44 protein-coding genes (1 of these 44 running past the window's edge) are annotated in these 57671 nt (G+C 43.0%); 33 read left to right on the plus strand and 11 right to left on the minus strand.

What is annotated here, in order from left to right:
* Nucleotides 1–367 precede the first annotated feature (367 nt).
* From NVS78_RS12570 to NVS78_RS12615, 10 genes are all read left to right on the plus strand, one after another.
* Entirely contained in the window at nucleotides 368–754 is a 387-nt protein-coding gene (locus NVS78_RS12570) for a fibronectin type III domain-containing protein (RefSeq protein WP_286359490.1), read from the plus strand.
* 62 nt (nucleotides 755–816) lie between these two features.
* Nucleotides 817–2001, plus strand: coding sequence for a TolB-like 6-bladed beta-propeller domain-containing protein (locus tag NVS78_RS12575; RefSeq protein WP_286359491.1), 1185 nt, complete (start codon nucleotides 817–819; stop codon nucleotides 1999–2001).
* Between the two features lie 27 nt (nucleotides 2002–2028).
* Nucleotides 2029–5235, plus strand: coding sequence for a golvesin C-terminal-like domain-containing protein (locus tag NVS78_RS12580; protein WP_286359492.1), 3207 nt, complete (start codon nucleotides 2029–2031; stop codon nucleotides 5233–5235).
* A gap of 34 nt (nucleotides 5236–5269) precedes the next feature.
* Complete coding sequence (locus NVS78_RS12585; RefSeq protein ID WP_286359493.1) at nucleotides 5270–5650, plus strand: hypothetical protein; 381 nt, start codon at nucleotides 5270–5272, stop codon at nucleotides 5648–5650.
* 44 nt (nucleotides 5651–5694) lie between these two features.
* On the plus strand, nucleotides 5695–6861 hold the full coding sequence (locus NVS78_RS12590) for a hypothetical protein (protein WP_286359494.1): 1167 nt from the start codon (nucleotides 5695–5697) through the stop codon (nucleotides 6859–6861).
* A gap of 402 nt (nucleotides 6862–7263) precedes the next feature.
* A complete protein-coding gene (locus NVS78_RS12595) occupies nucleotides 7264–8796 on the plus strand; it encodes a histidine kinase (protein WP_286359495.1) in 1533 nt (510 codons plus the stop codon).
* A 154-nt stretch (nucleotides 8797–8950) separates the two neighbouring features.
* Nucleotides 8951–11521 carry a zinc-dependent metalloprotease gene (locus NVS78_RS12600; RefSeq protein WP_286359496.1) on the plus strand — a complete coding sequence of 857 codons (2571 nt, stop codon included), beginning with the start codon at nucleotides 8951–8953 and terminating at the stop codon, nucleotides 11519–11521.
* Nucleotides 11522–11583: 62 nt separating this feature from the next.
* Nucleotides 11584–14910, plus strand: coding sequence for a SusC/RagA family TonB-linked outer membrane protein (locus tag NVS78_RS12605; RefSeq protein ID WP_286359497.1), 3327 nt, complete (start codon nucleotides 11584–11586; stop codon nucleotides 14908–14910).
* A 13-nt stretch (nucleotides 14911–14923) separates the two neighbouring features.
* Entirely contained in the window at nucleotides 14924–16282 is a 1359-nt protein-coding gene (locus NVS78_RS12610; protein WP_286359498.1) for a RagB/SusD family nutrient uptake outer membrane protein, read from the plus strand.
* A gap of 136 nt (nucleotides 16283–16418) precedes the next feature.
* Nucleotides 16419–17153: a LytR/AlgR family response regulator transcription factor gene (locus NVS78_RS12615; protein WP_286359499.1), complete on the plus strand. Its 735-nt coding sequence runs from the start codon at nucleotides 16419–16421 to the stop codon at nucleotides 17151–17153.
* A gap of 63 nt (nucleotides 17154–17216) precedes the next feature.
* On the opposite strand, the gene NVS78_RS12620 is transcribed toward NVS78_RS12615, so the two are convergent.
* Complete coding sequence (locus NVS78_RS12620) at nucleotides 17217–18254, minus strand: YeiH family protein (RefSeq protein WP_491896685.1); 1038 nt, start codon at nucleotides 18252–18254, stop codon at nucleotides 17217–17219.
* A gap of 512 nt (nucleotides 18255–18766) precedes the next feature.
* Between NVS78_RS12620 and NVS78_RS12625 the strand changes: the two genes are divergently transcribed.
* The 4 genes from NVS78_RS12625 to NVS78_RS12640 are packed head-to-tail and all read left to right on the plus strand — an operon-like array spanning nucleotide 18767 to nucleotide 26269.
* On the plus strand, nucleotides 18767–22165 hold the full coding sequence (locus NVS78_RS12625) for a SusC/RagA family TonB-linked outer membrane protein (protein WP_286359500.1): 3399 nt from the start codon (nucleotides 18767–18769) through the stop codon (nucleotides 22163–22165).
* 18 nt (nucleotides 22166–22183) lie between these two features.
* A complete protein-coding gene (locus NVS78_RS12630) occupies nucleotides 22184–23803 on the plus strand; it encodes a RagB/SusD family nutrient uptake outer membrane protein (RefSeq protein ID WP_286359501.1) in 1620 nt (539 codons plus the stop codon).
* An 18-nt stretch (nucleotides 23804–23821) separates the two neighbouring features.
* Complete coding sequence (locus tag NVS78_RS12635) at nucleotides 23822–24574, plus strand: DUF4843 domain-containing protein (protein WP_286359502.1); 753 nt, start codon at nucleotides 23822–23824, stop codon at nucleotides 24572–24574.
* 18 nt (nucleotides 24575–24592) lie between these two features.
* Nucleotides 24593–26269 (plus strand): PKD-like family lipoprotein, encoded by a 1677-nt coding sequence (locus tag NVS78_RS12640; protein ID WP_286359503.1) that lies wholly within the window; start codon nucleotides 24593–24595, stop codon nucleotides 26267–26269.
* Between the two features lie 97 nt (nucleotides 26270–26366).
* Here NVS78_RS12640 and NVS78_RS12645 read toward each other — a convergent pair whose 3' ends face one another.
* From NVS78_RS12645 to NVS78_RS12670, 6 genes are all read right to left on the minus strand, one after another.
* On the minus strand, nucleotides 26367–26984 hold the full coding sequence (locus NVS78_RS12645; RefSeq protein WP_059025310.1) for an outer membrane beta-barrel protein: 618 nt from the start codon (nucleotides 26982–26984) through the stop codon (nucleotides 26367–26369).
* Nucleotides 26985–27022: 38 nt separating this feature from the next.
* Nucleotides 27023–27685: a DUF4136 domain-containing protein gene (locus tag NVS78_RS12650; protein WP_041501899.1), complete on the minus strand. Its 663-nt coding sequence runs from the start codon at nucleotides 27683–27685 to the stop codon at nucleotides 27023–27025.
* Between the two features lie 158 nt (nucleotides 27686–27843).
* Nucleotides 27844–28236, minus strand: coding sequence for an ExbD/TolR family protein (locus NVS78_RS12655; protein ID WP_070807428.1), 393 nt, complete (start codon nucleotides 28234–28236; stop codon nucleotides 27844–27846).
* 87 nt (nucleotides 28237–28323) lie between these two features.
* Nucleotides 28324–29016 carry a MotA/TolQ/ExbB proton channel family protein gene (locus NVS78_RS12660; protein WP_059025311.1) on the minus strand — a complete coding sequence of 231 codons (693 nt, stop codon included), beginning with the start codon at nucleotides 29014–29016 and terminating at the stop codon, nucleotides 28324–28326.
* A 115-nt stretch (nucleotides 29017–29131) separates the two neighbouring features.
* Nucleotides 29132–30025 carry a LysR substrate-binding domain-containing protein gene (locus tag NVS78_RS12665; protein ID WP_286359504.1) on the minus strand — a complete coding sequence of 298 codons (894 nt, stop codon included), beginning with the start codon at nucleotides 30023–30025 and terminating at the stop codon, nucleotides 29132–29134.
* A 73-nt stretch (nucleotides 30026–30098) separates the two neighbouring features.
* The gene (locus NVS78_RS12670; RefSeq protein WP_286359505.1) at nucleotides 30099–30308 is read right to left on the minus strand and encodes a hypothetical protein; all 210 of its coding nucleotides are present in this window, start codon (nucleotides 30306–30308) and stop codon (nucleotides 30099–30101) included.
* A gap of 219 nt (nucleotides 30309–30527) precedes the next feature.
* On the opposite strand from NVS78_RS12670, the gene NVS78_RS12675 reads away from it, so the two are divergent.
* From NVS78_RS12675 to NVS78_RS12750, 16 genes are all read left to right on the plus strand, one after another.
* Nucleotides 30528–31136 carry an ATP synthase subunit E gene (locus NVS78_RS12675; RefSeq protein ID WP_041501903.1) on the plus strand — a complete coding sequence of 203 codons (609 nt, stop codon included), beginning with the start codon at nucleotides 30528–30530 and terminating at the stop codon, nucleotides 31134–31136.
* Nucleotides 31137–31246: 110 nt separating this feature from the next.
* Entirely contained in the window at nucleotides 31247–32074 is an 828-nt protein-coding gene (locus NVS78_RS12680) for a DUF2764 family protein (RefSeq protein WP_041501904.1), read from the plus strand.
* Between the two features lie 69 nt (nucleotides 32075–32143).
* On the plus strand, nucleotides 32144–33907 hold the full coding sequence (locus NVS78_RS12685) for a V-type ATP synthase subunit A (RefSeq protein WP_041501905.1): 1764 nt from the start codon (nucleotides 32144–32146) through the stop codon (nucleotides 33905–33907).
* A gap of 75 nt (nucleotides 33908–33982) precedes the next feature.
* Nucleotides 33983–35308: a V-type ATP synthase subunit B gene (locus NVS78_RS12690; protein WP_059025353.1), complete on the plus strand. Its 1326-nt coding sequence runs from the start codon at nucleotides 33983–33985 to the stop codon at nucleotides 35306–35308.
* 42 nt (nucleotides 35309–35350) lie between these two features.
* The gene (locus NVS78_RS12695; protein ID WP_286359506.1) at nucleotides 35351–35716 is read left to right on the plus strand and encodes a four helix bundle protein; all 366 of its coding nucleotides are present in this window, start codon (nucleotides 35351–35353) and stop codon (nucleotides 35714–35716) included.
* Between the two features lie 40 nt (nucleotides 35717–35756).
* A complete protein-coding gene (locus tag NVS78_RS12700; RefSeq protein ID WP_041501907.1) occupies nucleotides 35757–36356 on the plus strand; it encodes a V-type ATP synthase subunit D in 600 nt (199 codons plus the stop codon).
* A gap of 8 nt (nucleotides 36357–36364) precedes the next feature.
* The gene (locus NVS78_RS12705; RefSeq protein WP_286359507.1) at nucleotides 36365–38197 is read left to right on the plus strand and encodes a V-type ATP synthase subunit I; all 1833 of its coding nucleotides are present in this window, start codon (nucleotides 36365–36367) and stop codon (nucleotides 38195–38197) included.
* A gap of 47 nt (nucleotides 38198–38244) precedes the next feature.
* Complete coding sequence (locus NVS78_RS12710) at nucleotides 38245–38697, plus strand: ATPase (RefSeq protein ID WP_041501909.1); 453 nt, start codon at nucleotides 38245–38247, stop codon at nucleotides 38695–38697.
* A 160-nt stretch (nucleotides 38698–38857) separates the two neighbouring features.
* Complete coding sequence (locus tag NVS78_RS12715; RefSeq protein ID WP_286359508.1) at nucleotides 38858–39385, plus strand: RNA polymerase sigma factor; 528 nt, start codon at nucleotides 38858–38860, stop codon at nucleotides 39383–39385.
* Nucleotides 39386–39679: 294 nt separating this feature from the next.
* Nucleotides 39680–40831, plus strand: coding sequence for a FecR family protein (locus NVS78_RS12720; RefSeq protein WP_286359509.1), 1152 nt, complete (start codon nucleotides 39680–39682; stop codon nucleotides 40829–40831).
* Between the two features lie 81 nt (nucleotides 40832–40912).
* Nucleotides 40913–44323 (plus strand): SusC/RagA family TonB-linked outer membrane protein, encoded by a 3411-nt coding sequence (locus NVS78_RS12725; RefSeq protein WP_286359510.1) that lies wholly within the window; start codon nucleotides 40913–40915, stop codon nucleotides 44321–44323.
* A 3-nt stretch (nucleotides 44324–44326) separates the two neighbouring features.
* A complete protein-coding gene (locus NVS78_RS12730; RefSeq protein WP_286359511.1) occupies nucleotides 44327–45781 on the plus strand; it encodes a RagB/SusD family nutrient uptake outer membrane protein in 1455 nt (484 codons plus the stop codon).
* Nucleotides 45782–45792: 11 nt separating this feature from the next.
* Entirely contained in the window at nucleotides 45793–46479 is a 687-nt protein-coding gene (locus NVS78_RS12735) for a DUF4843 domain-containing protein (RefSeq protein WP_286359512.1), read from the plus strand.
* A 20-nt stretch (nucleotides 46480–46499) separates the two neighbouring features.
* A complete protein-coding gene (locus NVS78_RS12740; RefSeq protein WP_286359513.1) occupies nucleotides 46500–48104 on the plus strand; it encodes a PKD-like family lipoprotein in 1605 nt (534 codons plus the stop codon).
* Between the two features lies 1 nt (nucleotide 48105).
* A complete protein-coding gene (locus NVS78_RS12745) occupies nucleotides 48106–50415 on the plus strand; it encodes a S9 family peptidase (RefSeq protein ID WP_286359514.1) in 2310 nt (769 codons plus the stop codon).
* Nucleotides 50416–50557: 142 nt separating this feature from the next.
* Entirely contained in the window at nucleotides 50558–51160 is a 603-nt protein-coding gene (locus tag NVS78_RS12750; RefSeq protein ID WP_286359515.1) for a rhomboid family intramembrane serine protease, read from the plus strand.
* A gap of 3 nt (nucleotides 51161–51163) precedes the next feature.
* Here NVS78_RS12750 and NVS78_RS12755 read toward each other — a convergent pair whose 3' ends face one another.
* The 3 genes from NVS78_RS12755 to NVS78_RS12765 all read right to left on the minus strand — a co-directional run bounded on the left by NVS78_RS12755 (nucleotide 51164) and on the right by NVS78_RS12765 (nucleotide 54163).
* A complete protein-coding gene (locus NVS78_RS12755) occupies nucleotides 51164–52651 on the minus strand; it encodes a lipopolysaccharide biosynthesis protein (protein WP_286359516.1) in 1488 nt (495 codons plus the stop codon).
* A 614-nt stretch (nucleotides 52652–53265) separates the two neighbouring features.
* Nucleotides 53266–53613: a hypothetical protein gene (locus NVS78_RS12760; protein WP_286359517.1), complete on the minus strand. Its 348-nt coding sequence runs from the start codon at nucleotides 53611–53613 to the stop codon at nucleotides 53266–53268.
* A 10-nt stretch (nucleotides 53614–53623) separates the two neighbouring features.
* Complete coding sequence (locus NVS78_RS12765; RefSeq protein ID WP_286359518.1) at nucleotides 53624–54163, minus strand: RNA polymerase sigma factor; 540 nt, start codon at nucleotides 54161–54163, stop codon at nucleotides 53624–53626.
* Between the two features lie 155 nt (nucleotides 54164–54318).
* On the opposite strand from NVS78_RS12765, the gene NVS78_RS12770 reads away from it, so the two are divergent.
* The 3 genes from NVS78_RS12770 to NVS78_RS12780 all read left to right on the plus strand — a co-directional run bounded on the left by NVS78_RS12770 (nucleotide 54319) and on the right by NVS78_RS12780 (nucleotide 57489).
* Entirely contained in the window at nucleotides 54319–54753 is a 435-nt protein-coding gene (locus tag NVS78_RS12770; protein WP_286359519.1) for a DUF6249 domain-containing protein, read from the plus strand.
* 212 nt (nucleotides 54754–54965) lie between these two features.
* Nucleotides 54966–55331: a BlaI/MecI/CopY family transcriptional regulator gene (locus NVS78_RS12775; RefSeq protein WP_286359520.1), complete on the plus strand. Its 366-nt coding sequence runs from the start codon at nucleotides 54966–54968 to the stop codon at nucleotides 55329–55331.
* 19 nt (nucleotides 55332–55350) lie between these two features.
* Nucleotides 55351–57489 (plus strand): M56 family metallopeptidase, encoded by a 2139-nt coding sequence (locus NVS78_RS12780; RefSeq protein ID WP_286359521.1) that lies wholly within the window; start codon nucleotides 55351–55353, stop codon nucleotides 57487–57489.
* Between the two features lie 70 nt (nucleotides 57490–57559).
* On the opposite strand, the gene NVS78_RS12785 is transcribed toward NVS78_RS12780, so the two are convergent.
* Nucleotides 57560–57671 carry the 3' portion of a GGGtGRT protein gene (locus tag NVS78_RS12785; protein ID WP_286359522.1) on the minus strand. Its footprint extends 884 nt past the window's final position, so the window shows 112 of its 996 coding nt (coding positions 885–996); its start codon lies off the right edge, out of view — the gene reads right to left on this strand; its stop codon occupies nucleotides 57560–57562.

Consider the following 57671-nt stretch of genomic DNA (forward strand, 5'->3'; position numbering starts at 1 on the left):
TTAGCGCCGATGGTACTGCCGCGAGGTGGGAGAGTAGGTCGATGCCGAATTTAGGGAGAAGCCACGAGAGATCGTGGCTTTTTTTTATTGTAGATTGTAGATTTTAAATTGTAGATTTTAAATTGAAAACGGAATTCAATCTACAATCTACAATTTAAAATTGTCAATCATTTAATCTCCTAATCCATTTAATCTCTCAATCTCTTATCATGTAGTCTACTATCATCAATATTTCTAATATCAGATTTCTTCAATCTATAATTGTTATTATTTGGAATAAAATTCGATGAAATTTATTTGCAAATAACATATTTTTTTTAACTTTACAAGTGATATGTTTATTATGAACCTATATAATTTCACGATTATGAAATCAAAAAAGTTAAAATTAATCTTGACTGTATGTATCGGTCTAACCCTTACGACCGTTGCTACTGCCGCGGTGTATGTACTTTCTCCTCCTTCGCCTCCTCGAGCGCTTCGGATTGATGATATAACGCCAACCAGCTGTAAACTAAGTTTTTCACCTCCTGCAGATGATGGCGGATTACCTGTATCACTTTATCTTATTGAAGTTAAGGATGCTCGTTTGGATTTATCCTGGAGGCCTTATGCTTCAGTTAAAACGACTAAATCTGCAATTAAGTGTGAAGAGTCGGGATCTCTTATGAAAATTCGAGTTCGAGCTGAAAACGCAGCTGGAGTGAGCCCTCCATCAGATAAAATAGTGATACGATTTCCAAAAGTAAACTAAATTTTTTTTATTTATATCTCGGATAATTCCATTCAAGATTATCCGAAATTAAATTTATAATCATGAAGAAGATGTATAGATTTTTATGGCTTTTGCTGGGCATTTTTATTCTTGATAGTCACCTCGCCGTTTGTTCTTCCCCCCCTACGCGTTTGGATATGAACACGGATTTCACGGTGGTTGAAAAAGTGGAACTGAAGCCTTTCAAAACGTACGACGGTTTAAAAGCGTGGCATACCTGGATCATCGACGGCTCCCTGCTGTATGTCATCGACCATGATCCCAGGTATGATTTGGGAACTTGTTATGATTTCAACACGGGCAAGAAGTTATCCGTGCTTGCAAAACACGGGAAAGCTCCATACGAATTATCCGATTATATACACTACAATACAATTCACGTGACAAAAGATTTTATCGTGTTTGTGCCTGCTGAAACAATGTTAAAGACGGTTTCTCGCAAAGCCGTTTATACTCGAGAAAACGCGATAAAGGTTTTTGCCAAAAAAGATGTGATCAACAATGTCCCCGTGAAAGACAGGAAAGTGATCATTCCCGCGTTTCCGGACAGCGTTTGGGTAGAGCAGGCGACGATTCTCCCGAACGGGGCTATCGTGGCGATAATGCCTTCCCCTATCTTTGACAAGCAAAAACTGGAAAAAGATGCCCGTACGGGTATGGAGAAGAAAACCCTGATGGTTCTCGGTCAGAAGGGGGTAACCTATCACGAAACACTCCCGGGTGACGGTTTCCCGGAATACGAGATGTATTCGAAGCCGAATCCGTACATCTCGATGAAACAGGCTAACGCGAGAGGTCTTTTTAGAACGAGAGGCAACGATATGGCTGTTTTCGCCGTGAATGGTCAATTCATGTTGTACACGTTCGATTTCAACAGCGGGAAGGTCGAAAACGTGAAAAGGTACACGGATATTTTACCTTTGAATGCTGGAGATGAAGTATGTAACGACATGGAATTGCGTGTCGTGTGCCTGGAAGTGACCGGTAACCATATTTTCTGCCTGGTGAGCGGTTATTTTAGCGAGGCGGATAAGCAATCGAAGACAGACAGAAGTGCCATCTTCGTGTTTGACTGGAATTTGAAACCGATCAAGAAGTTTGAATTGCCAAAGCTAACCAAGGGGTACTACACGATTCCCATGGATGGAAGCGCGGTTTACTTCAAACAAGTCGATAAGGAAAACCGCCAAAACACGCTGTTGTATAAGGCCGATTTGAAAATATAACGACATATAGTCAAAAATCATAAACTTTTGAAAACCGCGTTAAAAACAATTGTCACTCACGAGAGCAAACTGGTGAGAAGAAACTGGTTGTTCTACCTGTTCATGCTCGGGGTGTTAGGATTCATGGTCGGGTTCTTGATCCCCTGGAATGCCCGAAGCCTCCAGTGGTGGCAGGTGGTCCTCGCCTCGTCCCTCTCCGCGTACGGGTTTTATTTCTTAAATCTCTTTCAATCCATCGTGATCACTTTTCTTGTTTGTGACATCCAGCGCAAGCGGAAAAAAGCCGAAACACGAGAGGTCCTTTTCACCAGACCCGTTGATAACGAGGAAGTATTCCTCGGGGAGGTATTAGGTATACTGATCCCGTTTCTCGCGGTCGATGTTATCTTCATGATTTTCTGCGGGGTTATCCATGTCATCGTTCCCGATTCACCCGTGAATCCCGGGGTGTACCTGTTTTACCTGCTGGTGCGCGTGATACCCACGCTCGTTTTTATCACCGGGTTAGCGTCGCTCGTGAACCGCTTGACCAAACACCCCCTTGTCAGCTGGATGATCCTGGTTGGGGCGTTCTACTTCTCGTGCGCTTACCTGACAAAACCCCTGCACGGGATGCTGGATTTCCGGGGAAGTTCGCTCACGGACTCTTTTTCCACCCTCGTGGGGTTCATAGACCTCGACGAGACGCTGCTACACCGGGGAGCCTTCTTGCTACTGGGGATTTGTTTACTATGCTTTGCCGCCCCTCTTGCTAAAAGATTACCCGGGAAACCCGGGCGAAAAATTTATTTCGCCGCGGCCGCGGCCCTCTTTCTCGTGCTTTCCGTGGGACTGGGGAGCATCTACTTGAACAAGTTCCAAAACCGAAAGGAGAACAGGAATGCGTACCGAGAAACTTTCACCGGGTATAACAAGTACCCCACCGCCCGCGTACTCACCCATGACATCACGTATCAACCCGGGGGAGACCGCCTCTCGGCAACAAGCCGGATGGAGATACAAAATCAACGGAAAGTGAAAATGGAGCGATTTTTACTCTTCCTGAACCCGGGTCTTCGGATCAACAAGGTGGAATCCAACGGGCAGAACATCCCCTGGCACCGGGAACATCAAGTCGTGGTCATCGAACGCCCCCTGGAGCCCGGCGAGCGTGTCGAGGTGACGATGGAATACGCGGGAGGCATCGACGAGGAGGTTTACCAGGTGAATCTCTCCGACGAGGAGTTCTTCTCTCCCATTAGTTACACCATGCACATCGAGAATTTGGGGAACCGGTTGGCTTTTGTGTCGGGAGATTTCACGCTGCTGGTACCGGAAGTGATGTGGTACCCCATGGCCGTGCCCCCCGTGGGGTTGATGGCCTCCAGGGAGATGAATTTCACGCGCTATACGCTACGGGTGAAGGAACCGGGAGAGAAGGTCGTTTTATCCCAGGGAAAAACCTCCAGGGAGGGGGAGTACGTCACGTTCGAGAACCTGCAAAACCTGACCGGGATAAGCTTGTGCATCGGTAAATTCGAGAAAAGAGCGGTCACCGTGGATTCCCTGACGGTGGAGCTTTACACCTACCCGGGAAACGACTTCTACATGAAAACCGTTGACGCGTATAAACCCCTGCGAAAAGGGGCGCCGGGACGAGAGCAAACGATAGAGAGCATATTCCGTTCCTGTAAAGATATCATCGAAAAAGGCCAGGATTACCCCTATCCCTACAAGTATTTGAAATTAATCGAGGCACCGGCCTCTTTCCTGCATTACAACGGGCATTCTCTGTATCGTGATAACGCCCAGCCGGAGATCGTTTTCTTTAATGAGCGATGGCCTCAAGAGGTAGAAAAACCCGGGAGCGGTTGGGAAGAGTTGCTGTCAGACAAGTTGCCCTACGCCTTGAAACACACGGGTATCGACAAGGTTTTCTCGGGACACACCCGTAGCGTGACATCCGACAAGTTCCGGGGGATGGATCTCCTGTACCGGCAAATGATGAACCCGCTATCGCAGAGGCTTACTGTAAAACCATACATGTTCGAGCGGATCGAGAAAAACGGCCTGGAAGGATGTATCACGGGAGAGTACAGTCTGGAACAAGAGGTCGCTATTTCTTTAAAGGTTTCCCACTTGTTGAGTTACTTGACGACGATAACCTCTTGGGACTCCTTGAGTCGGTTCATGGAAGAGTTTAATACGCGTACCTGCTTCCAGGAAGTGAATTTCGATTCGTTTATCGACGAGTTCGAACAACGTTTCGGGAAAAATATCCGGAATTACCTGGACAAGTGGTACATGAGCCGTGAAATACCCCGGTTGCACGTCAAGGATCAATACAATAAAGTCACGGATCGATTAAAAATTATGGATTTCAAGGTGGGTAATATCAGCGAGACGGGTGGTATCGTTTCCGTCATCTCGTACGCGACTGATGACCTCGGAAGAAACCGGGTATATCGTTGGCGGAGTTACCCGGTCAACCCCGGGGAATACAAGCGAATCGTCGTTCATGAAGATCGAAGGTATGGATTAATGCTCACGACAAATTTCTCGGGGAACCTGCCGGGAACTTTTTCATTTCAAAACGAGCAAACGATTAAATCCGGCACGATACCCGAAGAGGGGGTTACCCCGCTGAAGCGGGACGAATTCTATCCCCCGGGAGAGATTATCGTGGATAATGAAGATGAAAATTTCCATTTGATCGACTCCCCGGAGAGGCGGACGCAATTGGCGGATCTTATGAACCCAAAGAGAGGCGAGGGAGAATATAATTTGAGAGTGTCTTGGAATACTAAAATAAACACGTGGGGTTCTCCTATTATTCCCATGTTGGTAAATAATTGTTACGGGAAATGTACACGTAGTCTCTATACCAAAAAAGCGGGTACCGGGAAGTTCAAGGCCGAATGGGTAGCTAACCTCCCGGAAGCGGGCAGGTACGAGATCTTTATTCATAGACCTCATCTGCTAAGCTATGTCGACGAGAATGGTAAATTTCTTGCCGATTACCCGGGGATGAGAAATTACTACACGGTGCATACTCCCGAGGGAGAAAAGGAGGTTGTCCTGGAGGTTGAAAAGGGTGATCCCGCCTGGGTATCGCTCGGTGTATTCAGCTTGCCGGCCGGGGGCTCCCGCGTGGTATTGGATGACCGGGGAGCTCCTCCCATCACGGACAAGTACGGAGGAACTTATGTTCAGCTGGTGGTGGCTGATGCTGTCAAATGGGTGATGAAAGAGTGATTATAAAGAAAATGAATATATAAAAAATAACGTTATGAAGAAAAACAACATGAAATCATGGTTACTTACTTGCTTAGGTGCGGTTTTCACGACTATGACAATAGCCGGGGTAAGTGGAGTGCTTAAAGCACCCCGGGGATCCGGCGTACCGATATATGAACGGACAGAAACGAGTATTAAAATTACGTTCAAACCTCTCGAGGGAGACGGGGAGGAACCCGTCTCCCATCGGTACGTCGAATCCCGGGGCCCTTGGGATCTGGCGTGGAAGTTCCGGGGGATGACTTCGACGTCCGAATACGAGGTGACGGCGATAAGGAAAGGAGCTTTGGCTGAATATCGCGGAACCGCTTCCAATGCGGCCGGTATGAGCAAAAGGTCAACCGTGAGTACCAGTTTCATAAAAATCCAGTAGATTCATCAAGATTCAAGGTTCATTGAATTTAATATCAAGTAATCATGAGAAAAAAAAACATACAATCGTTTTTAGTTCCTCTAATCGGCCTCTTCATGTTCAGTTGCGACAACGCTGAAAAGTTTCCGCTATCGAGCATAGACACGGATTTTGTCGTTGTCGGGAAGCTGGATTTTCAACGCTATAAAAATTTGACAGTCAAGCACGACAACTTCATGGATGACGTGATAACTTCAAGTAGTATTAACGTGATAGAAGAGTCGGTGCTGTGGTTCGTTGAGCCCCTTGAAGATGATGATTACGATGCTTGCATTTGTTATAACCTGAACACGGGGGAATCGTTGGCTTCGAGTGCGTCACCGGGGAGAGCGCCCTACCAGATGGAAGGATTAACGGGGTTCAAGATCGTAGGGGATTCCGTCTACTTTTATGAAGGCCGGAACACGATCAAGACCTTTAACAAGCAAGAGATTATTCGGGATGTTCCCATGGAGGAGAGGAAGTTCAGCGTAACGACTTTCCCGGATTCGGTTTGGGTATCCCGAATGACGAAATTGCCGAACGGCACGGTGATAGCTACCATTCGCCCGCCTTTTGAATTTGAAAAGAACAACGTGAACGAGATCAATAAAAACTCGGTGGTGGTTTGGGACCATCAAGCAATGAAGGGGTACCAGACGATCGACTACGCCAGTTTCGATGTCAAGAAAAGGAAGCGCACCGAGATCCCGGCGAACGACCTTATCAAGTGGACTTACGCGCAAGGCTTTATCGAGACACGAGGTAACGACTTGGCCGTGATCGCCTCGAGCGACCAGTTCATCTTATACACGTTCGACGTGACCACGGGTAAGGTGGTGAACGAGAAGAGATACACGCCGGTTCAATACTCTAATGAAGAGTTCTGTTTCTTATCAACCAACGACATGCGGCAGCGTATTTTAGCCATGGAGGCGAACGACTCGTACATCGTATGTAAGGTGGGGGGGTATTTTAATGCAGAAGATAAAGAGTATGAAGTGTATAAAGAGGCCATTTTCGTGTTCGACTGGAACCTGAATCCGATCAAGCGTTTCGATTTGCCCGATTTAGGTCCTAAGGGGTACTTTTCGATATCGAATGATGCCCGCTCGGTGTATTTCAATGATTATGCGGCCGAAGAGGATGAGTTCTTCAAACTCACGCTGCATAAAGCGGATTTAGCGTTATGATTTAAATCGACATGTCGTTCCTTAAAATTGAATCTTATATTTATTTGATTGTTAATGATACATCGGGACATTGGAGTTTGAATATAGGAACAAAAAAGTATTGCCTGTCAAGTAGGGTTCAGTAGGACTATTCCTGAATGCCAAGAGTATATCTTTACTGTAACGGTCATAAAAATTTACTATTTCATAAACATAGCATTATGGCTATGATCAGTCGGGCGGCCAGACAATGGCCGCCCGAATTTTGAAAAACATCGTCTGTGCAATAAAGCGTCGCGGCATGATTTGTCCATCTTTTTAATCCCCCGATCATTATATCCCTCGATCCCAGAATCCCTTAATCTTTTAATCATTAATCAACATTTGCCATTTGTCGTTTTTTTCTTTTATCTTTGATTTCAAATGAAGTTTAGGACCAACAATATTATTTTGATGGGCTTTGTTTTATTAGCCCTTTTCCTTGTGGCCATTTATTTGATCGGAGACAAGATAGGTTCCGTGTGGAATCGGTTGAATAATGATTTTGTTATGGATCAATGTCGTTATCGTTCGCAAACGATCGCTTATGAATTTAAGAAGACGGAGCAATTGCAACGGGTAGTCCGGGAATTTTTTACTTCCAAAAAGTGGCAGGAGGAGGAGGAGTTGTTTTCTTCTTTGATGATTATACCTCAATTGGACACGAAACTGAGCCGGATATGGTATTTTGTGGATGGAGAGAATATATTGAATGTATTGGATAAAGATACGACCTCTTTTTATAAATATAAATTGTCGGAAAGGAAGCAGTCGGAGTTTAGAGAGATGATAGATACGCTCCAGAATGATCGTTATAGCGGGACCTATAATGATGCCGGGAAAATTTATTGGACCACGGTAGATGTTATTAGGAATAAAAAATGGGGAGATGTGCTTTTAGGTTTTGATATCTCTTTACCGGATTTGCATACCTATTTTTCGGAGATAACGGCTATATTCCGGAGTTATGTTTTTATCGTCAATGAAAAGGGTACTATTCTCTCTCATCCGGATGAGCGTTTATTGGGGCAAAAGCTGATGGAGAAAGAAGAGTTGGATTCGATAAAGCAGGTATTGAAAGAAAAGAAGGAGCTGCGTATTTTGGCGAACTCTGCTTATTTGAAGGTTCCTGTGGTAAGGGTCTATTTTCCGTTGGAAGTAGGAAATGAACGCTGGATCATAGGAGTGAATGTTCCTCAATTTGTTTATAGCGAACAAACCGAAGAATTCCATCGTTATGCTATTATTATCGCGTTGATTACTATTTTGATATTTACGGTGTTACTCTTCCTCGCGCAACATAAATGGCGAAAGGAGTATCGGTTGAGGCGTAAGGTGGAGCGGGAGTCTGTCGAGTTGAACTTGCAACAGTTGAAAAATCAGATCAATCCTCATTTTCTTTTTAATTCTTTAAATTCGTTGAGTGCTTTGATTGGAACCGATACGGTATTGGCCAAAGAATTTGTTTTGAAGTTATCAAAAGTATACCGTTATCTTTTGGAAAAAAGAAATGTCAGTTTGGCCACCGTCAGAGACGAATTGGAATTTACCCGTCAATACTACTTTTTACAGAAAATACGGTTTGGCGAGTCTTTGGAGTTGATATTCGATGTCGATTCCGATGTATTCGACCTGAAGATCCCGACCATGAGTCTGCAAACGTTGGTCGAGAATGCGATAAAGCATAACCAGGTAACCGTACAAAAGCCTCTCTGGATAAAAATATACGTGTTCGACGATTGTGTCGTCGTTGAAAATAATTACCAGCCTCGTACCGAATCTACGGTTGAATCGATAGGTGTAGGCTTGGAACGTATTCGAAAAATGTATGAATTTTACGGGCGTTCCGGCTTTGAATTCAGTAGTACAGGTGCTTATTTTATATGCAAATTGCCGTTGTTAAGCGTTGATTCATAAGGAGAAACAATGAATTTTCGTTTCGTGGTATTTTTTCTGTTATTCACTCCTTCATTTTAGGCATTCACTCCTTTTTTATTTCGTTTTTTTCAATAATAGGGTATTATTGTAAAAGATGAATAGGCTCATGATAACTATTATAAAGACAAAAACTATGATTACAACGAAAACCTTTATTGTATGTATGACGGTATTGACGTCGTTTTTCTTTCTTCCTGCCGAAGGAGCGGTTAGAAACAGGCATAAGAAAAAGGAAGTTAAAACGGATACTGCGGTTACCAAAAACAAATACGATGAATTATTGAATAAAGCCAAGACGGCGGAAGGTATGATAAAAATTCATACAGTCGGTAATGACTATTATTTTGAGATAGCCGATTCTTTATTGGGACGGGATATTCTGATTGTAAACAAAGTATCCGGAGTTCCTGGAGCTTTGAATGACGCCGGATTGAACAAGGGAATGGAGTACGATGACAAGATTGTTCGTTTTTATAAGGACGAGGCTTTAAATAAGGTTTGGGTAACGACCTACGACCCGAGGGTAAGCGTTCCGGAGGGGGATGCAATCAGTCAGTCGGTCAAAGATAATTACCGGGAGTCTGTGATCGAATATTTTCCGATCGAAGCTTATGGAAAAGATTCGACGACGGTCGTATTTAAAGTGAACAAGATTTTTGACGGTAGCGAGAAAAGTATAAATGATTTGTATCATAGTATCTCTTTGGGAACGTCTGTAAAAAGAGATCTATCGAAGATATTGAGCGTGAAAGTTTTTCCGAAAAATGTGGTGGTAAAGGCGTTAATGACGACGCAGGTGACAGATGGGGCCGTTTCGGTCCCATTAACCGTTGAAACGACAACAAATCTTGTGCTTTTGGATAAAGAGCCGATGAAGCCCCGTTTTGCGGATCCGAGAGTAGGTTTTTTCAGTACGGAACGTATTTATTTTAATGACAAACAGCAAGCGGTGGAACGACGGGAGCTTGTACATCGTTGGAGATTGGAACCGAAACCGGAAGACGTGGAAAAATACAAACGGGGAGAGTTGGTTGAGCCGGTGAAACAAATTGTATTTTACATCGATCCGGCCACGCCGAAGCAATGGCGTGAGGAGATAATAGCCGGTGTTTATGACTGGCAGGCGGCTTTTGAAGCGGCCGGATTTAAAAACGCCGTTGTTGCCAAAGAAGTGCCTGCCGATGCGACGGATTTTGATATCGAGGATGTACGTTATTCTGTAATCACTTATGCCGCTTCGGAACAGGCAAACGCGATGGGACCTTCGGTTGTCGATCCTCGTTCCGGAGAGATTATTGAAGCGGATGTGGTATGGTGGCATAATGTAATGAGTCTGTTACATACCTGGATGAGAGTTCAGACGGCAGCAATCGATCCGAGCGTCCGCGGAAATAAATTGAGCGATGAACACATGGCAAGCGCTATTCGCTTTGTTTCTTCCCATGAGGTAGGACATACCTTCGGATTGAAACATAATATGGGAGCCTCCTCTTCTTTCCCGGTAGATTCGTTAAGATCGCCCGAATTTACGTCTAAAATGGGAGGGACGGCAAGTTCCATTATGGATTACGCTCGTTTTAATTACGTGGCGCAACCGGAGGATGGCGTAACGGAGATTACCCCGAAGATCGGTATGTACGATAAGTTTGCCATTCGCTGGGCTTATCGTTGGTTGGATGTTGCGACTCCTCAAGAGGAATTACCTGTTTTGAACGATTGGATACGGGAGCATGAGGGCGACCCGATGTATTGGTACGGAGAACAACAGGATCCCCGGGATCCGATCGATCCCCGTTCTCAGGATGAAGATTTGGGCGACGATATCGTGAAAGCCAACCGTTACGGAATAAAGAATCTGAAACGGATCGTTCCCCATATTCAGGAGTGGACGGAGGAAGAGGGACAAGGTTATTTCGAGGCGGGTAAATTGTTGATGGCCGTGATTAACCAGTGGAAAATGTACGGGGATCATGTAACGGCAAACGTAGGGGGGATTTACATTAACAATCCCGTAAAAGGAAGTTCGGAAGACCGTTATATTCCCGTGCCCAAAGGCATCCAGAAAGAGAGCGTAAAATATCTTATCGAAGAGGTCTTTACGGTTCCCGAATGGTTGTTCGGAGCGGAAGTATGGAAAAAAAGCTACCCGATACAATCGGGAGTCGAATACTCTCCGTACACGGTTGTCAGGGAGTTGCAGTACGCTACTTTTTATAATTTGTTGAAAGACGATCGTTTGATGAGAATGTATGATGCGGAAGCGACTTTAGGTAGAGAGAAATGTTATACGCCGGAAGAGTTGTTTGCCGATTTGCACAAAGCTGTTTTCAAAGGAACTTTAGCCGGACGTAGTTTGTCTGTTTATGAACGTATGGCTCAAAAAAATTATATCGATGCTATTATCGTGAGTTCCAACAAAGCAGTAGAGAAAACTACGAAAAAGGCTCTTCGCGGGGATGAAACAGGGTGCTGTTTCGCATCCCGGAGGCCCGCTTTCACGTTAGATCTGCAGGAAGATGTACAGATTCGGATGTTGCACTTCTATTCCATGGGAAGAGTTTCCGAGGCCGTATCTGTGAAACGGGGAGAGTTGCTGAAGGTATTGAAGTTGGCGGAGAACCGTCGTGCTACGGGTGATGTGGCGACACGACACCATTATGAGGACTTGATTATACGCGTAAAAGAGGCGTTGAATATGCGATAATTGAAAAGAATAACCAAGATGTGTACTTGCGTTCAGAAAACTACAATTTAAAACAAACGAAAATGAGAAAAATTTTATTGTTAATTGCTCTGTTCTGTCCGCTTATGATATTTGCCCAAAAGGACAAGGATATCAGAATAATTAAAGGCGAGGTGTTGGATTCGATTACCAAAGAACCTTTGATTGGAGCGACAGTATTTATTGACCCTGAAGCGGTCGAGGCGAAAAATTTCACCCCGCAGGGGACGGCTACGGATTTGGAAGGTCGTTTTGAGATGAAGTTACCGAAAGCGGTGAAATACGTGATGGTTAGTTATATAGGATACCTTACCCAAAAGGTGGATGTCAGCAAAGGAGAGGATTTTAAGATCCTTCTGAAGTTGGATCAGAAGCAATTGGATGAAGTGGTCGTTTATTCGACCGGTTATCAACAGTTGGATAAGAGAAAGGTTACTTCTTCGATGGTAAAAGTGGATATGGCCGATATCAAGAGAGTCGGGGTTGCCAGTGTCGACCAGCTGTTGGAGGGACAAGTTGCCGGAATGACTTCTATTCCTACGAATGGTGCTCCAGGTGCTCCTAATAAAATGCGTATCCGCAGTACGGTTTCCTTGACCGGAAGTACCGATCCATTATGGGTGATGGACGGAATGATTCTGGAGGGGAACGATATTCCGGCCAATTTTAGCGATAAAGATAATATTGATGAACTGTATAATACTTCCATCGCGGGAGTGAACCCGGCTGATATCCAGGATATCACGGTATTGAAAGATGCCGCGGCTACGGCTATTTATGGTGCTCGTGCCGCTAATGGAGTGATCGTTATTACCACTAAAAAAGGTGCTAAAGGTAAACCGAGGGTAAACTTTTCAGGAGGTGTTTTTTATACCTTGAAACCGGATTTGGATAAGTTGAGGTTGATGAATGCTTCCGAGAAAGTGGATTTTGAACTGGATATCGCTTCCCGGAGTGATTTGGATTATAGGAGCGAATACGGGGAAGTTTCCCGTATCTTGTCCCGATACGGTCAATTGGATGCTCTTCGTCAGAATGGTTTCAACGGTATATCCTCTGATGCTCAATCGGAAATAAACGCGTTACGTAATATCAATACGGACTGGGGAGATGTGATATACCGGAATGCCGTGAACCAACAATACAATTTAAGCGTATCCGGAGGTTCTGATTTAGCCAGATACTATTTTTCAGGAGGATATTATAACGAGGAAGGAACAACTCGCGCTACCGATTTCGAACGTTATAATTTAACGATGAAGACCGATTTCGATCTGTTTAAAAATTTCAGCGTGGGAGTCTCTTTGTTCATTACAGACAGTAAAAGGAAAAGTTATTTGACCGACGCAGACGCTTTTATTAATCCTGCTTATTACTCTCGTACGGCCAATCCGTACCTGAGGGTAAGAGATGAAAATGGAGACTACGTGTATGATAAGGATATCGAAGGATATAGCGGTCGGCACTTGGATTTTAATTTTGTCGAGGAGATGAACAATACCGATTATACCTTGAAAAACCGTTCCATTAAGCCGATGATCTCTATCGATTACAAGGTGGCTTCCTGGTTAAAACTGCAAACTCAATTCTCTATGCAGTTGGAACATACCGCTTCGGAAAAGATTGCCGATCAAAATACCTATTATGTTAGAAAATACAGGGAGAAGGCCAGAAATAACGAGGGAGTCTCTTTCTTGCCGGATGGAGGTATTATCCAGAATGCGACGACGGATATGAACCAGTATCAGTGGAAAATTCAGGGAGAGTTCGATAAGGTTTTTGCCGATAAACATGCTGTCGATGTGATGATGGGACTGGAAATGCGGGGAAGTAAAACAACCGATATTCAAACGAAAGGCTTCGGTTACGATCCGAACTCTTTGACGACCAAACCGCTGGTATTCCCGGAGGGAAGTCCGATGATAAACGATGCCTCTTTCCGTCAATATAAGAAGACGTTCAATGAAGATCGATTCCTCTCTTATTATATGACGGCATCTTACACGTATGATTATCGTTATACATTCTTCGGAAGCTTGCGTTACGACGGATCCAATATGTTCGGTGTCGACCGGAAATATAAATATTTACCGTTGTGGTCTGTTTCTGCCGCCTGGAACATCAATCAGGAAAGTTTCTTAAGGAACGTGGAGTGGATATCCGATTTGAAATTAAGAGCCTCTTACGGAATTCAGGGGAATGTAGATAAAAATACTTCGCCTGAGATCGTAGGAGAATGGGGCAACATAACGATTCTTCCGGGGAATAACGAATCCAACATTACCGTGAGTTCTCCGCCTAATCAATATTTGCGTTGGGAAAAAACAAAGAACTGGAACGGGGGATTGGATGTGGCCGTCTTGAATAATCGGATCGCTCTTAGCGTGGATGTATACCATCGGGTGAGTGATGATTTGATCGGTATACGGGCTTTACCCGGAGAAAACGGTTTCAACTACTCGACGATGAACTGGGCGAAGCTGACCAACAAGGGATTTGAGTTTTCATTGTCTACGGTTAACGTGAGGACCAAAGATTTCAGATGGGCTATGGATTTCAATATCGCTCATAACAAAAGTAAAATCAATAAAGTCAACGTGAGGGAAAATTCGTACGAACCTTCAAGAGAGGGTTATTCCGTGGGAGCTGTATTCTCCTTGAAAACAGCCGGATTGGACGAGAACGGTTTACCCGTATTTTTGAATAAGCAAGGAGAAAAAGTTTCATTCTACGATTTTTATGGATTGGAGTACGGATATATGATGGGAGGTTTGATTCCTTTCCTGAAGAGTAACTTGACGGCGGAACAATACCGGGATCTGTTTACCTATGAAGGAACAACGGAACCGAAATTTACCGGGGGATGGATCAACCGGTTCTATTATAAAAATTTTGATTTGACGGTATCCGCTTCCTTTATTTTAGACCAGACCGTTCAGGAAACCCCGTTCTACAATCCGACTTCGACCTCTCCGGGACAAAACTATTCCAAGAAAATACTGGATGTGTGGTCTCCGAGTAATCCGAACGGGAAATACCCCCGGATTTTAGGAACAAACACGGAAGGAGCGGATAATTGGGCTTACCAATGGATCGGAGGAATGGACCAGGGCTCTTCTTTTAAAAATTATGATATTTGGTTTAAGCAGATGAGCTATATGAGAATCAACAGTATCCGCCTGGGATATACAATACCCGAGAATGCCATGAAAAGGATCGGTTTTGCTTCCGCACGGGTAAGCTTCGAGGCTCGTAATCCATTTGTTTTCGGCGGAAGTTATAAAGGGTATTTCGATCCGGAGACCTATGGAAGTATGTATGCTCAGCCGTTGGCAAAAACCTTCTCTTGTGGTCTTGATTTAACATTTTAATTAGGAAGAATATATGATGAAGTACATACAATATATCGTAGTTTCGCTGGTTCTGTTTACATCATGTAATTATTTGGATGTGGAACCGGTAGGGAAAGTGATTCCTGATGAGATTTCCGAGTTTCGTGCATTATTGACCACGGCTTACGGTACTTATCCCCAATATAAACGTTTGTTGACGGTTCGTTCGGATGAAGTTTTTCCGGATGCGTACGGGTTATCTTACGAAGACCATATTGACCTGGCGACTTGGAATGACGAGAATCCGGATCCGATTACCCCGACTTATCCTTGGACGGATGCCTATAAGACGATATTTTATGCTAATAGTGTTATCGAAGGCGTGATGGATGCCAAAGAGGATGTGAAAACGGATACGAGGGAACAATTATTGGCAGAAGCCTATTGCCTGAGAGCTTACATGCATTTCGACCTGTTGAATCTTTACGCGAAATGGTACACCCCGGAGACTGCAACTTCGGACAGAGGCATTCCGCTTTATTTGACGATAGATATCGGACAGGAATTCGTGCCTTCAAGCGTAGAGAATGTATACAAGCAGATATTATCCGATATCGAGGAGGCCGGGAAATATATGCAGGTAGTGGAACAGCCTGCGGCTACTCGTTATCGTTTTTCCAAGAAATCCTTAAAGGCTTTTGAAGCAAGGGTACGTTTATATCGGGGCGAATGGGAGTTGGCACAAAAAGCTGCCGAAGATATTTTGCCTCAATGTCCTTTGGAAGATATTGTAACGGGGACGGTAAAGCCTTGGACAAGCGAGTCCAAGGAGGCTATTCTTTCCATGGAACAAGTTTCCAGTACGGTGATTCGGGAGGATATGTATGTTTTGGATAACGTTTTGAGTAAATACGATATGGATAAAGAGGGAGAGGTATATAAAGATGCGCGTATAGGACTCTATCTACGACCCGGTTATGCAGCCGCTTATGCCGGAAAAGGGGGGACACAGGGAGAAAAGGTAAGTTTTCGCAGTTCGGAAATCTATTTGATCGCCGCGGAGGCTGCAGCTCGCCAGGACGGTAAATTGTCGATAGCAAAAAATTATTTGTTGACCTTGCTGAAAAATCGATTGCAAAATAGTTATTACAATGAAAAGGCTACTGAAATTGAAGCTATGAATCAACAGCAATTGATCGACGAGATCATGAACGAGCGTGCCCGGGAATTGATATTCGAGGGACATCGTTGGTTCGATTTGCGGCGTACGACTCGCCCCGAGATCGTGAAAGTTTATTTTGATGCTAATTTTGATATGCATACGGCTACGTTGCAACAGGATGATCCTAAATATATTATTCCGTACCCGGAGGAGGCTATCCAGAATAATCCTAATTTGGGTGGAAGATAAGTAGTAATTAAAAACCAAGAGGGAAAAGCAGTGAACGAAAGTTCACTGCTTTTTTAATTTGCAATTGTCAATCGTTATTATTTTATCTATTTTTGTGAAAAGGGAGGGCAAGGGCTCTGAATTAAAATCGATAGATATGAATGCTGTTATCATTGAAGATGAGTATTTGGCTGCAACTGAATTGGAAATGCTGTTAAAAGAGGTTGCTCCGGACATTAAAATAGAGGTGAAATTAGATTCGGTAGCGGATAGTGTGAGATGGTTGAAAAAGAACCGGACGGATTTGATTTTTATGGATATTCATTTAGGTGATGGACAAAGTTTCGATATTTTCGAACAGGTCGAGATCCATGTTCCGGTCATTTTTATTACGGCTTACGATGAATATGCCTTGAAAGCTTTTAAATATCAAGGAATCGATTATATCTTAAAACCGTTCGATAAAGAAGAACTGCAACGGGCCTTGTCGAAGTTAGGTACACTTCGTTCCGATTCCGCTCCTTTCCCGACAGCCTCCTTGTCTATTTTTCAGGAGCGTTTCCTGGTAACCGTCGGTGCCAGGATGAGATCTGTTGCGGTGCAGGAGGTCGCTTATTTTATGGCAGACGGGAAGTATCTTATCCTTTTTACCCGGGATGGACAGAACTATATTCTGGATCAGACCATAAGCGGTATAGAAACTAAGTTGAATCCTCTTCATTTCTTCAAAATAAACCGGAAATTTATTATCAATTTTGCGGCAATTAAAGAGATGGTTCGCTATTCCAATAGCCGGATCAAAGTTATTTTATCGCCGCTCCCTCCCGACGGTATAGAATCGATTGTCAGTACGGATCGAATACAGGAGTTTAAGCAATGGTTAAACAGATAAAAGAATTTAGTGATTAGGGGATTTAGTGATTAACAGTCAATCGCCTAATCACTGAATCGTCGATTAAATAAGATATGGGCTTAAATATTTTACTAATAAATAACCGCCGCCTAAAAGCCAGACATAGAGGACTAATGCCAGAATAAACGGTTTTGCTCCTGCTTTTTTAAATTTTTCAATACTCGTTTCTGCCCCGAGAGCCGTCATGGCCATGGTTAATAAAAAGGTATCGAAGTCATTGATAAAACCGATGACCGGTTGAGGCAAGAGATTAAAAGAATTGAATCCGATCACGATCAGAAAACCGAAAGCGAACCAGGGCACTGTTATCTTCTGTCCTCCGGTTTGTTGTTTGTTTTTATTTTTTCTGGCACGGGCTACCAAATAACTTACGATCAGTAAAACGGGAACAAGCATGATGACCCGGATCATTTTGACGATAATGGAAACTGCCGCGATCTCTTCTCCCATGGCATTTCCTGCTCCCACGACATGAGCTACCTCATGTAGCGTTGAACCGGTATAAATTCCCATTTGTTCGGGATTTAAATTCACAATACCGCTTTTGTAGAGCATGGGGTAGATGAACATGGAGATGGTTCCGAAGATAACGACAGTAGATATGGCCACGGCCGTTTTGTAAGGTTTGGCTTTTATGGTCGATTCCGCTCCCAAAATGGCTGCCGCTCCGCATATTCCGCTTCCGATAGAGGTCAGCAAAGCTATGCCTTTGTCCATTTTGAGTAGTTTGCCGATAAGTACGCCTCCGTATATCGTAGTCGTTACGACGACCGCATCGATCAAAATGGCCGGTAATCCTACGGCTACAACGTTTTGAAATGTCAGCCTGAATCCGTATAGAATAATACCTAAGCGCAAGATCTTTTTAGAACAAAATAAGATTCCCGGGACCCACGTTGCCGGTAATCTGTTTCGTAAGCTATTGGCATATAGCATACCTAAAATAATACCCACGATAAGGGGGCTAAAAGACAGTTTTTTTACGAAGGGAAATTCACTAATGTAAAATGCTGCACAGGAGAATAAGGCGATCAATAAAACGCCGTGGAGCATATTGCCTCTTTTTTCACTTAATTTCATTGTATTGTACTTATTAATATTGTTGGTTTAATCTCTTTTAAAAGCCGGTGCGAAGAAACTAAATTTTTTTACGAAACATAAGATATAAATTGTTATTCGGTATAACTTTTATTTATGGAGAAGAGATAAAACAAAAGGGTATGACAAGGGCTTTTCTATTTGAGCATCTCGATTCTTTGTTTCTTACGGGTATAGTCGATTGATTGTTAGTGATATAAAATATTTTTATAAAAAAACGAGTTTTTCATTCCCCATAAAAACGTTTTTTTGTGTTATATAAGTAGTGAGCGATGAGTCATTCTTAAAAGGATCGTTTATTGATGTTATGCTTTTTTTGATATAGAACTCTCCGATACTTCCCTTAAAAACGCCATTTACTCTAATTATTAAATAGTTAATAAATATTTACACGAATTCCATATTTATTGTTTTTTTCGTGTCAATAAACGATGGTTTATAGCCATTATTTGATGTTTCTTTTAAATAAGTTGCATAACTAAAACAAACAATTTATGAAGAAAATTCTGACATTGTGCCGGAGGTATCCCGGAAGGTTGAAAAAAGAGGGAGTCGTCTTCGGTTGGGCATTACTATTCGTTTTGTCGGGTGTATTGAATGTTCGTGGAGCGGAGAGCCTCAAATTCGAGCAAGAGGTGAAATTGTCCATGAAAAATGTTTTTTTGAAAGATGTCATGTGGGCAATAGAGCACCAGACAAAGTTCATTTTCATGTATAACGAAGAGGATCTCGATAAGGTCGGTAAAGTGAATGTCGAGGTGCGAGCTTCCGATATCGAGGAGATTTTAAGCGTTTGCCTAAAGGGCACGGGGTTGACTTACGTGATTCAGGATGCCGTGATCGTGTTGAAACCCGTGATAGAAGACAGGAAAACCAAGAAAATCAAAGTTGCTGGAAAGGTGACTGACGAGAAAAAAGTACCCTTGCCGGGGGTCACGGTATTGATAAAGGGAACGACTTTGGGAACGGCCACGGGCGTGGACGGAAAATACTCCTTGTCGTTACCGGACGTGAAGAATATCACGTTGGTATTTTCCTTTTTAAGTATGAAGACCCAAGAGATCAAATACACGGGACAGGATACGATCAACGTGGTCATGAAAGAGGATTTGCAGAAGTTGGAGGATGTGGTGGTAACCGGTTATTTGAAATTGAAAAAAGAGAGTTTTACCGGGAATGCGACGACCGTGACAAGAGATCAATTGCTGAAGGCCAATAATAAGAACGTTATTGCAGCGCTTCAAGCGTTCGATCCCTCTTTCCGGATCAAGGAGAATAAACTGTTCGGATCGGACCCGAATGCCCTACCCGAGTTTACGATCCGGGGTGAAGGAAGTCTCGGTATCGAGCGGGGACTGGATGTGGAAAAAAATCGTCGAACACAACGTACCGCGTTGAAGGATAACCCGAATCTGCCTATCTTTATCTTAGACGGGTTCGAGGTTGCCGTTCAGAAAATATACGATATGGACATGAACCGGATCGAGAGCATGACCATTTTGAAAGATGCGGCAGCCACGGCCATGTACGGTTCCCGGGCGGCCAACGGGGTCGTCGTGGTTACCACCGTACCTCCTGTACCCGGAGAGTTGCGGGTATCTTACAATTTTACCGGGGGAGCGGAGTTCCCGGATCTTTCGGATTACAACTTGTGTAATGCCGAGGAGAAGCTGGTGGTGGAAAAATTATCCGGAAAATACATTCAGGAGGATGGCGACGCCGGGATGCAATTATTAAAAGACCTTGCTTACAACGATTTGGTAAACGAGGTACGTCGCGGGGTAAAAACCGATTGGTTGGCCCAACCCCTGCAAAACGTGTTCAATCACTCGCATAGTTTGAATGTTTCCGGGGGAGTGGAAAGTATCCGTTACGGCTTGGACCTGAATTACGGGACGCATAACGGGGCGATGGCCGGTTCTTACCGGGACAATGCGGGGGCCGGTTTGACGTTGGATTACCGGAATAAAGGGTGGTTGCAGATCATGAATTCCGTTTCGTTTAACGTGACCCGGTCACAGGACTCTCCTTACGGGTCGTTCGATACTTATGCCAAATTACAACCCTATTACGCTCCTTATTCAAACGACGGGGAGTTGTTGATCAGGCTGAAGAACGATGAGGTTAACCCGCTTTACAAGGCCAAGCGATTGGGAAGCTACACGGGGAGGTCGCGTTTGAACGATTTGACCAACAATTTCAGTATTAATCTTACGATTTTACAGGGTTTCACGTTTAAAGGTCAACTTTCGTTGACAAAAACCGATTCGGAAACGGAATCTTTCTGCGACCCGAAGGACCCTTTTTTCAGCACGGCTCCGACCCGGGAACGGGGTGTTTTGTCTGTTTCCGACGATAAAAGTTTTAACTGGAATGTAAATGCCATGTTTTATTATAACCGTTCAGTCGGGAAACACTTTATCAACGCGACGGCGGGTTTAAACGTGCGGGAGACTCACGGGAAGAGCACCTCTATGCGGTACAAGGGATTTCAGTTGAGTAATTTGCATTCTCCGACCTATGCGGCCATGCAGGACGGTAAGGCAAGTGTCTCTTCCGACAAGAGTCGTTTGTTGGGGATTTTAGCTTCCGTCAACTACTCCTACAATAATATCTACCTGTTCGACGGTTCTTTCCGTTTGGACGGGTCGTCCAAGTTCGGTAAGGACAAGCGTTTTGCTCCCTTTTGGTCCGTCGGGGCGGGTATGAACGTGCATAATACCGAGTGGTTGAAAGATCATTGGCTGATCAGTACCTTACGGGTGCGGGGAACTTACGGGGTGACCGGTAACGTGAATTTTCCCCCTTACGCGGCCATCTCGACCTATAAGACCTCGGACAAGTGGTATTACGCCACCCCTTCCAATACCCTGATCGCCTTGGGCAACCCGAAGTTAACCTGGGAGAAGACCTATACCGTGGATTTCGGAATGAACTTAGGGTTGTTTAACGAGCGGTATTGTCTTGAATTCAGCTATTACCGGAAAGATACTAAAAATCAATTGGAGCAACTCTCGATACGTACCTCTTCCGGCTTCTCCGGTTTTTACACGAATGCCGGTTCTGTCAGGAACAAGGGATTCGAGATCAAGGTAACAGCGACTGTTTTACAGACTCGGGATTGGACGGTGGCCCTGACCGGAACTTTAGCTTCCAACACGAATAGAATCACGAAATTGGGACAGGAAGCCGAGCGATACAACAAAAATATTCAGGATTTTCATAATAGTAAAAATGAGGAGGGAGGAGATGGTGAATATAAAGAGTTGCTTTATATTCCTTTAACCCAGTATTACGTGGGAGCTTCCACCACGGCCATTTACGCGGTTCCATCTTACGGTATCGATCCGTCGAACGGGCAGGAGTTGTTCCGGAAAAGAAACGGGAGAAGTACCTATGTCTGGAACGCGGCGGATGAGGTGGTCGTGGGAGATAAAAGCCCCGATGCGCAAGGATCTTTCGGGATCAACATCGGTTGGAAAGGTTTCTACGTGAATACCACTTTCCTTTACCAGTGGGGAGCGCAGGATTACAACGAGACGTTGATCAAAAAAGTGGAAGAGGCGGATATCGACGGGGGAAACGTGGATCGCCGGGTATTGACGGAGCGTTGGAAACGGCCGGGCGATATCGCTCCTTTCTTTGATTTGAAAGCGAGAAAACAGACACAGCCGACTTCCCGTTTCGTTCAGGACAATGATTACGTGGCATTTAGCGGCCTTTCCTGTGGTTACGATTTCAATCAGGAGCTGATTCGTAAATTCCGCTTGACCTCCTTGGGGCTGCGTTTTAACGCGAACGATATTTGCCGGTGGTCCACGATACGGCAGGAACGGGGAACCAGTTATCCCTATGCCAAGAATTACAGTTTTACCTTGACGTTAGGTTTCTAATTTTAAAATGAAAGGATCATGAAAATAAAGATACAAATCATTCTTTTAATCTCCGGGCTGTTTTTCGGTTCTTGCCGGGATTGGCTCGATCTGCAACCGGAAGGGGAGGCAACCAGTGACGAGTTGTTTACTACCGGCGACGGCTACCGTTCCGTTTTGGCCGGGATCTATCAGGCTATGACGTCCAAAAATTTGTACGGGGTGGAACTTCAATTCGGTATCGTGGATTGTATCTCCCGGCAATACACTTGGAATTGGCAATACTCGGACGACGGGAAAAGCATGTATCGGAGCGCCGGTAGTTTCGACTATTACAATGTTTCGTTAAGGCCGACTATCGATGCGATTTGGAAAGACGGCTTTAACGTGGTGGCCAACGCGAACAATTTGTTACAAAATACGGAGAAGGCCTCCCCGGACCTGTTTGCCGGGGGAGAGACGGAGCGTAGATTGATCATGGGCGAGGCCTATGCCTGCCGGGCTTTGATGCATTTCGATATCGTACGGCTTTTTGCCCCGGCTTTGATCCATGACGACGGAGAAAAGCGGGTTCCTTACGTGGAAGCGACGCCCAATATCCAGCCCGATGGAATCGCGTTAAAACCTTTTCTCGAAAAGGTGATCCGGGATTTGAAAACCGCCCGTGCGCTGACGATTGAGTTCGATACTTCGGCTTTGGGAATGAGCATGAGCGCTACCGGGAAAACCCGTTTCGAGGGCATCGTGGAATCCGGAATGGAGGGGTTTAATAAAGAGAACACGATAGACGGTTTTTATACCGGGCGGGGATACCGGTTGAGCTATTACGCCATTACCGCTTTGTTGGCAAGGGTGTATCAATACGCCGGGATGTACGAGGAGGCTTTCCAGATGGCGGATACCGTGTTGAATTTTAAAGCGAAAGGGGTAAACTGGGCTTCTTATGATATGTTCTCCACCGAACAGTTTTGGGCGATTCAGAATGACGATAACGAACGAAAGGAAGATTTGAAACTCACCTCCAATCTGATTTTTGCTCTATATAACGAGGAGGCTTACAACGACTATAAGCTTGGAGATTTTTTCCGGAAAGAGGCCAGTGGAATGACACAAGGCAATTGGCTCGCTCTGGATGAGAGAAAGCAAAAGATATTTCTGAACCCGAGTGATTCCTATGACGAATCTCAGATGGATATTCGTTCCCGCTATCTTCTGTTTCAACCGGGAGGTTTATGGGGATATAAAATATCGGCCAAATGGTATTGTAGCGACGACACGAAAATACGCCGGAAGAATGTTCAGATTCTTCCCGTTATCCGGGCCACGGAGATGCGCTACATTATGGCCGAGTGTTATGCGCGTAAGGGGCAATTTGACCAGGCATACGATATCTTAAATACCGTTCGCCGCAACAGAAGTACCTCTGCCCATGTCGGAGGTGGTGTCTGGGCCACGATGAAAGATCTTCCTGTTACGACGGATTATGCCTCTTTTCAACGGGATTTGGTTCGCGATGCGCAACGGGAATGGATATCCGAGGGACAGTTGTTCTATCTTTACAAGCGTTTGGGAGCCAAGATATTTATGCAAGAGGGAGAAGAACGCGAATTGAGTAAATCCGAATATATGTTTCCGATACCGGATAATCAGAGTATGTAATCTTAAACGACACGAGATATGAAAAGATATTTGTTATACAGTATGGTGGTTTGGATCGCCTTTTTTACGGCTTGTGAGGAACAGTATATCGAGCCTTTCGGAGACCGGCACGAGGTGTATTTTAAACGATTTTTTAAAGACGAGGCGGCACCCGGAACAGCGAAGGCCGACTCCACGAACGTGACCTTCTTTTTTGCCAAGCCTACGGACACGTTCGTGATGGCTGAGCTGGTGGTAGTGCTTGCCGGACGCCCCCTGGCCAAGGACTTGCATTTCGGGTTAAAAGTGGTGAAAGAGATGACCACCGCCAACCCGGACGAGTACGAATTGGCGGATTCCTACACGTTTCATGCCGGTCCGATCCCGGAGGATTTGGATATGTTTCAGGATACGATTCGAATCCGGATGAATAAAAGCGACCGTTTGGGCGATATGGAGAATGGGGTACGTCTGGTCGTGGAGTTAGTACCGGGCGACGGGTTAGCCGTGGGACAGTTCGAGCGTTCCCGGGCGGTAATCCATTTCACGAAAGACGCCGTGAAGCCGGAGTGGTGGGACCGGGAGGTGGAATTTTACTCTCTGGGCTCCTATTCGTCTCTAAAATACAGGACTTTCTTGGAGAATATCGAGGGGGCGTACGACTTGAACGCGGAGATGGTCAGGGATCGTCCGGATAAGGTACGGAAATTGGTTATCGCTTTTAAAGAATGGTTGGCCGACCATCCGGTATGGGACGAAGAGAATAATGAATGGATGTCTGTTAATGTTTAACGTGTTAAATAAGATGGTATGAATTATATAAAACTATGCGGTCTGTTGTTTTTTCTTGGCTTTTTGTCGGGATGTTTTAAGGACGAGGGCAATTATACCTATACGGAGTTGAACCCTCCTCAATGGATACAAGATTTTAATAAAACACCGGAGTATATATCCGGTTGGGCCGGTAAGGGAGAAACCATGGTGTTCCACGGGAGTCGTATGTTTACCTGGGGATCGGATTCCGCCGCTCGAGCGAAAGAGGTTCGTTACGAGTGGAAGATCGCCGGTGTCGTGATCGGCGATCAGTTGGATATGGAGCTTCCCACGGATTCGGTGTTTCAAAAGTTGGGTTTGGATGCTTATACCAATTCGAACGCTATCTGGGGAACTTTTACGGTGATCGAGAAAGAGACAGGCGTCTCCTTCCCGGCCCGCCTGTATGTATCGATTTATTCTGCTTTTGCCCCAAATGACTGGTTTATCTTGTCGGAAGACGGAAATAACACGAAGTTTTCGGCCATCTGCCGACGGATCGTGACGGAACAAGGCAAACAAAAAGTGGTGTATGTGTTAAAGGACAACGCTTACGAGGAGATGAATGGCGGAAAGCTCCCTGGTAAACCGGTTCAGTTGAGCATGGAGACCGCCCGGGATATCAGCCCGTCGGGAGCCTGCGTGGTGATTACGGACCAGGTGGCTTACGAGGTGAATATCCAGAACATGGAGAAGGTGGGAGAGATAAAGGATCAGTTTTTAGACGGTACACCCCCGAATTTCGTGGTTTCCGATTTACGGGAAAAAGCACCCCAAACTTCCGGACAGGAGAGTGCCTGTACCTTCGTGGCCACGGTAGACGGAAGGGTGTTTTACCGGGTAAAGTCTCCCAATTATTTGGGAGGACAATACCTGTCGGAACCTTACGTGATAGACGATAGAGGGTATAAAATCACCAAGTTCGGGCATTCTAAGTACGGGGGAGTTATACCCTGTTACGATGAAAAAAACCGGAGAGTGGTGATGGCGACGACCTGGCGGGACGGAGGGTCTTTCCAAGGCGACAATCCTCCCATTTGGCGGACGCGGATGGTTCCCGCGAAAACACATTATGGAGCCCCCGTGTCTGGATTCCCCGAAGGTACGGAGGTGTTGTATTTGACGGAAAAAAACCATATCAGTTGGGGATATGGCGGACCGAAACTGTTATTTACCGTTTATTATAACGACCCCACGATGGAGAATCGAACGTTGGTCGGAGATTTTTCTTTCAGCACGCAGTCTGAAACAATATTCCGTACGACCTTCGAGCGTTGGTTCTATCTTCCGGTAAGACTGGATGCCTCGTCGGTGTTTTTGGTAAGTGCCAATAACCGTCCTTCACTTAGCTATAATAAAAAGGCCATGTACCGCGATTTCTACACGGTAGGCGACAAACTCTATTACCTGCAACGTTCGACCTCCTATATCGAGAGTGCGAATCAAAGAAAATTTATGACCTTTAATGCCACCTTCCCTTCCAAGATTACGGCTTTGGCGTATGCTTTTTACCAAACGGATCAGATTTTCGTGGGGTGTGAGGACGGAAGTATCTATTGTTACGATATCAATAATATTGAAAACCCGAGACTGTTGTTCCAAAAGAAATTAAACGGGAAGATTTCCGTGGTAAAACAGATCGGTTGGCATACCAGTAATCACGATTGGTATTAAAAAATTCCGGTATGTTGCATTTGTAGATTATGAAAAGAGCTGCCGAAAACTCGGCAGCTCTTGATTGCTTAGTTGTTTTTGTATAGAGTTTTGCGTTTTAATTAACACCTTGCAGAACAATACCTACGCTGATGGCAAAACTTTGTGTCGCGGGAATTCTGCCGTTTCCGGCTTTGGTGCCGTAAGAATATCTGAATCCCAAGTTAAAGGCGAATTGATCGTTTAATTCTATCAAAGTTCCGATTTCCGGGGCAAAGGCGAATTGCCATCTGGACTCCGTCGAAGAGAACTGTCCCACGTCTAATTTCAATTCCGTCCAGCTCGTACCGATTCCTAAACCGAAATAGGGTCTGAAAAGGGTGTTGCTTTCCGTGAACCAATAGCGGCCGATTGCCATAATGGGTACCGTATTTACATAACGGTATTGATGACCGGTAATGGTGTGTATATCGCTATTTCCTTTAAAGTAGAAATCTGCTGTTTGTACACCTTTGTTTTTGTAAAACGTGTTCCAACCCACCATACCTCCGATAGAGAATTGTTCACTTAAGAAATAGTGGTATTCCAAATCAATACCTCTGAAGCTCATTTTACCCGTGAAGTCGTTGATTTTTCCGATTGGAACTGACATCTGGTAGTTTAAATTCAGCATCTGTCCTTTTACAAGGGGACTAAGACCGAATAATATCAATGATATAAATAATAGTTTTCTCATAATCTTTTGCTTTAAAAATTGACAATAAGGATGTTCTTTTACTGGGCGTTACCACTTTTCAGGTAAGGCGATTGAGTGAAGCATTGATTAATAGTGGAGGTCATCCGGTTCAGAATAGATTGCTCAGAACCTTGTAAAATTCCGTCGGCTACGCCGCTCCATAGAACGGGAACTTTTTTAGTACTGGTCGTCGTAGCATCGGTGGCGATCATATCAATCACGATAGATCCGCTTCTATAGGAATAGACAGCAACAGGATACCACGGGTAAGAAGGACCCCAACCCGGACCCCAACCTGAACCCCAAATCCAATTCCATCCTGGATACCATCCCCAGTAATCATACCAATAGTTGGCTCCGTAATAGTAATTTACATTTGAGAAGGCAGAAACCGTCACGATAAAGCTCGGTTGATTTATCTCGGTTTGCTCCATGTAGGTATATCCCTTATCTTCAAAATTTTTCTTTACCAAATCTAAAATTTGGGCATCGAACTTGTGATTGGGAGTTTCTCCCTTAGCCACGAAATAAACAATCGTATCCGGGAGTGAAAAGGTGGTGTACTTCGTAAAATCTGCACTCTTGTCATAATTCGTTATGGCAACATCCATCTCATCCACGTCATCCGCACCTCCCGGATAACATGAAATCATCAGCTGTGCAAACAATCCAATGAAAGATAATAATAATAAACGTTTCATACTTAGTTAGTTTTAGTTTAACAATTGTTGCTATTCTATAATTCCAATGTGTTATAACAAGTGTTACCATTAGCACTTGTTTGGTTGTATACGCTTGCCTTAACGATTGGTTTCAGAAAGCAGAATTTTTTTTTGAAATAGGATAGGAGCGATTTGCCTTATTCCGGGGTAGTTGCTATAATCAGGCGGTAGTTGTGATCTTTGGCGATATTCATTACTTTGACGATCTGTTCTAATGGAACCGACTTGTCCGCCTGCAAGGAAATACAGGGTTTGTCCTGATCTTTCAGCTCTTCGACCAACTTACTTTCAAGCTTGGAAAAAGGAATTACCTTTTCGTTTAGGTAGAAAGTATGGTTTTTATCGATAGAAACAACCGTAACCGGTTTTTCAGAAGTCTGATTTGTACTTTCGGGTAATTCCAGGCGTAAAGCATTGGGGTTAATCAGTGTCGAGGAGACCATAAAAAAGATCAATAGCAAAAACACGATGTCGGTCATGGACGACATGTTAAAGTTCGGATTTATTTTGCTACTGCGTTTGATGGACATAATTGATTTAGTGATTCTGAGATTTAGTGATTCTGAGATTTGGTGATTCTGTGATTTAGTGATTTAATGATTGTGTGATTAAAAGGTTTAGTGATGGGGTGATTCCTGTTTTTTTAACCGGATCAGCAGGTCGATGAGTTCGGAGTTATACCGTTCCATGTGCAGGACGATTTTATCAATCCGGGAAACTAAGTAGTTATAAGCCAGGTATCCGATGATCCCGACGATCAATCCGGCCACGGTCGTGATCATGGCCGTATATATACCCCTCGACAACAGACTGATGTCGATATTGTTGCCGGCCATAGCCATGTCGTAGAATGCCTGTACCATTCCGACGACTGTTCCCAAAAAACCGATCATGGGAGCTGTACCCGCGCAGGTCGCTAAGGTCGCTAAGCCTTTTTCCAAAGTTGCCACTTCGTAATTGGCCGTATTTTCCATGGACTCGCGAATCTCTCCCGGCGCCTCCTGTCTCAATAGAATACCTTTTCTTATGATTTTGGCCAAAGGGGTATTTTCCGTATCACAGTCGGTTAAAGCTCCTTCTATGTCTTTTTTTTGTATTTTTTCTTGAATCAGTTGCATGAATGCTTCATCTCCCGTTCCTGTTTTCCGAAGAATCCAAAATCTTTCGCAAGCGATGTAAATGGCGATAATCGATAGAATAAAGATAGGGATCATTAACCATCCCCCTTTGACAACCAACCCCCATAGGCTCATATCCATATCTGCCGCTTTTGCTGCCGGGGCCGCTATTTGTATTATCCAATTGTTCATGCACTTATTTTTTGATAATCTTTCTTAAAAGTGTTGCGAAGATAATGTGGTTTTTGCGAAAACACAAATTCCCTTATGGAATTGTACGCGCGGATTGGGAGGGACTATCAAAGTACTACCAACTCTTTTTCTTGTTTTTTACACAATATTGCAATAATTTATTGGCGTACGGATCTAAATAGCCCTGTTTATGAATCGCGTACAATTCCCGGGAGATTTCCAACTCTTGTATATCGATGATTTTTAGTTTTCCGGAAGCTAACTCTTCCCGGATGCTGAACACGGAAACGAGAGCATAGCAATCCGAATGTTTCAGGTATTGTTTGATTCCTTCGGTTGTTCCGATCGTAATCTGCTGGTTCATCTCTTCCATGCGGATATTTGATTTGGCTAACTGTTGCTGAATGATTTTATAAGTTCCGGAACCGTTTTCCCTGAACACGAATTTCAGTTGTTTTAGTTCTTCCAAAGTGATGACCTCTTTGCTCGGGTTCCGGGTTGAGGTAACCAATACGATCTCGTCCTGTAAAAAAGGTATGTAGTGAATATCCGGTTCGGAGGGAGATCCTTCGATAAAGGCTAACTGGATGTTGCGGTGTAGGATTTCCTGTTCGATCTGGTTGGTATTTCCGCTGATCAGGTTAATCCTGATATGCGGGAAACGCTCGCGAAACGGGGCTAACATTCCCGGTAAGATGTATTGTGACAGCGTCGTGCTGGCACCGATAGACAGAGTACCGGAAAATTCATGTTTCATTTGATGGATGCCGAATTCGATCTCCCGCTCTTTATCCAATAAATCTTCACTTTTTTCCAATAAATACTTTCCTGCCGGAGTCAACACGAAACGTCCTTTTTCCCGTTCGAAAAGAGTGACTTCCAATTCTTTTTCCAACTCTTTTATGCTTTTGGATATGGCCGGCTGGGAAAGATGCAGCTCTTCGGCAGCCTTTGTCGTGCTCAGGTATTTTGCCGTGTGATAGAATATCGTGAGTTTGTGATCTAACATAATGAGTCGAATTAAATTACGCGATGCGAGACTTTTTAACCGGTTTTGTTTAACAGAGTCCTTATTTCAGGTTTTATTTATTCGAAACAAATATACTATTTTCAAAATAACTGCTGATCTTATGATCGGTATTTCTCCATAAATTATTCATGTTAGCACTTTGGGACGGGGTTAAAGTGCTATCGAATCGACTTTTCTGCATGATCGACCACGAAAGCAATAGATGGAGAAATAGAAAGATTTCATAAACTTTATAAGCACCGCAAACGTTATCTATATTCATGTATTTTGATTTTTGGTATGATATTTGAAGATTAGGATTATCCGAATTATTAGATTCGATCTGCTTGGCGGTTAGAAGAAATCAGCGATTCGGCGTGTTAATTTTCATTTGCTTTTCCCGATAATTTTTAATACCTTGAGGCCGTTTTTTCAGAGAGTTAAGAGACAAAGAAAAGTTAAAAAATGGGGATGGAAAAATACTATTTCAATACACATATATATGGAGAATAAATTAGATGTTTTAACGAAGAAACTTTACGACGAGGGGGTGGATAAAGCACGTCAGGAGGCGGATGAGATCCTCGCGAAAGCAAGACAAGAGGCCGAGAAGATTATAGCCGAGGCCAAGGCTAAAGCAGACGAAATGCATGCTACAGCCAATACGGATATCAGTAATTTGAAGAAAAAGGCAGAATCCGAGATGAATTTAAGCGTGAGACAAGCGATTGCCGCGTTAAAATTGTCCGTTACGGAGCTGATTTCGGGGAAAGTTGCCGGAGAGATGGCAAAAGTCGGATTTGAGGAGAAGACATTTGTTCAGGAGTTGTTGATGACAATCGTAAAAAAATGGGATATCTCATCCGGGAATTTAAATTTGGAAGTGATCCTTTCGGATGATGAGAAAACTCAATTTGAATCTTTTGTCGCGACCAAATACAAAGAACTTCTGGATAAGGGCTTACGTGTAAAAGCCGGCAATGTGGAAGGTGAATTTGTTATTCAGCCGAAAGACGGAGGTTATCAGATTACTTTCTCGGAAGAACTGTTTGAGGCATTCTTCTCTCAATACATGAGGAGTTTCACGAAAGAACTTCTTTATAAAAATTAATGAATCATGAGATGGTGTGATTATGTGATTGAATGATTTGGAGATTATGCGTTTTAATCATGAAATCATAAAATGACAGAATCCAGAATCGTAAAATAAAACTGAGAGGGATGATATTAAAAAATGGTTACTACTGTTTGATTGCCGGTTTGCCGGAGATCGCTTGGGATGATCGGAAATTGGCAATATCTGTCAGTAATCTGCGGGAGTTGGCTCAAAACGATTTGAGTAAAAAAGATATGGAACTTTTGAATCTGTTCTTTCTTCCGGCAGATCATGTACAGATTCTTCGTCTGTTGACGAAGCAGGAGCCTGACCCTACTCTTTCGACGGTATATCCTTTAAAGCAACTCGAAGATGAGATTGCCGAACCTACCTCTTCTTTACTTCCTTATTTGAATCAATTTATAGCTGATTTTAAAGGAGAACATCTGAAATACGATGTAGCTCCTGAAAATGTGTTGAGTTGGATGTATTACGATTATTTATTGAAATCCGGAAACTCTTTTGTGAGACGATACGCGGAATTTTCAATGAATGTCAAGAATCTGATCACTGCGTTGAATTGTCGGAAATACGGAAAAGAGATAGAGAAAGAGGTGATCGGGAACAATGCTTTCGCGAAAGCGTTGCGTACGTCCAATTCGAAAGATTTTGGCTTGGCTATGGATTATCCTTACGTGGATAAGGTGATATCTTTAATGGCTAATCCTAATTTGGTGGAAAGGGAGCGGGGGTTGGATTTGTTGCATTGGGACTTTATAGAGGAAGCCGTTGTTTTCGAGTATTTTTCCGTGGAGAAGGTTTTGAGCTTTATGTTACAATTGATGATTATTGAAAGATGGAGCAAGATGAGTTCGGAGTCCGGACGTAAGGTATTCATGGAGATGGTCGAGAAGTTCAGGCATAGTTTTGAATTCACGGAGGAGTTCAAATGATTTTAAATTTTACAAGGGAAGAATTCCCGGAAATTTAAGATGGAGAGATTAAAAATTAAAAATTGAAAAATGGATAAAACACAAGGAAAAGTTCATAGTATTATATCCAACCTCGTGCTTGTGCGTACCGAAGGCCCGGTTTCCCAGAATGAGATTTGTTTCATTCTGATGGGTAACGAGAGGCTGATGGCGGAGGTCATCAAGGTCGTTGGAGATATTGCTTATGTGCAGGTATTTGAAAGTACGCGTGGTTTGAAACCCGGTACGTTGGTAGAATTTGAAAACCATATGTTGGAAGTCACCTTGGGACCGGGGTTGCTATCGAAGAATTTCGACGGTTTGCAAAATGACCTGGATAAGATGACCGGAGTTTTCTTAAAACGAGGAGAATACACGAATCCGTTGGAAGTCGATAAAAAATGGAGTTTTACTCCTTTGGCTAAACCGGGAGATAGGGTAAAAGCCGGAGACTGGTTAGGAAACGTGAAAGAGAATTGGTTGGACCATAAGATTATGGTTCCCTTTAAGATGCAAGGCGAATACACGGTAGTTTCCGTCGCGGATGCCGGAGAGTATACGATTGAAGATACGATTGCCATCGTAAAAGACGAAAACGGTAAAGAGTTTCCGTTGACGATGACACAGAAGTGGCCGGTGAAGGTCGCCGTAAGAAATTACGTGGATAAGCCGCGTCCTTTCCGTCAGATGGAAACGGGAGTACGGGTAATCGACACGATGAATCCGATTTTAGAGGGAGGTACCGGATTTATTCCCGGTCCGTTCGGAACGGGTAAAACGGTATTGCAACATGCTCTTTCCCGTTTTGCCGATGCGGATATTATCATCATGGCTGCTTGCGGTGAACGGGCTAATGAGGTTGTAGAAATTTTCACGGAGTTCCCCGAGTTGGAAGACCCTCGCTCGGGACGTAAATTATACGAGAGAACGACGATCATTGCCAATACCTCCAACATGCCCGTGGCTGCCCGTGAAGCCTCGGTTTACACGGCTATGACCATCGGTGAATATTATCGTTCTATGGGGATGAAAGTCCTTTTGCTGGCGGACTCTACCTCTCGTTGGGCTCAGGCTTTGCGTGAGATGTCCAACCGTATGGAGGAACTTCCGGGACAGGATGCTTTCCCTATGGACTTGTCTGCCATTATTTCAAATTTCTACGCTCGTGCCGGAATGGTCTACCTGAATAACGGGAAAACCGGTTCTGTCACTTTTATCGGTACGGTATCTCCCGCGGGAGGTAACTTGAAAGAGCCGGTTACGGAATCTACGAAGAAGGTAGCCCGTTGTTTTTACGCTCTTTCGCAGGCTCGTGCGGATGCCAAGCGTTATCCGGCCATCGATACGTTGGAGTCTTATTCCAAATACTTAGAGTATCCGGAGTTCATGGAGTTTGCAAAGAAGAATATCTCGGATCATTGGATCGCCGATGTAAACGAAGCGCGGAATATGTTGGTTCGTGGACGGGAAACTGCCGAACAGATCGATATCCTGGGGGATGACGGTGTACCTTTGGAGTATCATTTGATTTACTGGAAATCGGAACTGATAGACTTTGTTATTTTGCAACAAGATGCATTTGATAATATCGACGGTTCGACCTCTATGGAGCGTCAGAAGTATATGTTGAATGCCGTGTTGGATGTTGTGCGTTCCGATTTTGATTTTGACTCCTTTGAAGAGGTAAATCCCTATTTCAAACGTATCATTAACGGGTTTAAACAGATGAACTATTCCGAGTTCCAGTCTGAACACTTTAAGAAATACGAGGCAGAAGTGAAGGAAATTATTAACGAGAGAAAAAAAAATGATTAAAGGATTTTGTGATTGAATTACTGAATCGCAGAATCTGCAATCACCGAATCGTTAGGTTATAAAAATTAAAATTTGATTATGTCAGTTGCTTTTCAAAAAGTTTACACGAAGATCACCCAGATCACGAAAGCCACGTGTTCACTGAAAGCTCAGGGCGTCGGAAATGACGAGTTAGCTATCGTGAACGGCCGTTTGGCTCAGGTCGTGAAAATCTGGGGAGATGATATAACCCTTCAGGTGTTCTCCGGAACGGAAGGGATTCCGACAAATGCAGAAGTGACATTTCTCGGAAAGGCACCTACTTTAAAAGTCGGAGAAGATTTATGCGGTCGTTTTTTCAATGCGTTTGGAGATCCGATCGACGGGGGTCCGGCTATCGACGGCGATGAACGTGAAATCGGCGGTCCTTCCGTGAATCCGGTACGCCGAAAACAACCTTCCGAATTGATAGCCACGGGTATAGCGGGTATCGACTTAAATAATACTTTGGTATCGGGACAGAAGATTCCGTTTTTTGCGGACCCGGATCAGCCCTATAATCAAGTAATGGCCAACGTGGCTTTGCGTGCGCAGGCCGACCGGATTATTTTGGGGGGAATGGGATTGACGAATGATGACTACTTGTATTTTAAGAATTTGTTCGACAACGCCGGGGTTTTGGATCGTATCGTCAGCTTCGTGAATACGACGGAGGCTCCTCCCGTGGAGCGTTTGTTGGTTCCGGATATGGCGTTGACTGCTGCCGAGTATTTTGCCGTGGATAAAAACGAGAAGGTATTGGTATTGTTGACGGATATGACTCTGTACGCGGATGCCTTGAGTATCGTGTCCAACCGTATGGATCAGATCCCTTCTAAAGACTCTATGCCCGGTTCGCTTTATTCCGATTTGGCGAAAATTTACGAGAAAGCCGTACAATTCCCGGCAGGTGGTTCTATTACGATTATCGCGGTAACCACTCTTTCCGGGGGAGATATTACACATGCTATCCCTGACAATACCGGATACATTACGGAGGGACAATTGTTCTTGCGTAAAGATACGGAAATCGGTAAGGTTATCGTCGATCCTTTCCGAAGCTTGTCCCGCTTGAAACAATTGGTGATCGGTAAGAAAACCCGTAAGGACCATCCGCAGGTTATGAATGCCGCTATTCGTCTGTATGCCGATGCTGCCAATGCCCGGACCAAAATGGAGAACGGATTCGATTTGACGGATTATGACCGCCGGACTCTCGATTTTGCGAAAGAGTATTCGAACGATTTGTTGGCCATCGACGTCAACATCTCCACCGACCAGATGTTGGATACGGCCTGGACGTTGTTCCGTAAGTATTTCAACCGCTCGGAATTGGGAATCAAGGCGGAAATAGTAGAAGAATTTGGAAATTTTCCTGAATGAAAATTTCCGATTGTAGGTTGTAAATTGACAATTGTAAATTAAATGGATAGTACCGATTTTCAAAATAGGACGAAAGCATTAGGATTACAAATTATTCGATTGGTTGAGTTTTTTCCTCAAACTCATGTTTCTCGTGTTATTGCGAACCAATTGCTTCGTTGCGGTTTGTCTGTCGGGGCTAACTATAGAGCAGTCTGTCGTGCAAAGTCGGCTAAAGATTTTATCCATAAAATGAAAATAGTGGAGGAAGAGTGTGACGAGACTATTTATTGGTTAGAAATTATAATGGAAGCTAATGTGATGAAACGTGATGTTGTGATCCCTTTAATTGCAGAAGCTAAGGAGATTCTTGCGATGGTGGTAGCTTCGATAAATACTAAAAATAAGAATATACAGTCGTCAATCTAAAATCTACAATCTACAATTTACAATTATAAATAAGTAAGGTATGGCAATAAAATTTCAATACAATAAAACTTCGCTTCAGGGGTTGGATAAGCAACTGAAGATGCGGGTGCGGGCGTTGCCTACCATCAAAAATAAGGAGTCCGCGTTACGGTCGGAAGTGAAAAAGGCAAAGCAAGTTGCCGACGAGTTTGACGAGAAGTTGGAAGAGACTTTGAATCAATTACATGATATGTTGCAACTTTACGACGAGTATTCGAAAGATATTCTCGTGGTGAAGGAGGTAAATATGTCTGTAAAGAAAATTGCCGGAGTGAAAACCCCTGTCTTGGACGGGGTGGAATACGAGGTAAAGGATTTCAGCTTGTTTAACCGGCCGGGGTGGTTCCTTGACGGGGTACAATACATCAAAGAGGTGGTTGATATCGCTTTGGAAAGGGAGTTTTACATGCGTAAAATGGAGTTATTGGATAAGGCGAGGAAGAAGACCACTCAGAAGGTGAATTTGTACGAGAAAGTACAGATCCCCGGATTCCAGGAGGCAATCCGGAAGATTAAGCGCTTCTTGGAGGATGAGGAGAATCTTTCCAAGTCTTCGCAAAAGATCGTGAAAAACCGTAAAATGATGGAGGCAGAGTCATGATAGTACCTATGAAAAAAATATCCCTGTTGATTTTTTATAAAGAATATCAGCAATTTCTCGAGGAACTTCGGGAAAAGGGAGTGGTTCATATCCATGAAAATGTAGAGCGTTCTGCCGAGGATAAAGCCTTGCAGAACAAGTTGATGCTGATCAAACAGGCTGGCGAGATGATTATGCGATTGGAAAATCGGAACGCTACCGATCAGAAGGAAAAAGTCGAGGTTGCCGACGATCAGTTGTTGGAGTATCTGGATAACAGCTATCGTCGTTTAGAGCAAATCGATCAGGAATTGGCCTATGTCCAGAAAGAATACGCGCAATATCGTCCCTGGGGAGATTTTTCCAGAAATCGGGTTGAGGGGTTGAAAAAGGCAGGCTGGGAACTTCGTTTCTTTACGGTACAGGACCAGAAATTCGATACCGCATGGGAAGAGCTTTACAATGCCGTTGTGGTAAACGAGATGATGGGACAGAAATATTTCGTGACGGTGACACCTGTTGGAACGAAAGTGGATTTGGAGGCAGATCCCTTCGTGTTTCCGACGGAATCGGCGGAAAAATTGGCTGGAGAGACGGAGCGTTTACGAAAAGAGGCTTTTACGTTGAATCAGAAATTAGATCGGGAAGCGGGGGATGCGATCCATCGTTTAAAGGATTATCGGTTGCATGTCGGTGAGAGCGTGGACGAATTGAAGGTTGAAGATGCGGCAAGGGCTTTGGTTGAAGAGAAAGTCATCGCTTTGGAAGGGTGGATTCCGGCGGAGAAGGAAGAGGAGATGAAAAAATTCTTAGAGACCAAGGATACTTATTTCGAATTTAGTCGGCCGACTCCAGAGGATGATGTGCCTGTTCTATTGCGTAATAATGCTTATACCCGTTTATTCGAGCCGATCACCCGTATGTTTGCTTTACCGAACTATAACGAATTGGATCCTACCCCGTTTTTAGCTCCTTTCTTCATGCTGTTTTTCGGCTTGTGTATGGGAGACGGAGGATATGGTTTGTTGATTTGGGCCGTATGTTTCTGGTTGGGGCGGAAAGCGAAACCGGAGCTGAAAGGGTATCTCGTGTTAGGACAAATTTTGGGTATTACCACCATTGTAGTGGGTATTCTTACCGGATCGTTTTTCGGTATCGCCCTTGATTCCGTTGAATGGCCTTGGCTGAAAGGCGTGAAAGAGTACTTTTTGACGGAAGCGAATTATGGAAAATACCTCGGGGGCTATAATCCGATGATGGTACTTGCGGTTGTAGTCGGGATTGTACAGATCCTTTTCGGAATGTGCATCAGTGCGGCTAAATTGACGAAGCAGTACGGCTTTAAATACGCTATGTCGACAATTGCCTGGGTCGTGGTGATCCTTATGGGGATCGTTTTGCTCGGTCTTCCGGCATTGGGAATGACATTACCTCTCGTGTTGACCTATGTTTTATACGGTATCGTCGGTATATGTGCTATCGTTATTCTCTTTATGAATTCTCCGGGCAAAGGAGTGTTCACGAATCTCGGTTCGGCTTTATGGGGAACCTACAATATGGCAACCGGCTTGTTGGGAGATACCTTGTCTTATATCCGTCTTTTTGCTTTGGGTTTGACAGGTAGTATATTAGGTGGTGTATTTAATACGCTTGCTTTCGAATTGACCTCGTCATTACCTTTTGTCGTTCAATTTATAGCCGCCTTTTTGATCCTGCTGATCGGGCACTCGATAAATTTCGGTTTGTGTATGATCGGGGCTTTCGTGCATCCGATGCGACTCACTTTCGTGGAGTTTTACAAGAATGCCAGTTTTGAAGGAGGGGGTAAACAATATGAACCTTTTAGGAAAAAAGTAGCTTAATTAGAAAATAGAAATTATTAGAAATAACAAATTAATCGTTTTAAATTATGGAACCAATTTTATTAGCTTATTTAGGAATTGCATTGATGGTAGCATTGTCAGGTGTTGGTAGTGCTTATGGTGTTACAATTTGCGGTAATGCTGCCGTGGGAGCTTTAAAGAAAAACCCGACGGCTTCCGGTCAATATATCGGTCTGTCCGCTTTACCTTCTTCTCAGGGATTGTACGGATTCGTGGGATACTTCCTGTTGAGTAGCCACTTGAATCCTGCTATGGATTGGGGCGTTGCTTCCGCTATTTTCGGTGCGGGTATCGGTCTTGGGTTGGTAGCCTTCTTTTCGGCTATTCGTCAGGCACAGGTTTGTGCGAACGGTATTATCGCTATCGGTAGCGGATACAATGTATTCGGAACTACGATGGTATTGGCCGTGTTCCCCGAGTTGTACGCGATCTTGGGATTGTTGGTATTGATTCTGATTTCCGGTTTGATTCCCGCCTAATCACGGTATAATATAGATGGACGAGGCCGTTTGAAAAACTCAAACGGCCTCGTTGTTTTATAACAGGACTCTGTTCCTTGTGTTAATATTGTTGTAATACTCGGTAAAAAGCTTACATTTGCATGTATATAATATAATAATTTATTATAAACATGGCATAATGGAAGAACTTTTTGATAGTCAAACTTTCGAAAAGCTATTTAGCAAGCATTTTTCCAACCTTACAGGTTTTGTGTATAATTATGTAAGGGATGAGGAGATTGCGAAAGATATCGTACACGATGCTTTTTTATTGCTATGGAATAAACGGAAATGTTTGAATCCGGTATATCCTGTAAAATCTTACCTGTTTGCTTTGGCCCAGCATAAGGCATTGAATTATTTAAGGCATTTAAGCGTGGTGAAAACAAGCGAATACGAATTGGAGACGTTATTTGATTCGGCTGCCGGAGAATTGGATGAATACGAGAAACGTCTTGTTCGCTTGGAAGAGCAATTGTGTCTGTTATCCGAGATGCAACATGATGTATTGATCAAATGTGTGGTGGAAGGGAAGAAATACAAAGATGTCGCGGAAGAACTCGGAATCAGTTTAAATACCGTTAAAACACATCTTGCCCGAGCGTTAAGGTTTTTGCGCAATGAATTGGAAGACCGTGTGATTATGTTTTTCATCCGGTATAAATAATCCGGTTTATGTTTCGCATTCTGTTCTATTTAATGTAGAATTTTAGTTGTTTTGTATAATTGTTGGGTTTAAATTCTTTCCTGTTAATAAGAGAGTAAGTGTGTGTTGTCAATGCTTTTGATTACAGGTAATGCATTTTGTTCTGAATAAAACTCTTGTTTTCATTGTGTTATATCTTTTTTGATTGATGCTTGCTTATTATTTGTCGGATGGTTTAATTTTTTTGAAAAAAGTAGGTTTTGCGTGTCACCCGTTTTTGGGGGGTAAGGGTATTAGATGTAAAAATAAGAGAAGATGAGGTATCACGAGGAAGATATAAGATTTGCTATTAAGATTCTTTCCTGCAGGAAAGAGTTAGAAAACGGGGAGGTCGAGCGGTGGATGAGTCTCCCCGAACATGTAGAGTTATTGAAAGAGCTGGTTGCTATCCGGCAAAAGAGTTCGACTGTCGATTTCGAGCAGGATAAGTCGGCTGTTTATTTTCACTTGCGGCAAACCATTGGCCGACGAAAGAGGCGTCGGTTGATTTGGTATCGTTCCATAGCGGCTTCTATCGTGCTATTGGGATTTTCCGCGATATGGGCTGTAAAGGAGTTGCAAATAACGGATGGGGAAAAATCGACGATACGAACCGAAGCATTTCGCCCGGAAAGTGCGGCGATAGAGTTGATATTAGCGGATGGTCAAACGATTCAATTGAGTAGAACAGAGAGTGGATGTAAAGATTTGTCGGCAACGGGAATTCGTAATGACTCCTTGCACGGTTTGAGTTACGCGGAGGTGAAGGTTGACTCGGGCGGTGAGGAGATTTACAATACGCTGCATGTTCCGAAAGGAGGTTTTTACCCGATAGAATTATCGGATGGAACGAAAGTCTGGCTGAATTCGGAAACGAGTCTCCGTTACCCTGTGAGATTCACGGAAAGGGAGAGAAGGGTATATTTGAGGGGAGAGGCTTATTTTGAAGTGGCGTATGATAATCGGTATCCTTTTGTTGTAAATGTCGGAGGGATGGAAGTGAAGGTGTTGGGGACGAGATTTAACGTGAATAGTTATGATCGTGATACCATACGGACGACGCTGGTAGATGGAAGTGTTTGCATAAAGGATGTTTTTTCGGATAGAGAGACCCTACTTTGTCCGGATGAGATGGCAACGTATTGTAGAAGTACGCGGTTAGTCACCAAAGAAAAGGTCGATCCGTTTGTTTATACTGCCTGGAAAGAGGGTAAGTTCGTGTTTGAGAATGAAACTATCGAGGAGATCATGAAACGTTTAAGTCGTTGGTATGACATTGAGGTCGTCTATGAGAATCAGGAGATAAGGCATCAGACTTTTACGGGTATTGTGGAACGTTTTTCGGATGTCCGGGATATCCTTCATTTGATCGAAGAGACGGCTACGGTAAAATTTGATATTGAAAATCACGTAATTGTAGTAAAATAAAAAACCGAAAGTTGTTCCAGCAACTTTCGGTAGAAGATGGATGTTTACACATCCGAGTGTTAAATAGTAATATACAAATTTATGGAAAAAAATCGAAGATGGTTTTGTCTTGGGCGGCTTTTATGCCTAAAAAATGGAAAAACCAGGGTTTTTAAAGTGATTTTGTTGTTGTCCGTGATCTTAACTCCGGGAGTGGTAGCGGCTCAACAGCAAAAAGTAACGATCCACCTGACAAAGGTAGATGTACAGGATGTATTTAAAGAGATCAACAAACAGACCCGGTTGAATTTCGTGTATAACGCGGAACAATTGAAAGAGATCGGATTGGTGACCTTAAACTTGAAAAACGTGACGGTGGATTCGGTTCTGACCAGATTGTTTGAAAAAACTTCTTTTACCTACAAATTTGAAATGCAGTCGATTATTATTAAAAAGAAAACGGGTTCGCCTGCTGTTGAGAAAATGATTTTGACGGGAGAAGTGACCGATTCCGAGGGGGTTCCGCTTCCGGGAGTCACCATCGTGCTGAAAGGGACGACTTTGGGAATTACAACCGATGCTAAGGGTAAGTTTACGTTTGCACTAAAAAAATCGAAAAATCCGGTATTGGTATTTTCGTTTATCGGAATGAGAAAGGTAGAACATGCGGTTGTGCCCGGAGAGCCTATTCTTGTAAAAATGGAGGATGATGTTGAGGAGATGGAGGAGGTCGTGGTTACGGGTTACGGAAATATCAATACCAAAAGTTTTACCGGAAACGCGAGAACGATACGGGGAGACGATTTGTTAAAGGTATCGAGAACGAATATTATAAAAGCCTTACAGATATTCGACCCGTCGTTTAAGATTACGGAGAATAATTTAGCCGGTTCGGATCCGAATAAATTGCCTGAAGTAACGATCCGAGGGCGTTCGAGCTTGGGTAAAATGGAGTTGGACGAGTTGGGAGCGAATCCGTTTGCGAAATCTTCATTGGAGGCGAACCCGAATACTCCCACGTTCGTGATAGATGGGTTTGAGGTGGATATACGTAAGATTTACGATTTGGACCCGAACCGGATAGAGTCGGTGACTCTCCTGAAAGATGCCGCGGCAACGGCCATGTACGGTTCGCGGGCTGCAAACGGGGTAGTCGTTATCACGACCCGTACCCCTAAAGAAGGTGGGTTACAGGTCGGCTATAACGTGACGGGATCCGTGGAATTTCCTGATTTGTCCGGATATAATCTGATGAACGCGAGGGAAAAGTTGGAGGCTGAGGAACGTTCCGGTGTCTTTGATTATGATCCGAATTCAAATTCAAATTCTCCCATGTATGACGGGCAGGAGTTGTATATGAAAAGGTGGAATGCCGTCTATGTGGAGGGTGTAGATACGGATTGGATGGCTTTGCCTTTGCGTACGGCTTTTCGACACGATCATAGTTTGCAGATTGAAAGTGGTTCGAAGGCTATTCGTTATAGTCTTATCGTGGATTATTCGCAAAACGATGGCGTAATGAAAGGTTCCGAGCGAAATACTTGGGGAGGCGAGTTTAATATTCATTTGAAATACGGAAAATTATTCTTACGTAATTCTGTTTCTTATCATTATACTTCTACGGCCGATTCTCCTTATGGAGCATTTCGGGATTATTCCCATCAATTGCCTTATGTAAAGTATAAAGATGCAAACGGGAACTTGTTGAAAGAGCTTACGACATTCGCATCGGGGGGAGATTCTCCTAACCCTATGTATGAAGCTCGCTTGGAGAGTTTTGCGAAAACGACTCAACATGAACTGATGGATAATTTGCAGTTGCGTTGTAACGTGACGAATTATTTGATGATTCAGGGCTCGTTGGGAGTGACTCAAAGATGGAATGATGACAGTCGTTTTATAGATCCGCTTTCGAAGTACAGCTCCCGGAAGATTTCGGTAGATAATTTGGTTGCCGGTGATTTGTATACCGATGTCGGAGGTTCCAGTAGAGTCAATGTTCGTTTGGGGGTAAGTTTAAACAAAACGATAGAGAAACACGATATTAATATTGCCATTAACGGAGAGTTGACAGAGAATAAAAGTCATTCGGTATCTACACACTATGTCGGTTTTCCTTCGGGGCATTTGTCTTCCGTGAATTATGCGTCGGAGGTTAACGGGAAGCCCAGTAAGAGAGAAACGACCTCCCGTTCTGCCGGAATAAACGGTATTTTGAATTATAGTTGGAACGATATTTACCTGATGGATTTTTCTTTTCGTTACGAGGGTTCTTCGGTTTTCGGAACGGAGAAAAAAGGTTCTCCTTATTGGGCTTGTGGCCTTGGAATTAATATTCATAAATACAGTTTTTGGGAAAACACGGAATGGTTGGATCGATTGAGGTTGAGAGGTTCTTACGGGATGATCGGAAATATTAATTTTCCGGCTTATGCTGCCCGGAACTATTTTGTAAATATGTTCGATGATTGGTATGTGACGGGTTTCGGGACTAAAATCACCTATTTGGGGAATCACTCTTTAAAGCCGGAAAAAACGAGTACGGTAGATGTGGGGGTAGATGCCTCTTTTTTGAGGGGTAAGATCAATCTGAAGTTATCTTATTATAATAAAACAACCGTCGATATGGTAAATGATGTCACTATTCCTTCCACTTCCGGTTTTAGCGTGTATAAAGATAATTTGGGCAAGGTGCGGAACGAAGGAGTGGAGTTCGATATCTACGCGAATGTGTATCAGGGACGGGACTTCTCATTAGCTCTGAACGGTAACATCGCCCGGAATAAGAACCGGATGCTTGAAATCGGTAAGTCGTTGGAAGATTATAATCGGAAAGTAGAAGCGTATTATGACAACTCGGATAAAGCTTTGGGGGAGCAATCGGATGAACGGAAAATCTGGACGAAATTTTACGAGGGAGGTTCTTTAACGGCTAAATACGGGATGCGTTCTTTGGGAATAGATCCGGCTACCGGACAAGAGGTGTTTTTAGATAAAAAAGGGGCCGTGGTTTTTGAAAATGATCCGAAGGAGTATGTCGTTATCGGAGATACGGAGCCTTTGGGATCGGGGTCTTTAGGATTACATGCAACCTATCGGAATTTTACCTTGACGGCCAATTTTTCATACGAGTTCGGTAGCGAGCGGTACAATGAAACGTTGGTATATTATGTCGAGAACGCAAATATAGAAACTGAAAATGTGGATAAGCGGGTGTTGAGCCAACGGTGGCAGAATCCCGGCGATAAAGCTCCATTAAAAGATATTAAGGAGAGATATAAACAGACACGACCGACGTCCCGTTTTATGCAGGATTATAATATGTTTTCATTAAGCTCGATGTCCTTGCAATACGAATTGGGTAAATCTTCCTCGGAAAAACTGGGACTCGAAAGAGTGCGTTTGGAAATCGGATGCGGAGAATTGTTTCAACTGTGTAGCGTGAAACGGGAGAGAGGATTGGATTACCCTTTTGCCCGGAGTTTTAATTTCAACCTAATGATTAATTTTTAGATTATGCTAAATAGATGGTGTGTTTTAGGAATATGCTTGGCATTTATGTCTTGTAATTCATGGTTAACCATAGAGCCTAAAGAACAGATTTCCGAAGAAGATCTATTCTCCCGGGTAGAAGGATTTTATACTCAATTGGATGGGCTTTACAAGTCGATGGCTGAACAAGGTATGTACGGGCAGGAATTATCTTGGGGATTCTTGGATATCTTGGCGCAATATTATGATACGGAGAACACGAAGAATCATGCTTATGAAGAGGCGTCCAAATATAATTACGAATATACCCGGGTGAAAACGATAATCAAGACTTTTTGGACGGAAGGATATAATATTATTGCCAATTGTAACGTGTTAATAAAGAATATTCTAATCGCCGATCCTAATCTATTCTCGTTGCAAGAGAGAGAACGGGATCTTATTTTAGGAGAAGCTTATGCGGTCAGGGCTCTCGTGCATTTCGATTTATTACGTTTGTTTGCTCCCAGTATAAAAGTAGATGGTGAAATTAAGGCTTTACCTTATGTAACCGAGTTCCCTGTTTATTTTCCGGATAAGGTAAAAAGTTCCGTCTTTTTGGATTCTGTTGTTAGTGATTTGAAAAAAGCGCATGAATTGGTACAAGAGTACGATCGGAGTAAATTGGAAAGGGTAAAGGAACTTAAAGCGAGATTGGAATTAACGAGTTTTGAAAGCAATCGTTTTTTAGAATTCCGGGGATACCGGTTAAATTATTGGGCTGTTAAATGTTTATTGGCCCGTGTCTATATGTACAAGGGAGATGAAAAGAGTGCATTAGCTTATGCTAAAGAGTTGATCGATCTGCATGAACAAGAGGATTGGGTCGAATTTACAACGAGAGACGATGTGGAATCTCAAAGTAATCTCAAATATTATGACGATGTGTTTTTTGCTTTATACAATAATAATCTGACGGATTATTCGACCGGATACTTCGAGGAGAACAATTATATATGTATGCAAGATGTAGACGGCTTGTTTTCTTATAGTGATAAAAAATACGATTACCGCTATGAAGCGTGGGAAGACCACCCGCTATACGGATCAGATCAACCGCTTCCCAAAAGATTAAAAGAACTGACACAAGGTAAAGGGAAGTATTGCAGTAAAATGATACCGATGATTCGTTTAAGCGAGATGTACTATATTGCTGCAGAGGCCGTTTTTGATGAAGATCCGGAATTAGCTGAAGATTACGTGTATTATGTTGTTCGTAAAAGAGGTTCCCGTGCAGGTGTGGCAGGGTATAACACGAAAGAGGAATTTATAAAGAATATTATATTGAAAGATTTGCGTCGGGAAGTGTACGGGGAAGGTCAGTTGTTCTTTTTTTATAAACGTCATCATATGCCTGTCGTTATAGATGCTTGGACCGAGAAGACGTTGGAAAAAGAGTTTGTATTACCCTCGCCGGAAATAGACGAAATGAATAATTAAAAATTTGGATGATGAAAACGAAATATAAATTAATGGGAATGTTGATTTTTCCCCTTATGCTTTGGGCTTGCGAACAGCGGAAAATAGAGCTTTATAATTCTCCCCGGTATCTTTCTTTCGAGACGAATGAAAAGGATACGCTCTATTTTTCCTTTTTCTTTACCTTAGACGAAGAGTATGAATATCCTGTTGTTGTTAATTTAACCGGTGACCTTCTTGAGGAAGATAGAGAATTTATCGTGAAGGTGGATACAGCATCGACGCTCGCGAGTGATATGTTTGTGCTACCGGAGCGATTTGTTTTCAGGCGAGGAGTTGTATCGGATACGTTCAGTATAAAATTAAAAAATCATCCGCTATTGCGAACGGAAAAATTATTTTTAAAGTTGAGGTTGGAGGAATCAGAGATCTTTTTATCTACAGGAGGCGTTTGGAGTCATTCGATTCTCTCTGTAACGGATATTGCTATAAGACCTTCCTGGTGGGATGAAAGGGTCGTCGAACGGTTTTACTTGGGAACCTATTCCAAAAGAAAATTTGAGCTTTTCATGGAAGCGACTGGAATAACGGATATGAGTGAAATGAGCGACGGCGAGAGACGTATCGCCGCCTTGAGATTTAAGCATTGGTTAGCTGATCGGGAGCCTATCCCGGATGAAGAGAACGGTGGATTCATATCAGTACCGGTTATAGGTTAGTCATTTAAAACATAAACATTATGAATACGATAAAATACATATTTATCCTTGCCTGCCTTTTGAGTTGCATGAGCTGTTTTGAGGATAAAGGGAATTATGATTACGGTAAAATTTATACCATAGGGATAAAGTTGCCTAATAGTGTTACGATGGTCGTTAACGAATCGCGTACTTTTAAACCGGAACTCACCTTTGACGAGAAAAATCCGGCGGGCGTAAAATACGAATGGCAAATAGAGAGTAAGGTCGTCTCACATGATTCTGTCTATACGCACGTGGCAAAAGAGTTAGGTTCTTTACGAGGGTTGTTGACCGTGGAGGATGAGAAAACCGGAGCGAAATTTTACAAGGAGTTTTCGATCGAGGTGAAACCCCTCTATGAAATGGGATTTTTGTTATTGACGGAAAATGGAGAAAATAGTGATTTGGGATTTGTGAAAGCGGATAGGATTCCGAGTAATTCTCAGACCGGAACAAACGATACGGTTGTGTATATAGCTGATTATGTCAATTGTTACAGTGATTTGTACGGGGAACCTATAAATGGAAAACCTTTACGATTAAGGGAACATTACGCTTTCGACGATTACAATCGGGTATTCGGAGAAGTTACTGTTAAAACGGCCCTACCCGAAAGAAATCAATTTATGGAGTTGAATGGAGAATCGTTGAAAAAAGAGACATTTATAGAAGAGGAGTTTAGTAACGGATTATTACCTGTTGCTTTCCATCCCGTGGATTTGCTTCATACCTGTTTCGATAGTTTTTTATTAGATAAAGACGGTTTGTTGTATACTCGAAGGTGTAATCCCGCCACGGGTTATCATTTGGGATATTTTTCCAAAGATGTGGTTTATTTAGGTGGAAAACGAAAAATATCGAATATTATATTTAGCGATTACGTGGAGTCCGGAACGATTTATGCCATAGAAGAAGATGCTGCCGGAAAAAAGAGGTACTTGGGGATCTATTCCGATTATTACAGTAATAGACGGAATCTTACGGAGATGGAGTTGGTTTATGAAGAAGAGGAGTTTGCCGCACATTTTACGGATTTAACGGATGAGGTTATGGAATCGGATTATTTTAGAGTAAAGGAAGAGGGAGTTTCCGGGAGTGCAGTTGTTTCTAAAAGTCCGGAAGGAGAATATATGTTACATCTGTTTGTCGGAGGAGCGCCTTCTTCCGCAAAGCACGTGAAAATATACAGCTCGCAGAAGATTAATTTGACACGGGAACACGGAATTACCGATTTTGTAAAACTCGGTACTTTTCGGAATTGCAATATGGTATATGTTTGCGACAAACAGAATATCTATTATTTTGAAGTCGACGAGACCTTCCATAAATATGAGTTCGGTATTGTCCGGACGTTCGATAAGGAGATCGTTTCTATGGCCACTCAGTCCATGTTCGGTTATGGGGCAAAGAGTTTCGAACATCATATCGGAGTCGCGTTTAAAGATGGATTCTTCGATATATACGAATTGCAGTACGACGGTAAGGATATGAGTAGCTTGTATAAGTTCAGCAATAAAGTTTACGGTTCGACTCGGAGCTTCGGAAAGATACGCGATGTTATTTGGAAATTGGGTGTCGGAAACTATTATTTTAACGGAAGGTAAGATGAGGAAGGTATTTATTTTGTTAGCTTGTATGGCGATGATCGCTTCGGCTGTTGCGCAAGCGGACTACGAACAGGTTTTTCGGTTTGAAAAAGAGTTTAAGGGATTCGGGGGTGGATTTTCCATTGTTCCTAATTTTATTAACGGCACGGATAATTTTTGGTTTCGATACAAAGATGGCGGTAGTATGAAATACTATATTGTCTATCCGCAACGAAGAAAACAAGAGCTGTTGTTTGATAACCGGGATATAGCAACGAAGGTAAATCGATTGACGGGGAACAAGGTCAATCCCGATAATCTGGGGCTGGACGGGATAACTTTTGATCGTTCGTTGAAAAAGATCTCATTCTATCTGGGTGATGAAAAATTTTCCTATCATTTGAAAACAAGAGTGATGAAATCGGAAGCGGAAGAGTGGGAATATTACGGCCAGCCTTCTGCCTGGGAGTATTCTCCGGATAGCTTATACATTTTGTTTGTAAGGGATCATAATCTGTTTTTGGCGCGTAATCCGGAAAAAAGCGGTGATTCTACGTTTGTCCGACTTTCTGATGATGGTTCGAGATTCAACTCTTACGGTCAGTATTTTAAGGGAATGGAAGAACGGGAGGTAAGGCCTAACGGTTGTTGGTTGCCGAATTCGACTCATTTTGTAATTCAATCTGAAGATCGACGCTGCTTGGGAGAGATGTATCTTACCGATTACCTTCATTGGAAGCGCCCGAGTTTGCGAACCTATCGCTATGCCGTTGCCGGAGACAGCTTGGCCTGTCAATACGGTTTGAAGCTGGTCGATGTGACGATTCCCGCTATTCGGGAATTGGATGTTTCCAAATGGAAAGATCAATATGTCGAGTTTTTATACGCTTCTCAAAATGGAAAAAAGATCTATTTCCAACGTATCAAACGCACGTGGGACGAGAAGGAGTTGTGCGTGTATGATATGGATACGGATAGCGTACGGGTATTGATTCATGAGGTGGATAAACCTTTTTTCGATTATGTTTTGGCTCAGTTTTTTTTCTTGAATGACGGGAAAGAGATCGTTTATCGATCGGAGCGTACGGGATTCGGGCATTTCTATTTGTATGACGGGGAGACGGGACAATTGAAACGAGCATTGACTTCCGGAGAGTATGTGACGGGACATATTCAGGAAATCGATTCAAAAACACGGGATCTTTATTTTTATGCTTATGGCGTTGTTCCGGACAGAGATCCCTATTATAAAGTTTTATGTAAGACAAATATTGATAAAGGCGGATTCCAGATCCTTACTCCGGAGAATGCCACGCATAAGATAGAGCTATCTCCGGTCGGAAAATATATAATTGATAATTTCTCCCGGGTCGACACGGTTCCCCGTAGCGTTCTTCGGGATGCTAAAGGTAGGATTGTGTTGGAATTGGTTAAACACGATATTGATCCTTACCTTGAAAAAGGATGGAATATGCCGATTCGTTTTAAGGTGAAGGCGGCCGATTCGATTACAAATCTTTACGGGGTAATGTGGCGGCCGATGAACTTTGACCCGAACCGGAAGTATCCGATCATCTCGGAAGTATATCCCGGACCGCAGGGAGAATATGTACCGGTATCGTTTGGTTTGAGCTCAAGTTACGCCACCAAATTGGCTCAGTTGGGTTTTGTGGTTATTCAGGTCGGCCATCGGGGAGGAACGCCAATCCGGGGAAAAGAGTATCAGCGTTTTGGTTATGGGAACATGAGAGATTACCCTTTGGCGGATGATCGGGCAGCGATTATAAATTTAGCGATGCAATATCCGTTTATCGATACTACTCGGGTTGGAATCTACGGACATTCCGGGGGAGGTGCTATGTCTACGGCTGCCTTACTGACCTATCCGGATTTTTATTCGGTAGCCGTTTCCGTATCGGGGAATCATGATAACCGGATTTATGCTCTTGATTGGGTGGAGTTAAACAATGGAGTGCAAGAGATAGTCGATAGCGTAGTCCGAGATAATAAACCCTATGATAAAAGGACGAACTTTAAGGTTCGGGAAATTCGTACCAATATGCAATTGGTTGAGAATTGCCGGGGACATCTTTTGCTCGTTCACGGAATGCAGGATGATAACGTTCATCCGGCTCACGCGATGCGGATGGTACAATCTTTAATAGATGCCGGAAAGAACTTTGACATGCTGATTCTCCCTCGAAGCGGACATGCAATAGATGGGAGAGAGAACCGATTGTTGGAACATAAGATGCGGGGATATTTTGCCAAATATCTGTTAAACGATTTTTCAGGCGATATGTATATTGATATAGAAGAGCGTAAATAGACCGAAAGGTAAATTCGGTTAAGATTTTATATCATTATCATTCTTTACGGCAGGGAGAAATTTTGTTCTCCCTGTTTTTTTAGCCGGAAGAATGGGAGAAAACGTAAAATGTTGTACATTCGTAACCTAAACGAAGAGAATTATGTTGACATTATTGATCATTATTGCCACAGCGGTGGTTTCGATGGCTTGTTTTAATAACCATCAACTGTTTGATAAATTGGCCTTTTCTGCCTATCGGGTGATAAGAGCTAAGGAGTGGTACCGTCTGATCACGCACGGTTTTGTGCATGCCGATTGGGTACACCTGTTCGTGAACATGTTTACTTTTTACTCTTTCGGTTCTTATTTGGAACAATGGTTTGAGGCAAACGGTTTCGGTTCGGTAAACTATTTGTTGCTTTATTTCGGGGGAATGATAGCAGCTTCTGTCTATGATTTGTTCAAGTATAATAAAAATCCGTATTATTCTTCTATCGGAGCGTCGGGAGCGGTTTCCGCTGTTCTTTTCGCGGCGATTTTCCTAAACCCTTGGGATAAGATCTATTTCTTCGCGATCCTGCCCATTCCCGGAATTTTATTCGGTTTCCTCTATCTTTTTTATTGCCAATATATGGCGAAGCGGGATAGTGATAATATAAATCACAATGCTCACTTTTACGGGGCCGTCTACGGTTTTATCTTTCCGCTACTGGTAGAGCCCTCTTTGTGGTATCAATTCGTTCAAAACCTTTTGGGCCGCTGAATCTTATTTTTTTGCCCATCGGTTGAGGTAAGGGATTTGTTTGAGCGGCAGATCCTTCTTTATCACGTATAACAGGTATAGGGCGAGAAGGATCGTCCGGAAACCGAGACGCGGGATTTGATTCTCTATGGGAATCCATAAAGCTAAGGCGTACAAGGCTAAGGCTAAGAGGAAATATTTTCCGATTCCTTTTAAATCGTACCGGATCGGGTAATAGTGTTGTCCGATAAACCAGGAAGCGACCATCATGGCAAAATAGCAGGTGAAAGCGGCCCAGGCACAGGCTATATAACCGTAACGGGGAACGAAAGCGATATTGATGGTCAGGGTTATGGCTAAACCGAAAAGAGAAAAATAAGCTCCCCATTGAGTTTTATCCGTTAATTTATACCAGAGAGAGAGGTTGAAGAATATGCCGAAAAAGAGTTCCGCGATCATCACGATAGGCACAACCTGTAAACCGGAGAAATAGTCCGGATCGATAAAATATCGGAGTATTTCGAGATAGAACATCACTCCCAAGAATATGAAAAGCCCGAAAATAATAAAATATTTCATGGCTTCGGCGTAAGCTGCCCGTTTGTCTTCTCCTTTGTTCTGGGCGAAAATAAACGGTTCGTAGGCGTACCGGAAAGCTTGCGTGAACATTACCATGACGATGGCGATTTTGTAATTGGCTCCGTATATTCCTAAGCCGCTTTTGGCCGCTGCAGGATCGGCCAACATGGGGTAGAGAATCTTATCGAGGGTCTGGTTCATGATACCGGCTACTCCCAAAACAAGCAGAGGGAAAGAGTAACGTAAAATGCGTTTTAGTAGATCCGGGCGGAAACGCCAGGGAATACGTACGATCCCGGGAGTAAGGGCTAAAAGAACGATGAATGTACCTAATAAATTGGATATCAGTATATATCCTACGCCGTAAGTCGGATCGTAGAACCAATCGATCCATTCCGGGACGTGTTTCCATATCCAGGGACACGCGACGAGGAAAAACAAGTTAAGAGTAATATTTAAAGCGATAAATAGAAGTTTCAAAGCGGCAAATCGTATCGGGCGTTTCAAATAACGTAAATAGGCAAAGGGAAGTGCACAAAAAGCATCCATAGCAATAATGGCTGCCGTAATCGGAATATACTCCGGGTGTTCCGGTAACTTGATAAGCCGGCTGATAGGAGCTTGAAACAAAAAAACGAGTCCCATAAATACAAGGGAGGTCGTGGCCAAAGAGAAAAGACAGGTGGAGTAAACTGTTTGGGGATCCCCTTCCGCCGAATCGTTGGCAAAACGGAAAAAACCGGTTTCCAGGCCGTAGATTAAAATGACCAGTAACAAGGCCATCCACGCGTAAAGATTGGTTACGTCTCCGAATTCTCCGGTTGCTAATTTGTACGTGTAAAGCGGTACCAGACACCAGTTCAGAAATCTTCCGATAATACTGCTCATCCCGTAGATAGCCGTATCTTTTGCTAAGCTTTTTATTCCTGCCATGCTCTTTGTTTTACAACAGATCGTCTCTTGCTATTAGGTAATCAGACTCGGCAAAGATATTAAAAATGACGGAAAAGAATGGAAATATTCGGGAAAGTCCGTAGAACCAAAGTTCATAGAGATGAAGTCATAAAATCGTAAGTCTACTCCCAATCTCTTAATCCGTCTAATTTTAAATTGTAGATTGTAAATTTTAAATTGATTACTGATTAATCTACAATTTTAAATCGTCAATCTACAATTGCAAGGGATAACTCCTCGGGGCGGGGACGTTCTCGTCGGTCGTGTAGTCGATTTTCGTTCACTACCCTCCGGGACTCGCTACGCTCAAACAATCCGTCGAATGGCCGTTCCGAAAATTGAACCCGACACTCGCCGTTCACTATTTATACCCCTTCGTTTTTCTCCCTTCCCCCTTTAATCAATTTTAAATTGTAGCTTGTAAATTAATTTTTGATTTAAGATTTACGATTTATGATTAAGATTCTGATCTTACCCTCTTTAAATCGTAAATATAGAATCCGAAATCGTCGATCTTTTTAATCTCGTAATCCCCAATCACTGAATCCTTTAATCCCAGAATCTTTTGATTCTCCAAATCGTAAATTTTTCTATTATGGGCGTAAAAATTTTTTTCTTAACCAATAATCCAGACTGAGCAATAGAATGAGGATAAAAGAAATGGCGATTAACGGTATTAATAGTTCTGCCTGTTCCTTAAAAGAAGGTAATGGAATGGAGATGGAAAAATAACGGAGAGTGAATCTTATTAAAATTAAGGTGAATAGGATGAAAACTCCTAAAAGATACATGCTTTTTATCGTGTTCCGTTGTTCTTTGCGATACGTTTCCCGGACTATTTTTTGCATGAGTCTTTTGTTAAAATCTTCCGAAAGTTTTTCCCGTTCTGAAAGTTGGAATAGTTTTTTCAATTTTTTATCCTGTATCTCTTCTTTTTCCATGTTTCCGGTTTTAATTTGAATTCAATAAGGTGTATAATTTTTTGCGGATACGGAACAGTTTTACTTTGATATTGGAAGTGGTCTGACTTAAAATAAGTGCGATCTCTTCGATGTTTCGATTGTCCGTGTAATAGAGTGTGAGCAGGGCGACTTCTTCAGGTGGCAAAAGTGGAATGATTTTTCCCAGTTTTTCCATTAAATCTACTTCTTCATTTTGTTCTGCTTCCTTATCCGTATCTAAGAGATTATCCATAAATTTTTCTTCTGAATAGACAAATCTCATTTTCTTTTTTCGGACGAAAGAGATAGCTGTATTGAAAGCTATTCGATAAAGCCAGGAAGAGAAACTGGAATCTCCTTTAAAGGTATTTAAATGCCGGAAGGCCTTTAAAAAGACATCTTGCGTTAATTCTTCTGCGTCTTCCCTGCAACGTACGATACGCAGGACGAGTAAAAAAATACGTTGGCTGTATTGTTCTACCAGTTGCCCGAAAGCGGCAGTTTCTCCGTTAAGGGTACGTCGAATATATAAAGACTCGATTTGTTCCATTCGCCTCTTTGACGCAAAGATAAGGGTTCGGTTACATATTAGGAAGTCTTATTCTTAAAGAATTTTTTGAAGAAAAACATCCATTTACTTGTAACCAAAGCAGGATGACGGCGTCAAAAGAGCAAAGAAAATATAAATTGTTAAGTCATAAAGTTATGAATGGGTTATTAGTTTTGTTAGGTTTTGTTTCGTTCTTTCTGTTGATCTATAAATTGTTTGAGTTATATGCCAGAAGACGCGAACGCTTATTGGTGCTTGATAAGCTTGAAGTGCTTGGTAAAGCTGAATGGTCAGGCAAAAAACTTCAATTGCCGGGTTTTTCCAGTTTCTCGTTCAGTGCTCTAAAAGGAGGCTGCTTGTTGATCGGTTTGGGGGTGGGGATCTTTATCGCTTTTTTGATCTGTTCTTTAGGTTTTGACTTATATGCTCCGGGCAATGACAGTTTTTTAAACATGAAAATAGAAACTGTCATTTATAGTGCCTCTGTCCTTTTGTTCGGTGGTATAGGATTATTGGCCGCTTTTGTATTAGAATTGAGAATGGAACGCAAGGAGCGGGAAAATAGCAGTTCCCCAAAGCAAATGGAGTAGGATTTAAAACGTGCGTTCGCTTTTATAGGAAAGATCGTGATTCGACCAATCACGATCTTTTTCTTTTATGGACAGAGGGAAATACTGTATTTTTTGTTATGGAATATAAAAGTCTATCTTATCGTTAAATAATCTTTTTCAGTTTTTTAACTAAATGAATTAGTTTGTAAACTAAAAGTTTTAGTTATATTTGCGATAAATGAATCGAAATTATGAAAGGGTTAACAAATAAGGAAGAAGAAATCATGAGTCTTTTCTGGGAGAAGGGACCATTATTCGTGAAACAGTTACTTGCTTTTTATGACGAGCCCAAGCCGCACTTCAACACGCTCTCGACTATTGTCCGGGGATTGGAGGAGAAAGGTTTTTTGAGTCATAAGGTTTACGGGAATACTTACCAGTATTACGCGGTTATCGGGGAAGAGGAGTTTCGGAAGGGGACGTTGAAAAATGTTATTGACAAGTATTTCAATAATTCATACCTGAACGTGGTTTCTTCTTTGGTTGAGGAAGAGGATATTTCGCTGGACGAATTAAAGCAATTGATTGATAAGGTGGAGAAAGCTCATAAAAAGTAAATTTTAATAGGGAGGAATTATGGGTTCTTTTTTCGTCTATATATTGAAAATGGCTTTCAGCCTGATTCTTTTTTATCTTTTCTACCGTTTATTACTCGGGAAAGAGACTTTCCATCGTTTTAACCGGATCGCTCTCTTGAGCATTCTTATGCTGTCTATAGGTATCCCTTTTTGGGAAATTTCCGATGGAGGTAATTCGGGGGGAGAAGAGAAGGTAACGGGAGAATCGTTTGTTCCGGTTTCCGTTAGATCTAATACATTGCATGAAGATATCGTTTATCCGGTATTGAATATCCCTATGGAGGTTGCGGAGAGTGAGTGTGTTCCGCTTTGGTTGGTATGTTTATTGGCTATTTATTGGTGTGGTGTCGTTTTTTTCACGGGACGGCATTTTTATATTTTATTCCGGCTTTTTTACTTCATGCATACCGGGCGGAAAGAACGAATGCCGGATGGGGTCACGTTGATTGTACATCAACGGAGTGTCGCTCCTTTTAGTTGGATAAAATACATCGTGATTTCTCAAAAAGATTTGGAGGAAAACGGGCGTGAGATTCTGATCCATGAGATGGCTCATATTCGTAAACGACACTCTGTCGATTTGTTGTTAGCCGATATCGCTGTTTTTTTCCAGTGGTTTAATCCTGCTTCCTGGTTATTGAAGCAGGAGTTGAAAAATATCCACGAATATGAGGCGGACGATGCCGTGCTTCATGAAGGGGTGGATGCAAAACAATATCAGTTATTATTAATAAAGAAAGCTGCCGGCACAAGGCTCTACTCTATGGCCAACAGCTTTAATCACAGTAAACTTAAAAAACGTATCACTATGATGTTAAAAGAAAAATCCAGTCCGTGGGGACGTTTGAAGTATCTCTATGTACTTCCGTTAGCCGCTCTCAGTATGGCGGCTTTTGCCCGTCCTGAAATCTCTAATGAATTAAAGGAGATTTCCACTGTCAAAGTTAATGATTTACTTTCGATTTCGGAAATCGACAAAGAAAATAATGCTATTTCTGCTGCCTTTGTTTATCCTGAGTTTTCCGATTCTTTGGATGATAAAGAGTATATTACCAAGTTAAGGGAGATGATCTCTTTGTTGGAAAAAAGACAGAAAGAAGCAGCCAAGTCAGGAAAGAAGGGAGCCTCTTCTAAGTCGAGTGCGGTTATCGATAGTATAACAAGAGAAATGATGGTTCGGATGCAAACGGAGTTCGGAGCTCTTACAGATGAACGCATAAAGGCATTCTTTGAGGGTGAGGGATCGAATCCGGCCATACAAACTGAAACAATCGTCATGAGAAAAGATCCGAGAGTTCAGCTTTTTTTGAAAAAAATAAAGGATGCTCGGGAAAAACAGGGAGAGAAAGGTGAAAGAAAGAAGGTATCTTTTTATGGTACCTCCCACATAAACCCGTCGGGTTCCGTAACGGTGACCGAATATGTACTACCCGATAGTGTAGATGCTGAACGGGTAAAATATAGAAACATAATACTTCAAAGACGGAGTCAAGGGTTAAAGGATAGGGAAGCAATTGTTTTAAAGTCAGATACCCTTGTTCGCACTCCCAGCGTTGCGATAGAAAATATTAGAATAACTTCGAGCGGGGTAGCCGAATCGGATTCTCTTTATAGGGAGTTTTTTTATACTTTTACTCCCGATACGCTGATACCTGCCGTAAAAATAGCAAAAATGAATTCGATGGATGCTTTCTTCTATGAGGATGTTGCTGCTGACAAACTGAGACGAGAGCTTCATAACGAAAAGATAACAAAAGGAGAGTATCCTTTATTTTATATTGACAACAAAAGAGCGACGTATAACGATGTGATTAACTTAGATATGGCTCTTATAAAGAATATCACTATTTTAAAGGATAAAGCGGCTATTGACCAGTATGGTAAAAAAGCTAAAAATGGAGTAGTCCTTATTTCTCTTGGAGACGGGAAAGGGATGGGCGTAATGAAAAATTTGTATCGCTCGCTTCAGGCAAACTATTTAGCTAAAGATGCTGTTTTTTACCTGAATGGAAAGAAGATTTCCGGGGAAAAACTAAAAAACGTAAACTTATCTTACGATCGAATCGAATCCATCAATATGTCGGCTACCAAGGACGGGAAAAAAGTTTTCCGTGTAGAAACCGATAAAAAGAGATGAACCGGTTTTTTTCTTGTAATTCAGCCTGCCACGAAATATACCGTGGCAGGCTGAATATTTTAATTGTAAATTATTTTGTTTCTTCGATAGCGACAGCGACGGCGACTGTTGCACCGACCATGGGGTTGTTTCCCATGCCGAGGAATCCCATCATCTCCACATGAGCGGGTACGGAAGAGGAT

Source organism: Gabonibacter chumensis (genome assembly GCF_024741215.1).
GTDB classification, from domain to species: Bacteria; Bacteroidota; Bacteroidia; order Bacteroidales; family Marinifilaceae; genus Gabonibacter; species Gabonibacter massiliensis.

What these genes read in the sequence shown, in the direction of transcription:
- NVS78_RS12570 (WP_286359490.1), top strand. Translation starts at nt 368, where the DNA reads ATGAAATCAAAAAAGTTAAAATTAATCTTGACTGTATGTATCGGTCTA.
- NVS78_RS12575 (WP_286359491.1), top strand. Translation starts at nt 817, where the DNA reads ATGAAGAAGATGTATAGATTTTTATGGCTTTTGCTGGGCATTTTTATT.
- NVS78_RS12585 (WP_286359493.1), top strand. Translation starts at nt 5,270, where the DNA reads ATGAAGAAAAACAACATGAAATCATGGTTACTTACTTGCTTAGGTGCG.
- NVS78_RS12590 (WP_286359494.1), top strand. Translation starts at nt 5,695, where the DNA reads ATGAGAAAAAAAAACATACAATCGTTTTTAGTTCCTCTAATCGGCCTC.
- NVS78_RS12595 (WP_286359495.1), top strand. Translation starts at nt 7,264, where the DNA reads ATGAAGTTTAGGACCAACAATATTATTTTGATGGGCTTTGTTTTATTA.
- NVS78_RS12600 (WP_286359496.1), top strand. Translation starts at nt 8,951, where the DNA reads ATGATTACAACGAAAACCTTTATTGTATGTATGACGGTATTGACGTCG.
- NVS78_RS12605 (WP_286359497.1), top strand. Translation starts at nt 11,584, where the DNA reads ATGAGAAAAATTTTATTGTTAATTGCTCTGTTCTGTCCGCTTATGATA.
- NVS78_RS12610 (WP_286359498.1), top strand. Translation starts at nt 14,924, where the DNA reads ATGATGAAGTACATACAATATATCGTAGTTTCGCTGGTTCTGTTTACA.
- NVS78_RS12615 (WP_286359499.1), top strand. Translation starts at nt 16,419, where the DNA reads ATGAATGCTGTTATCATTGAAGATGAGTATTTGGCTGCAACTGAATTG.
- NVS78_RS12620 (WP_491896685.1), bottom strand. Translation starts at nt 18,254, where the DNA reads ATGAAATTAAGTGAAAAAAGAGGCAATATGCTCCACGGCGTTTTATTG.
- NVS78_RS12625 (WP_286359500.1), top strand. Translation starts at nt 18,767, where the DNA reads ATGAAGAAAATTCTGACATTGTGCCGGAGGTATCCCGGAAGGTTGAAA.
- NVS78_RS12630 (WP_286359501.1), top strand. Translation starts at nt 22,184, where the DNA reads ATGAAAATAAAGATACAAATCATTCTTTTAATCTCCGGGCTGTTTTTC.
- NVS78_RS12635 (WP_286359502.1), top strand. Translation starts at nt 23,822, where the DNA reads ATGAAAAGATATTTGTTATACAGTATGGTGGTTTGGATCGCCTTTTTT.
- NVS78_RS12640 (WP_286359503.1), top strand. Translation starts at nt 24,593, where the DNA reads ATGAATTATATAAAACTATGCGGTCTGTTGTTTTTTCTTGGCTTTTTG.
- NVS78_RS12645 (WP_059025310.1), bottom strand. Translation starts at nt 26,984, where the DNA reads ATGAGAAAACTATTATTTATATCATTGATATTATTCGGTCTTAGTCCC.
- NVS78_RS12650 (WP_041501899.1), bottom strand. Translation starts at nt 27,685, where the DNA reads ATGAAACGTTTATTATTATTATCTTTCATTGGATTGTTTGCACAGCTG.
- NVS78_RS12655 (WP_070807428.1), bottom strand. Translation starts at nt 28,236, where the DNA reads ATGTCCATCAAACGCAGTAGCAAAATAAATCCGAACTTTAACATGTCG.
- NVS78_RS12660 (WP_059025311.1), bottom strand. Translation starts at nt 29,016, where the DNA reads ATGAACAATTGGATAATACAAATAGCGGCCCCGGCAGCAAAAGCGGCA.
- NVS78_RS12665 (WP_286359504.1), bottom strand. Translation starts at nt 30,025, where the DNA reads ATGTTAGATCACAAACTCACGATATTCTATCACACGGCAAAATACCTG.
- NVS78_RS12670 (WP_286359505.1), bottom strand. Translation starts at nt 30,308, where the DNA reads ATGAATATAGATAACGTTTGCGGTGCTTATAAAGTTTATGAAATCTTT.
- NVS78_RS12675 (WP_041501903.1), top strand. Translation starts at nt 30,528, where the DNA reads ATGGAGAATAAATTAGATGTTTTAACGAAGAAACTTTACGACGAGGGG.
- NVS78_RS12680 (WP_041501904.1), top strand. Translation starts at nt 31,247, where the DNA reads ATGATATTAAAAAATGGTTACTACTGTTTGATTGCCGGTTTGCCGGAG.
- NVS78_RS12685 (WP_041501905.1), top strand. Translation starts at nt 32,144, where the DNA reads ATGGATAAAACACAAGGAAAAGTTCATAGTATTATATCCAACCTCGTG.
- NVS78_RS12695 (WP_286359506.1), top strand. Translation starts at nt 35,351, where the DNA reads ATGGATAGTACCGATTTTCAAAATAGGACGAAAGCATTAGGATTACAA.
- NVS78_RS12700 (WP_041501907.1), top strand. Translation starts at nt 35,757, where the DNA reads ATGGCAATAAAATTTCAATACAATAAAACTTCGCTTCAGGGGTTGGAT.
- NVS78_RS12705 (WP_286359507.1), top strand. Translation starts at nt 36,365, where the DNA reads ATGAAAAAAATATCCCTGTTGATTTTTTATAAAGAATATCAGCAATTT.
- NVS78_RS12710 (WP_041501909.1), top strand. Translation starts at nt 38,245, where the DNA reads ATGGAACCAATTTTATTAGCTTATTTAGGAATTGCATTGATGGTAGCA.
- NVS78_RS12715 (WP_286359508.1), top strand. Translation starts at nt 38,858, where the DNA reads ATGGAAGAACTTTTTGATAGTCAAACTTTCGAAAAGCTATTTAGCAAG.
- NVS78_RS12720 (WP_286359509.1), top strand. Translation starts at nt 39,680, where the DNA reads ATGAGGTATCACGAGGAAGATATAAGATTTGCTATTAAGATTCTTTCC.
- NVS78_RS12725 (WP_286359510.1), top strand. Translation starts at nt 40,913, where the DNA reads ATGGAAAAAAATCGAAGATGGTTTTGTCTTGGGCGGCTTTTATGCCTA.
- NVS78_RS12730 (WP_286359511.1), top strand. Translation starts at nt 44,327, where the DNA reads ATGCTAAATAGATGGTGTGTTTTAGGAATATGCTTGGCATTTATGTCT.
- NVS78_RS12735 (WP_286359512.1), top strand. Translation starts at nt 45,793, where the DNA reads ATGAAAACGAAATATAAATTAATGGGAATGTTGATTTTTCCCCTTATG.
- NVS78_RS12740 (WP_286359513.1), top strand. Translation starts at nt 46,500, where the DNA reads ATGAATACGATAAAATACATATTTATCCTTGCCTGCCTTTTGAGTTGC.
- NVS78_RS12745 (WP_286359514.1), top strand. Translation starts at nt 48,106, where the DNA reads ATGAGGAAGGTATTTATTTTGTTAGCTTGTATGGCGATGATCGCTTCG.
- NVS78_RS12750 (WP_286359515.1), top strand. Translation starts at nt 50,558, where the DNA reads ATGTTGACATTATTGATCATTATTGCCACAGCGGTGGTTTCGATGGCT.
- NVS78_RS12755 (WP_286359516.1), bottom strand. Translation starts at nt 52,651, where the DNA reads ATGGCAGGAATAAAAAGCTTAGCAAAAGATACGGCTATCTACGGGATG.
- NVS78_RS12760 (WP_286359517.1), bottom strand. Translation starts at nt 53,613, where the DNA reads ATGGAAAAAGAAGAGATACAGGATAAAAAATTGAAAAAACTATTCCAA.
- NVS78_RS12765 (WP_286359518.1), bottom strand. Translation starts at nt 54,163, where the DNA reads ATGGAACAAATCGAGTCTTTATATATTCGACGTACCCTTAACGGAGAA.
- NVS78_RS12770 (WP_286359519.1), top strand. Translation starts at nt 54,319, where the DNA reads ATGAATGGGTTATTAGTTTTGTTAGGTTTTGTTTCGTTCTTTCTGTTG.
- NVS78_RS12775 (WP_286359520.1), top strand. Translation starts at nt 54,966, where the DNA reads ATGAAAGGGTTAACAAATAAGGAAGAAGAAATCATGAGTCTTTTCTGG.
- NVS78_RS12780 (WP_286359521.1), top strand. Translation starts at nt 55,351, where the DNA reads ATGGGTTCTTTTTTCGTCTATATATTGAAAATGGCTTTCAGCCTGATT.